The 57,671-nt window shown below is 54.0% G+C and carries 33 protein-coding genes and 1 tRNA gene (1 of these 34 running past the window's edge); 15 read left to right on the top strand and 19 right to left on the bottom strand.

Translation table 11 applies throughout. The annotated features are described in order from the left end of the window. The 4 genes in view from QEH52_RS04680 to QEH52_RS04665 are tightly spaced (at most 14 nt apart) and all read left to right on the top strand, a layout consistent with a single transcriptional unit that may run on beyond the window. A protein-coding gene (locus QEH52_RS04680) for a BatA domain-containing protein (RefSeq protein WP_308948910.1) crosses the window boundary here: on the top strand, positions 1-1,767 show its 3' portion. Its footprint begins 225 nt before the window's first position; only the last 1,767 of its 1,992 coding nucleotides appear in the window; its start codon lies beyond the left edge, outside the window; the stop codon is at positions 1,765-1,767. A gap of 14 nt (positions 1,768-1,781) precedes the next feature. Beyond that, on the top strand, positions 1,782-4,664 hold the full coding sequence (locus QEH52_RS04675; RefSeq protein WP_308948909.1) for a hypothetical protein: 2,883 nt from the start codon (positions 1,782-1,784) through the stop codon (positions 4,662-4,664). Further along, a complete protein-coding gene (locus QEH52_RS04670) occupies positions 4,661-6,964 on the top strand; it encodes a hypothetical protein (protein ID WP_308948908.1) in 2,304 nt (767 codons plus the stop codon). Before QEH52_RS04675 ends, QEH52_RS04670 begins: the two co-directional genes overlap by 4 nt. A 13-nt stretch (positions 6,965-6,977) precedes the next feature. Next, positions 6,978-7,742, top strand: a complete 765-nt coding sequence (locus QEH52_RS04665; RefSeq protein WP_308948907.1) for a DUF4159 domain-containing protein — start codon at positions 6,978-6,980, stop codon at positions 7,740-7,742. 168 nt (positions 7,743-7,910) lie between these two features. On the opposite strand, the gene QEH52_RS04660 is transcribed toward QEH52_RS04665, so the two are convergent. Genes QEH52_RS04660 through QEH52_RS04650 form a run of 3 tightly spaced genes read right to left on the bottom strand, consistent with a single transcriptional unit; the run spans position 7,911 to position 10,652 of the window. After that, the gene (locus QEH52_RS04660) at positions 7,911-8,636 is read right to left on the bottom strand and encodes an RraA family protein (RefSeq protein ID WP_308948906.1); all 726 of its coding nucleotides are present in this window, start codon (positions 8,634-8,636) and stop codon (positions 7,911-7,913) included. A gap of 37 nt (positions 8,637-8,673) precedes the next feature. Continuing rightward, a complete protein-coding gene (locus QEH52_RS04655; protein ID WP_308948905.1) occupies positions 8,674-9,441 on the bottom strand; it encodes an SDR family NAD(P)-dependent oxidoreductase in 768 nt (255 codons plus the stop codon). 20 nt (positions 9,442-9,461) lie between these two features. Further along, positions 9,462-10,652 (bottom strand): enolase C-terminal domain-like protein, encoded by a 1,191-nt coding sequence (locus QEH52_RS04650; RefSeq protein WP_308948904.1) that lies wholly within the window; start codon positions 10,650-10,652, stop codon positions 9,462-9,464. A gap of 81 nt (positions 10,653-10,733) precedes the next feature. Between QEH52_RS04650 and QEH52_RS04645 the strand changes: the two genes are divergently transcribed. Next, the gene (locus tag QEH52_RS04645; RefSeq protein WP_308948903.1) at positions 10,734-11,453 is read left to right on the top strand and encodes an IclR family transcriptional regulator; all 720 of its coding nucleotides are present in this window, start codon (positions 10,734-10,736) and stop codon (positions 11,451-11,453) included. Between the two features lie 73 nt (positions 11,454-11,526). Here QEH52_RS04645 and QEH52_RS04640 read toward each other — a convergent pair whose 3' ends face one another. Both QEH52_RS04640 and QEH52_RS04635 read right to left on the bottom strand, forming a co-directional pair. Then, on the bottom strand, positions 11,527-14,322 hold the full coding sequence (locus QEH52_RS04640) for a GNAT family N-acetyltransferase (protein ID WP_308948902.1): 2,796 nt from the start codon (positions 14,320-14,322) through the stop codon (positions 11,527-11,529). 167 nt (positions 14,323-14,489) lie between these two features. Then, a complete protein-coding gene (locus tag QEH52_RS04635) occupies positions 14,490-15,332 on the bottom strand; it encodes a helix-turn-helix domain-containing protein (protein ID WP_308948901.1) in 843 nt (280 codons plus the stop codon). A gap of 77 nt (positions 15,333-15,409) precedes the next feature. Here QEH52_RS04635 and QEH52_RS04630 point away from each other — a divergent pair, with 77 nt between their 5' ends. After that, the gene (locus QEH52_RS04630) at positions 15,410-18,427 is read left to right on the top strand and encodes an alpha-mannosidase (protein ID WP_308948899.1); all 3,018 of its coding nucleotides are present in this window, start codon (positions 15,410-15,412) and stop codon (positions 18,425-18,427) included. A 129-nt stretch (positions 18,428-18,556) separates the two neighbouring features. Here the strand turns inward: QEH52_RS04630 and QEH52_RS04625 are convergent, their stop codons facing one another. Beyond that, positions 18,557-20,206 (bottom strand): purple acid phosphatase family protein, encoded by a 1,650-nt coding sequence (locus tag QEH52_RS04625; protein ID WP_308948898.1) that lies wholly within the window; start codon positions 20,204-20,206, stop codon positions 18,557-18,559. A 161-nt stretch (positions 20,207-20,367) separates the two neighbouring features. On the opposite strand from QEH52_RS04625, the gene QEH52_RS04620 reads away from it, so the two are divergent. Next, positions 20,368-21,774 (top strand): glycoside hydrolase family 16 protein, encoded by a 1,407-nt coding sequence (locus QEH52_RS04620; RefSeq protein WP_308948897.1) that lies wholly within the window; start codon positions 20,368-20,370, stop codon positions 21,772-21,774. Between the two features lie 421 nt (positions 21,775-22,195). On the opposite strand, the gene QEH52_RS04615 is transcribed toward QEH52_RS04620, so the two are convergent. From QEH52_RS04615 to QEH52_RS04605, 3 genes are all read right to left on the bottom strand, one after another. Further along, on the bottom strand, positions 22,196-22,882 hold the full coding sequence (locus QEH52_RS04615; protein WP_308948896.1) for a PEP-CTERM sorting domain-containing protein: 687 nt from the start codon (positions 22,880-22,882) through the stop codon (positions 22,196-22,198). 128 nt (positions 22,883-23,010) lie between these two features. Continuing rightward, positions 23,011-23,718: a hypothetical protein gene (locus QEH52_RS04610; protein ID WP_308948895.1), complete on the bottom strand. Its 708-nt coding sequence runs from the start codon at positions 23,716-23,718 to the stop codon at positions 23,011-23,013. 77 nt (positions 23,719-23,795) lie between these two features. Continuing rightward, the gene (locus QEH52_RS04605) at positions 23,796-24,830 is read right to left on the bottom strand and encodes a helix-turn-helix domain-containing protein (protein WP_308948894.1); all 1,035 of its coding nucleotides are present in this window, start codon (positions 24,828-24,830) and stop codon (positions 23,796-23,798) included. Positions 24,831-25,095: 265 nt separating this feature from the next. On the opposite strand from QEH52_RS04605, the gene QEH52_RS04600 reads away from it, so the two are divergent. Then, positions 25,096-27,090 carry a beta-galactosidase gene (locus QEH52_RS04600; protein WP_308948893.1) on the top strand — a complete coding sequence of 665 codons (1,995 nt, stop codon included), beginning with the start codon at positions 25,096-25,098 and terminating at the stop codon, positions 27,088-27,090. Between the two features lie 39 nt (positions 27,091-27,129). Then, a complete protein-coding gene (locus QEH52_RS04595) occupies positions 27,130-29,292 on the top strand; it encodes a glycoside hydrolase family 3 N-terminal domain-containing protein (protein ID WP_308948891.1) in 2,163 nt (720 codons plus the stop codon). Positions 29,293-29,428: 136 nt separating this feature from the next. Here QEH52_RS04595 and QEH52_RS04590 read toward each other — a convergent pair whose 3' ends face one another. Further along, positions 29,429-31,891 (bottom strand): FG-GAP repeat protein, encoded by a 2,463-nt coding sequence (locus QEH52_RS04590; protein ID WP_308948890.1) that lies wholly within the window; start codon positions 31,889-31,891, stop codon positions 29,429-29,431. Between the two features lie 143 nt (positions 31,892-32,034). After that, positions 32,035-35,271, bottom strand: a complete 3,237-nt coding sequence (gene carB, locus QEH52_RS04585) for a carbamoyl-phosphate synthase large subunit (protein ID WP_308948889.1) — start codon at positions 35,269-35,271, stop codon at positions 32,035-32,037. Positions 35,272-35,407: 136 nt separating this feature from the next. Between carB and QEH52_RS04580 the strand changes: the two genes are divergently transcribed. The 3 genes from QEH52_RS04580 to QEH52_RS04570 all read left to right on the top strand — a co-directional run bounded on the left by QEH52_RS04580 (position 35,408) and on the right by QEH52_RS04570 (position 38,452). Beyond that, a complete protein-coding gene (locus QEH52_RS04580) occupies positions 35,408-37,009 on the top strand; it encodes a tetratricopeptide repeat protein (protein WP_308948888.1) in 1,602 nt (533 codons plus the stop codon). Continuing rightward, a complete protein-coding gene (locus QEH52_RS04575; RefSeq protein ID WP_308948887.1) occupies positions 36,991-37,833 on the top strand; it encodes a hypothetical protein in 843 nt (280 codons plus the stop codon). Before QEH52_RS04580 ends, QEH52_RS04575 begins: the two co-directional genes overlap by 19 nt. A 169-nt stretch (positions 37,834-38,002) precedes the next feature. Further along, on the top strand, positions 38,003-38,452 hold the full coding sequence (locus QEH52_RS04570) for a hypothetical protein (protein ID WP_308948886.1): 450 nt from the start codon (positions 38,003-38,005) through the stop codon (positions 38,450-38,452). Between the two features lie 13 nt (positions 38,453-38,465). On the opposite strand, the gene alaS is transcribed toward QEH52_RS04570, so the two are convergent. The 4 genes from alaS to QEH52_RS04550 all read right to left on the bottom strand — a co-directional run bounded on the left by alaS (position 38,466) and on the right by QEH52_RS04550 (position 44,604). Continuing rightward, positions 38,466-41,279, bottom strand: coding sequence for an alanine--tRNA ligase (gene alaS, locus QEH52_RS04565; RefSeq protein WP_308948885.1), 2,814 nt, complete (start codon positions 41,277-41,279; stop codon positions 38,466-38,468). A gap of 331 nt (positions 41,280-41,610) precedes the next feature. Continuing rightward, positions 41,611-42,030: a four helix bundle protein gene (locus tag QEH52_RS04560; RefSeq protein ID WP_308948884.1), complete on the bottom strand. Its 420-nt coding sequence runs from the start codon at positions 42,028-42,030 to the stop codon at positions 41,611-41,613. 73 nt (positions 42,031-42,103) lie between these two features. Further along, complete coding sequence (gene leuB / locus QEH52_RS04555) at positions 42,104-43,204, bottom strand: 3-isopropylmalate dehydrogenase (protein WP_308948883.1); 1,101 nt, start codon at positions 43,202-43,204, stop codon at positions 42,104-42,106. Between the two features lie 278 nt (positions 43,205-43,482). Further along, positions 43,483-44,604: a PAS domain-containing sensor histidine kinase gene (locus QEH52_RS04550; RefSeq protein ID WP_308948882.1), complete on the bottom strand. Its 1,122-nt coding sequence runs from the start codon at positions 44,602-44,604 to the stop codon at positions 43,483-43,485. Between the two features lie 154 nt (positions 44,605-44,758). On the opposite strand from QEH52_RS04550, the gene QEH52_RS04545 reads away from it, so the two are divergent. Together QEH52_RS04545 and QEH52_RS04540 are read left to right on the top strand one after the other, a co-directional pair. Next, complete coding sequence (locus QEH52_RS04545) at positions 44,759-46,096, top strand: ammonium transporter (protein ID WP_308948881.1); 1,338 nt, start codon at positions 44,759-44,761, stop codon at positions 46,094-46,096. 34 nt (positions 46,097-46,130) lie between these two features. Then, the gene (locus tag QEH52_RS04540) at positions 46,131-46,469 is read left to right on the top strand and encodes a P-II family nitrogen regulator (RefSeq protein ID WP_308948880.1); all 339 of its coding nucleotides are present in this window, start codon (positions 46,131-46,133) and stop codon (positions 46,467-46,469) included. Positions 46,470-46,512: 43 nt separating this feature from the next. On the opposite strand, the gene QEH52_RS04535 is transcribed toward QEH52_RS04540, so the two are convergent. Then, entirely contained in the window at positions 46,513-48,750 is a 2,238-nt protein-coding gene (locus tag QEH52_RS04535) for a cation:proton antiporter domain-containing protein (RefSeq protein ID WP_308948879.1), read from the bottom strand. 48 nt (positions 48,751-48,798) lie between these two features. Beyond that, positions 48,799-49,584, bottom strand: a complete 786-nt coding sequence (gene cysE / locus QEH52_RS04530) for a serine O-acetyltransferase (RefSeq protein ID WP_308948878.1) — start codon at positions 49,582-49,584, stop codon at positions 48,799-48,801. 578 nt (positions 49,585-50,162) lie between these two features. Here cysE and QEH52_RS04525 point away from each other — a divergent pair. Beyond that, positions 50,163-57,020: a LamG-like jellyroll fold domain-containing protein gene (locus QEH52_RS04525; RefSeq protein WP_308948877.1), complete on the top strand. Its 6,858-nt coding sequence runs from the start codon at positions 50,163-50,165 to the stop codon at positions 57,018-57,020. Here QEH52_RS04525 and QEH52_RS20680 read toward each other — a convergent pair. Together QEH52_RS20680 and QEH52_RS04520 are read right to left on the bottom strand one after the other, a co-directional pair. Continuing rightward, positions 57,017-57,274: a DUF5069 domain-containing protein gene (locus QEH52_RS20680; RefSeq protein WP_425609276.1), complete on the bottom strand. Its 258-nt coding sequence runs from the start codon at positions 57,272-57,274 to the stop codon at positions 57,017-57,019. The two genes, QEH52_RS04525 and QEH52_RS20680, sit on opposite strands and share 4 nt — an antisense overlap. A gap of 309 nt (positions 57,275-57,583) precedes the next feature. After that, a tRNA-Leu gene (locus tag QEH52_RS04520) sits at positions 57,584-57,668 on the bottom strand. Positions 57,669-57,671 lie beyond the last annotated feature (3 nt).

Raw genomic sequence — 57,671 nt, 5'->3', positions numbered from 1 at the left:
CCTTTTTTCGAACGTAAGCGAATTGTTTCCGGTCGTGCTGTAATCGTCATCGTCGATGATTCCTTTAGTATGCATGCGGAGAGCCGCTGGGAAAGCATTCGGGACTGGGGCTTGAGTGAGCTACAACAGCTCGGCAAGGTTGATGAGGTCGGTTTGATGGCGGTGCGAAATACGCCCACTTGGTTGTTGCCGTTGTCAGAGAATGTGTCGCGAATCCCGGCAACGCTGTCGACTTGGCAGCCTGGCTACTACGCTGCTGATTACGCTGATGCGCTTCGCCTCGCCGCTGCCACGCTGCACGCCTCGCCGCACCGAGATTTGCACATTATTTTGCTGGCAGATCACCAGAGTCGTGCGTGGGCGAACACGCGCTTCGATCAACCACTTCCGCCTGGAGTTCAACTACACACCCCTGCGCCACCGACCGAACTGCTTGATCAGGCCGCTTTACATAGTTTGAAACTACGGTCTGTGGGGCGCCTGCTACATGTGGAGTTCATGAGCTGCTCGTATGCTCCACTAGACCAAGAACGCGTGCTTTCAATTTACGTCCAAGGCGAACGTATCCATCAGGACACACTGCTGTTGCAGGTCGGAGCCGAGCAAACTTGGTCCTATGAGCTGCCACTACCTGAGACAGTCGACCCTGCAGAGCCGATCGCTGTAGAGCTTTCGCTGGATGCGGATTCGCTTCCGGTCGATGATGCCGTGGCTGGGGTGATCGATCCGCGTGCAGGTATTCCTGTGCGCCTCGATGCCCAAGCACATCGGGCGTCCGATCCACCTATTGCTGTTGATTATGTCTATCACGCTTTAGCTGCTACACAATATCAAGAGCAGTTCCGTCTCTCTCCTCAGATGATGGATGCGACGCCGTGGCCAGACGACGCGCTGTTCGTCTTACGTGGAGCAGGCTTATCCGACGCTGCTGAACGCATGCAGATCGAGGCTCGGTTAAAAGCGGGCAAGGCGGGGCTGGTTTTCGCTGAAGGGGGCGCTGCGCTCAGTCAGTGGCTCGTCTCTGAGGGGATACAACTCAAACGACTCAAGCCGAAGCTGGATCAGTCGTATCGACTTGAGGATTGGGACATGGCACATTCGCTTGTTGGGGCGCTCGATACCGCAAGTCTCGGCAGCTTGATGGATGTTGATTTCGAATCTGGGTGGGCGCTGGAGTCCGCGTCCATGCTACCGCTCGCTCGCTGGTCGAATGGTTCAGTCGCGGTGGGTGAAGTGATGGTCGGCGGGGGACGCCTCATCGTATTCGGCTTTCGTATGGATCGCAGTCGCTCGGAATTGGTGATTAGTTCCGCTTTCGTGCCGCTGATGCATCAGTCACTTGTCTATTTGTCCGACCAAGTCGATCGTCGTGAAGTGCATGAAATCGGCGATTGGGTCTCGCTCGCGCCCGGGACTCAGGTAGATCGACTGCAGGGAATGGTGGTGGAGCCTTTGATTCAACACCTGGACGGTGACGGTTTTCGGGTGGAAGCCCCCGGGCTCTATCATTTTCAGGGGGAACAGCTCGATTCATGGATTGCCGTTTCTTTGCCTGTCGATGAATCAGACTTAAGCACTTGGCCTAAACCGAGCAACATCGACGGACTCGTTTCATCCGAAAAACGCGCTCAAACCGTGGTCCAGCAAGCAACGCTTGATATGCGGGAAAAAGTCGAATTAGAGCAACAGTTTTGGTGGTGGTTTATCGTCGCCGCTTTGATCTTTCTTCTTTTCGAAATGAGCTTAGCCAACCGAACTGCCTCTTGAAGTCTCACGCGATTATGAATTCACGCACCCACGCCGATGCCCTTCACATCCTGCGTCAACAGACACGCAGTCGTCTGCTGCGTGGTCCGCTTGCTCTGGCTTTGATCGGCTGTCTGCTCACCTTTGCCGCTGTTTACGCCTTGCACCCGGAACCGTTGTCAGGCGAAATCTCATTTGCATTGTTCTTACTGTGGTTGTGCGGCATTGGGGGGAGTTTACTTGCGGGGATCGTGTTATATTGGAGGCGTCGGTTGAGTTCGACTCAGGTTGCGCAGGTCATTGATTCCGAGTTACACACTAAAAATCGCTTGGAAGCGGCTTCTCAGTTTGCTGGAGTGGATAGCCCTGTCGCGACTGCTCAGCGAACAGATGCTTCAGATTATCTGATGCAGCATGCACCTTCGCGTTGGCCTATTTTAACGCTACTTTCGCTGGCACTTGGTTTACTATTTTTTGCATATAGTATGCTGACGATGGTTTGGATTTGGAATGCTGCGGTTTCAGGTTTTTCGGTTGATGATGTGCCACTCGAAGTCCTGGTGGAGGAAGCGCCGATGGCGGAAATTATTTGGCTTGAGCCCAAGTCTGAGATCAAAGCAACCCAGATCGAGGCGATTCCATTGACAGCCGCAGTCACGACGACGCATGCGCTAACTCGTCCCGAGCTTTATATTCAAGTCAATGGCTCGCAGGTTTCGGTGCTGGCATTGGAGGTCGAACAGGGCGAAGGCTCGGGTGAGTTGCTTTGGGAGCCAGACCTCTACTTAGATATGCTTGCAGTGGAGGCCTTTGACTTGGTGTCCTATTACCTGCAAGTCTCTTTTGCAGGATTCCCTTCGGTAGAACCCGCGACTTCGGCAATGCAATTTATTCAAATCAAACCGCTGCGCGAAGATGTTCAATTGATACATCTTCAGGGCGAGGGAGGTCCGCTAAAGGAAGCCTTACAACTGCTTGCAAAGCTAAAATCGGCTCAGCTCGTTTTAATTAAGCAAAACTTTCTGCTCGTGCATGCCGGTTTAGATACGAGCGAAGAAATTTGGGTCGCCGAAAATCTCAGAGTGCAGGAAGACCAGAGCTTGCTCATCGAGAAAACTGAGCAGGTGGTTGAACTGTTAATTGCCGCGGCTGCCTCTACCGAAATCGTCGATTTATTAATGCAAGCCAAGCAAGCGATGGAGTTGGCCGCAGCAAAAATTGAGAGCCTGGAAAATCAGGCGGCCCTGGAACCACAAGGCAAAGCACTTTCGCACATTATCGAAATCGAAAAATTGATTCAGAAGGTAATTATTATTGCTGACTCGAGTCAGCCGGCAGCTCCAAAAGAAGATATAGATCCCTTTAAGGATGATCAGAAATACGAAATGCCTCCGCGCACAGGGGGGGCTGCGGGCCAGTTGGAGAAGCTTGAGAAAGAACAAGCCGAGCTGTTGGCAGCAATTGAAGGACTCAATCGGCCGCAGACCTCACACGATCCTGAATCGCCAGTGACTGCTGACTCGGATGCTGCTGAATTGGCTAAACAGCAACGCACGATCGAGGATGCTTTGGCTCAGTTGCTCGAGTCCGGTGAATTTGCTGGGCCTGTGCAGGACCCACTCGGGCGGGCGAGTCAGGCAGCGGGGGACTCCGCTTTGCAGCTTGAAGCCGGCGATTCTGTCGCGGCACGTCAACCTGCAGCCAAGACATTGATGTTGATTCGTGATGCGTTGGGAGAAATGAATCAGGCTGGAGAGAAAAAGACCGAGCAGACCCTTTCCGAGGCCGCCCAAAAGCTGGAGGCGGCAGCAGCTGACCTGTCTGGATCTGCTGGAGAAACGCCCGCGCCGAATGCCCCGGGGGCCCCACAGTCAGGCGAAGGAACCGGGCCAAGTCGCGCGGCCGAAGCGGCTGCTGAAAAAGTTGCCGAGGTGAAGCATCACTTGCAAACTGAGGCAGCTAGACAGCAAATGACTGGATCCAAAGCGATGGCGGAGACGCTCGCCGCATTGGCTAAGTCCATCGAAGAAGAGCAAATCCTGCAGGATCTCGAAGCGATTGACACGGCAGCTGCAGGCACGGGCGATGCATCCAAAACGGCTGCCATTCAAGCAGCGATAGAGGAATTAGCGACTCGCGTGGCCTTGGAGGAATTGGGGCTTCGGGGGGGCAATCAGGCCTTTGATGAAATTGCCGCGGAACTGACCTCAATTCAACAGGGATTGAAAGGTCTCGCACAACGGGAACGCCGCAAAGCCGCTGCTGGGGAGTCTTCAGACTCTGGTGGCGGGTCTGAGGAAACACTTATGACAGATCCGAATAAGGGGCAACGTGGTCAAGGCGAACCTACGTTAGCGAATTCGAATGGTAGTGGCTCCGGGGCTACGAGTGAATCCGTGGAAGAGGCTGCCCATGGAAATGGCAGTGGCAGTGAAGGTGAACCGTCTGAAGGTGCTACCGGGAGTGGTTCAGGTCGTGGAGCTGAAAGCGGTTCTGGCAGCGGCGTTTCGAGTACAAAAAGCGACGGGCAGCAGGACGCTTTGTTAACGGAGCTCACTCGAAATTTACGTATGGTGGAGCAGTTGACTTCGGATGCCGCGGTATTGGCTGCAATTGCCGAACTCGAGCAATCGATTAAATTTAAGGAATCCACGACAGATGGTGGCGGAGGAGGCCTGGCCCAGGAGCCCAGAAATGTGGTGGAAATTGTAAGCTCATTGGAGCAGCCATTAAATACAGTGCTAGTGTGGTTACGGGCTCAGTCGCCAAGTCTTAATCGCGGAGAGTTACTGCAATTGCGGACTGTCGATGAAGTGCCACGTGAATATCGTGATGCTGTGCAACTCTACTTTGAGCAATTGTCTTTGGATTACCAAAGCAAGCAGCAACGCCAGCAGAAGGAAATCCCATCCAAATGAAAAATGTAGAAGTAACGGAATGGGCCTTTGGCGGATGGTTACGCGGCTTGGATCACACTGCGGCCGTGGGGATACTGGTGGGCTTGTTTGCTGTGTCGATTGTGTGCGCCTGTTTTAGCTATTGGTCGACCTTACGTCCTTTATCGATCTCACGACGGATTCCACTGGTCGGGCTAAGGAGTCTTTTATTCTTTTTGCTCTTTCTGTGCTTAGCGAATCCTACCCGAGTGGAGCGGCAGTTGCTGGAACCATCAGGGCTCGGCACACTCGCGGTGGTCGTGGATGTGTCCGATAGTATGACGATGCCTGATAATCGAAAGAGCTCCCGCCTGGATCATGCGAGCTCGCTTTGGAAGCAGTGGCGGGGGCAGGCAGAGAGCGCTTTTGAAAACATACATTATTTCCAGCTGGCTAAAAATACGCGTCCCGTTGATTCCTTTGAAGCAGCGATCGATGCTTCTTTTTCAACTGGGCAAACGGGATTCTATCAGAGCGCGCAACTTGTTACCAGCGCAGCCGCCGGAGACTTAGCGGGGCTCGTTTACATGACAGATGCACTGGATACGTCCGGTAGTTCCGTTGGAGTGGATCAGATGGTCGCGGCCGCCCAAGAGCGCCAGCTTCCGGTTTACTTCATTCCGGGTGTCAACCGTTTGAAAGGGGCTGACCGTGTGGACATCGAAAAAGTCAAGCTGCCTACCCGTATTGTGCAACGATCGAGCTTTGAATTCGAGGCCGTGTATCGGATCAGTAGTGACCGTGCCCGCAGCTTGCCGATTCGTCTATTTCAGAATGGGAAACTGGTCGACGAGCAGCAGGTGGACATTCGGGCAGGAGATAATGTGCGTCGTTGGGGAGTGCCGATTCAGGTCGAGGACGCCGGCAGCTACGAGATACGCTTAGAGGTCGGTGCGGGGGATTATTATGCACAATCCGTGTCTGAAGTTCAGGTGTATGAATCACTGCCTAAAAAGGTGCTGGTTTACTTGGGCGCATTGGATTGGGGCTATCGCTATTTAGCAGATGCCCTACATGAAGACCCTAGTTTTGAAATGGATACTATATTTGGTCCTTCGACTGGTCTGCGACGTGTGGCGTTTGCATCGGACGCGCCCGTGTTAAATGATTTACCTAGTGCCGTCTCAGGACTCAATGACTACGATATCGTGATCTTGTTACAGCCCTATATCGCTGATATTTCAGCAGCACAACAACAGGCGCTTGCTGCTTATGCTCGCGACGGTGGTGCAGTGCTGTTCGCGATTTCGAATACTGAGGGGAGTCGTCAATTTGCGGGCACGGCGATCGAGCGCATGTTACCTGTCGTGCTGGATGCCAGTGAAGAAAGCGCGAAGGATGTGGCGACTCGCAACTTTCAAGCTGCGATGCGACGCGTGCGCGGCGGAGAGAATAAAACGGCAGAAACCAAGTTTGCTCTGGCTGCATCTCAAAAAGCGGTGCTTCGGCCTTTGAGTCGGTTGGATGCCATCGTAGGTTCCGAATTTTCCACAATGTTTGCTCAGTTACCCGTTGAGTTGCAGAGCATTGCGCCCGAATATTTTGAAAGTGCTCGAGTGGAGTTTGCCAAAGCAGCCGCGCAGGTGCAGTCGCAAGTGCAGGCTGACGACCACTCCAATATACTCTTTGCGACCCAGACCTTCGGTTCGGGCAAGTCTTCTATTTTGACTACGGATTTGTTTTGGCGTTGGCATCTGTCGCGTCCGAGCGACGACCCCGCCAGTAGTATCTTTTGGCAGCAAATGATCACTTGGTTGGCGCGCTCGACGGATCGCGCTGTTCGAATTACTTCAGCTCCTATTGTTGGCCGAGTCGATGAGCCGCTTAGTTTCCAGATTACGGGGGGGAGTGACGCTGTTTGGGCTACGGTGCAAAATCGTGCCGAGGGCACATTACGCTCGCTTCCTGTGGGGGCAGCCAATGAGCACGGAGTGCATGTCATTGAGACGGATTTTGCTGAAGCAGGCGACTGGATTCTACGAGTCGAGGACACGGAGACCGGTACGTATGCCCGCACATTTTTTGCGATTCAGGATCTTGCACCCGTCAATGAAGCTGTGGTGCGATCGGTTGATTTCGAAACTATGAAAGAGCTGGCTATACGAACCGGCGGGGCCGTCCTGCAAAATGGTCCACCGAGGGAATGGAGCACGCGAACGAACGATGAATTGTTACTCGACGAATCTGTCTCATTACGTTGGCATCAACAGTGGCTCTTGCTCGCTATTTTGCTCATCTATTCCACCGAATTAATCCTGCGCCGACGTGCGCGCTTACTCTGACCCTATTGACGTTATGAATCGACGTAATTTTCTCGCCACGATGACCGCCCTAGGGGCGTCTCCATTAATGTTGCAAAAGCTGCTTGCCGCGAAACAACGGCGTGGTTCAGAAGCGCGATGGGGGCGGTTGAAATTCAATATCCACACGGACGATACCGAGGCCTGGGGGGTGCACCCGCAGGGAGATATGAATTTAATTGATCATGTGTGGGAGCATACTTCTGTGAATTTGAACAATCAATGGAACGTTGCGGACGTGGAGTCACTGGAAGAGATGACGCAATTCCCGTTTATTTTTATGCACTCCGAAGGTAAGCCGGAATTGACGGACCGCGGGCGTCAGAACATTCGTGAATATTTACTGCGGGGAGGCTTTATTTTTGCAGAGGATTGTGTGATTGGTCGAATGAACGGCCGGGAGGCCAATCGAAACCGCAGCGATCTCTTCTTTCTTCGTATGATTGAAGAATTTCCTAAAATATTACCCGAGGCAAAATTAGAAAAATTACCCTTGGATCATCCACTTTACCATACGGTCTTTCATTTGAGAGACGGCTTACCAGTGATGCAAGGCACGGCTCACGGCGGATGGGGGCTAACCATTAATGGCCGCCTCGTCGCGTTTCTTAGCCCGTCGGATAACCATTGTGGCTGGACCAATGGTAACGTTTGGTTTGGACGGAAAAAGGGGCGCGAGTCCTTACAATTTGGAACGAATTTATACGTCTATGCCATGACGCAAAGCCTACTTGGTCCTGCCGCACTGGATTCTGTCTAAGCAAGCAACCAGATCACTCTGGAGGAAATAAGTTATGGCACTTCCAGTCTCGCCCAAATGGTGCATGTTGTGATCAGCTATAGCTAGCTGATTCAAACTGATGCCTCCTGCCTCCTGGATAAGCTTGAATCCTAAACGCATCAAAAAATTCGCGAGTTGGGGAGAGGATCAAAAGTATCCACCACGGTCGTGAATCTCTTCAGCGGTGAGCCCGGCAGCCACCCATTCTTTGATTTCGCCTTCGTTGCGTTCGATTTGCTCGGCGCGCTCCAACACTGCCACGGCAAGCTTGCGCGGAACGACCAGGGCACCGTCGATGTCGGCGAGCAAAATGTCGCCGGGACGGACGATGACTTCACCTACATAGATCGGCACTTGATAGTTGACGACCTTGGTGTGCGAGAGGGCACCGCAGCTGGTGCGATAGCGATACCAGATGGGGAACTTCTGGCTGAGGATGTCCTTGGTGTCGCGAATGCCACCATCGATGATGGCACCACGGCAGCCGCGCTTCATCGAAGCTTGTGTCATAACGCCGCCCCAGTGCGAGGGATATTCATTGCCATGGGCATTGGCATTCCAGATAATGACGTGGCCCGGGCGTAAATCGTCGAGCATTTCCACGCGCATTTCCATTTCGCCCCCCATGGTCGGGTCTTTGACGGCCTTCACTGTGAAGGCCTCACCGCAAACTACCATCTCATCGCGCAGTGGCACGATGCTCGTAGGCAAGGCCTGGTTAGGCAGGCACAATTCACGTAAGACGTCATTAACCGCTCCGGTGTAGAGCTTTTCGTAGCGCTCGCAGAGCTCTTCGAGTGGAATACTTAACTCAACTTCTTCCACGCTGTCGCGGATTTCTTTGAGCTTATCAATTTGCATTTGGGTACTCATTTTTTATCTTTGCTTAATTATTGTAGTTGAAATTTAATTACAGGCTCATGCCGCCGTCGACGAAGATGTTTTGGCCAGTGATGTAGGCGCCGCCTTCGCTGCAGAGGAGTAGGGCGGCGGCAGCGCAATCTTCGGGCTTTCCGATGCGGCCGACGGGGATTTTGCTTAGTACCAGTTTCTGGTAGTCCTCGTCCGCGAGGCGCGGGATGTTGCGGTCGGTCGCGATCACGCCGGGCGCTAGATTGTTGATCGTCACTCCAGAACCGGACAACTGTTTGGCCAAATTTTGCGTGAGGCTGGTTTGCGCGCATTTGGTGGCGGCGTAGATCAGCATGTCCGGATGCGGATTACTTTCTTGCACACTGCCGATGGTGAGAATGCGTCCCCAAGCACGCGATTGCATGGGCGGCTCGGCTAGTTTGATGAGTTCGTAACTGCAGCGCAGGTTGACATTGATCTGGAGTTCGAAGTCCGCACGGTCGCCCTCTAACCACGGCTTGGGGCACTGCACCGAGGCGTTGGCCACTAGGATGTCGAGTTGACCGAGCTTTGTAATGACTTGTTGATACAAATAGTCTGCTGCGTCGTCGTCGGCCAAGTTTTTGAGCACCACCGTGCAACGCACACCACGTTCTAGAATCTCATTGCGCACTTGCTGCACACCTTCGTGGTCGGAACTGCCGTGCAGTGCGATGTCGGCTCCGGCATCGGCCAAGGCGAGTGCGATGGCGCGGCCGATGCCGCGTGTGGATCCGGTCACTAGAGCGGTGCGTCCGCGGAGGTCAAATAAAGTTGAAAGCTGCATGTTTGTTCGGAGTTGACGAATTATTGTCCGCCGACGATTGGATACCAGTCGGGGCGCTTGGGATCTTGGTGGAAGCGTGCGTAGTAGTCGCCCATTTTTTCATAATAACGCTCGTATTTCTTCATCTTTTCTTCGTCTAGCGCGACACCTAGGCCGGGCCCGGTGGGGACTTTTAAGCAGCCATCTTCATACTGCATTAGGCCGCCTTGGATGATGTCGTCGGTGAGGTAATGATAGTGCGCGTCACCGGCAAAACTCATTTCGGGAATGGTGGATGCGGTGTGGAGCATGGCGGCAAGTTCGATGCCGAACTCGGCACCACTGTGCATGGATACTCCAAGGTTGAAAGTTCGGCAAATCGCTGCCAGGTCTTTCACGCCGCGTGGGCCTTCCCAATAGTGAATGTCGGTCAATACTATGTCGACAGAGCCTAGTTTGATGGCTGGAGCGAGGTCGTCGAACTTGGCCGGATACATGTTGGTGGCGATTGGTATGTTAATCTGCTCACGCACTGCAGCATTGCCATTGAGGCCCCAGGATGGGTCTTCAAAGTATTCTATGTTAAGTGGCTCCAGGCGTTTGCCGATGCGGACCGCAGTGGGGACTGACCAGACGCCATTCGGGTCTATGCGCAGTCCGAAGTCAGGCCCGAGGCGTTCGCGACAGAGTTCCAGCACGCGAGCTTCTTCGTTTGGGTCCATCACGCCGGCTTTGAGTTTCATGGTTTTCACGCCAAGCGTTTCGTTGAGTTCGACACACCAGTCAGCCATATCTTCGGCGCAGCTGTCGTCTTTGCCATCGGGACGATCGTAGCGCCAAAATAAGTAAGCGATCATGGGGATGGAATCGCGCACGCTGCCGCCCAATAAATCACTCAATGAGCGGTTCATCGCTTTGCCCTGAATGTCAAGACAGGCCATTTCGATTGCTGCATAGAGGCGTGCATTCGACATATAATATATGCTGCGCAGCACTTTCAGCTTAATAGTTTCCAGATGGAATGGGTCTAGGCCGACGATGCGTGGCTTGAGCTTTGTGAGTGCCGCGCGTTGATCGCCTCCGCCGATTTCACCTAGGCCGATGATGCCTTCGTCGGTTACTAGCTCTAAAATCGTGCGGAGGAAATAGCCCGGATGGACGCCTGTGTTGTGACGTAATTGACTCGTGAGGGGGATGGCGACGCAGCGCACTTTCAAATCTACGATTTTCATAATTCACTGTAGAATTGAGCCATCTCAGTTTGCGTCAAAATAATATTGATAATAAGTTTATCATATATGATAAACTCGAGCATGACTGTATCACAAACTATTCCTGCACTGCACAAAGCAATTTCGATTATTGAGTATCTTGCTGAGCGAAATGAAGCTGTGCCCGTCAAGGAGCTCAGTTATGCGCTGCAAATCCCTCCTGCTTCTTGTTACCGTATGGTCAATACTCTGTTACAGCATCATTGGATCAGCGAGGATCCTAGTGGGGGGCTGAGGATTGCGTTTGGCTTAGCGCATGTGGCACGAACGTACTCCGAAGTGGAAGCTCGCTTGCGGGAGTTTGAGCCTCGTTTGCGTGCGTTGTCGCAGAATTTACAAATGTCGACCAAGGTTTCTTTGCGTGAAGGTCATTTGACGACGACGGCATTGCGGGCCGAACCGCCGGTTCCTAATGCCATCACGAGCCCGATCGGTTCGCGGATACATTTGTCGATCGGTTCGGCCTCGGCTGTGCTGCTGGCGCAAATGTCGGATCCTGTGATAAGGCAAGTGCTCGCTTCGGCACCGGATGAGGCCTGGGAGCGTCAACAACCCGATGATGTCTGGCAGCGGATTCAAGATTGCCGTGAGCAAGGCGCGTGCTTTGAACTCGGATTATATCATCCTTCGATTTATGCCTGCTCAGTGCCTTTGCAACTGACGGAGACGGCGGTGGTGGCACTCTCTGCAGTCGGTTGGCCTGAAGATTTCAAGAACCGGAAAACGATCGTAGATCAGTTGCGAGCTGTGGTTTTAGAATAGTCGACATGCTTATCGATTGAGTGCGTGAGATCGTAATTATGCAGGAAATGACATGGAATATGCTCTAACGAGATCATTGCATTGCCCGCACGTGCGCCAGCGCGGCGGAGACTAAACCCTCAGGATTGTAGCCGCCTTCTAAAACGGAAACGATGCGTCCCTGGGCATGTTTTTCTGCTACTGCCATGACTCGTTGGGTGAGTTGTGTGTAGGTCGCGTCGTCCCAATGTAGGCCGCCTAGTGGGTCGCCTTTACGAGCGTCGAAACCTGCGGAGATGAGCACAAATTCGGGTTGAAACGCGTCTAGAGCGGGGCCGCCATTGCTGTCCCAGGCAGCCAAGGCTTCGCGTGCTCCAGATCTTTCGGGTAAGGCTAAGTTCACTGTGGCTAGCGACGGTGGGCGCTCCGCGTTGCTATCTGAGTTGCCGGAATAGTTCCCACTTTCGTGTAGAGAGAGGTAAAAGGTGTGAGGATCTTCGGCAAAAATCGCTTCAGTTCCATTGCCGAAATGAACGTCCCAATCCACGATCGCGATGCGTTTGAGCGGGTAGTGTTTCCTTAAATAATTCGCTGCGATAGCCACGTGATTAAAAATGCAAAAGCCCATCCCGCGGTCGGCGGTGGCATGATGCCCCGGTGGGCGCACCGCGCAAAACACTCGTTTCACGGTTTGTTGCATGACGGCATCGGCCGCTGCCAATACCGAGCCGGTGGCCTCTAAGGCGACGTCATAGCTGTCGATAGAAATCGCGGTGTCACCCGTGCGGAGGACATCCGCAAAGCTCTCGACGTCTCGATACACCAGATCCTGATAATAAGCCTCATGCGCCAATAGCACTTCCGAAGTGCTGGCGCGTCGACCGGGCAGGCGTAAGATTTCTGCGGGCAGTGCTTCCAGGGCCTGACGCAGGATGCGATAGCGCAGCGCTGATTCCGGGTGCCCCGAGCCAGTGTCGTGGTGCTCATAAAACGCATTGTAGTGCAGCCCTAGGGCGGGGATGTCGGCTTGCGATGATTGTGCGGATTGTATCCGCTGCTGAATTTCACGATGACGACTGAGCACGCCCGTAACGGGAATGTCGAAATGCCGCTCCGCCGCAGAGATTGGATCCTTGCTGCGGCCTCCGGCCTGTTCAAACAAAGCAGCCATCGCGTGATTTTTCTGCAGCACTGTCGCCCAAAAAGTTTGAATGCCACGCTCGGCAGCGATGGTCGCCAGTTCGCCGAATAGCACGCTGGCCATGCCTGCGCGGCGGGTGTCTTCATGCACGACAAAGGCGACTTCGGCCGTGTCGCCTCCGGCATCCAGATAATAACGGGCAATCGCTCGCAGCGCTCCCTTACGATCAAAGACTCCCAGCGCGAGGTCTTTTTCCTGATCTACGGCTGCTAATTTATAGGCCGACTCGCCGCTCATTCGCTCCCGTTGATGGCCGTAGCGTAGACGCACCGTTTCTTCATCGTGCGAATAAAAGAAGTCCTGCAGCACCGACATGTCGCTGGGGTGGAGTGGGCGCAATTGGAAGCGACCGATCTTGAAATCGATCATTTTGGATTCCAGCTCGTCACGCGCACCGCCCGGCATGGTAAAGAATTTTGGCACCCAGCCTCGGTTCCATGCGCCCTTTAAGAGCTCTTCCCGATCGTCGGGGTGGGCAATCTCCACGAGTCGCGCCACACGCTCGCGGATGCTGCGTCCGAAGATACTGGCGACTCCATATTCCGTAACCACATGATGAATGTCGCTACGGCTGGTGCAGACACCACTCCCCGGCGCGAGGTCCGCCACGATACGAGCCGAATTATCGTCATCCGAGCGTGAGGTTAAAACCACGATGGGCTTGCCGTCCTTGCTGGCACCCGCTCCGCGGGAAAAATCCTGCAGCGAGCCGACCCCGCCGTAAAAGTGGTGCCCGCTCGAGTCACGCACCACCTGTCCGGTCAAATCGACCATGCGCGCGCCATTGATGGCGACCATGCGTTCATTGCGGGCGATACGATCCGAGGCATTCACCCAGTCACTGGGGTGCAGCTCCAAGTCTGGATTCTCGTGCACAAATTGATAGAGCTCCTGACTGCCGAGCACATGGCTGGCAATGGATTTCCACTGCTTAAACGATTTGCGGGAATTATCCACCGCGCCCTTACGGATGAGATCCATAAATGCATTGGTAAACATGCCGGTGTGAATGCCGAGGTTGCGATGTTGATGCAGGGCTCGCAGCACCGCCTCCGGGCTATTACCCAAGCCCACTTGCAGGGTCGAGCCATCTTCGATTAATTGAGCCGCATAGCCTCCGAGCAATTCGTGCCGCTTGTCGATGGAAGGCGAGAGCGTCTCGGGCAAGGGCAGGTCCTGTTCGATGAAGTAATGAATCTCCGAAGCTGGAATCAGGCTATTTCCCCCCGTGCGCGGCATTTGGGGGTTCACTTGGGCAATGACACAGCGGGCGGTGGTCGCTGCGGCCTGCACCACATCCACACTGACGCCTAGGGAGCAATTCCCGTCTGGCCCCGGGGGGCTGACTTCGATCAGAGCCACATCGACCTGCAGCGGACCTTCACGAAATAGACGAGGCACCATGGACATCGGGCAGGGCGTATAGTCCGCCTGCCCACGGCTGACCGCATCGCCGACATCAGGTGTCAAAAAGAAGGAATTCGTCCGCAGCATCGACTCATATTCCGGCGCGATCCAAGGGGATGCATGCAAACTGTGTATATGCACTAGCTCGATGTCCTTGAGCTGATGGGCATGTGCCAGCATCGAACGCACCAGGGCCAAAGGCATCGCCGCGCCACCTCCGATGAACACCCGGCTGCCCGGCCGCAGTAACTTAGGCCAATCTTGTGTATTTAAAGGCTTCATTGGGGGGATGTCTACCCTCTTGGGGAGACGTGGGGAGCTGGTTTTTGCGGGCTAGAGGTCATGTCGAGAGCATGGAAGAGCGGGTTCTAAAAGTAAAGATGACATGTCCAAAGTATCGGGGGGGCAGGGCATAATCGCGATTCCACCCTTCGGCACCTCCTGGCTGTTTAGGAAAATTGCGAGATGCCACGACGGATTCGGTATTGGCGTGGGGTGCTCTTGTAGTGTGCTTTAAATAGTTTGTAGAAGTGTCCGAGATTTTCGAAGCCGCATTCGTGGGCGATTTCGACTATTTCTTTTTGCGAGGTTTCCAGCTGCATGGAGGCCCATTTTAGCCGGGCTCTATTGACGATGTTGCGTGGAGTTGTATCCAATAAACGCCTACAATCGCGACTGATGTGTTCATGGCTGCGGCCAGCGATTCGGACGAATTCAGGCACGCCGCCAACGAAATTGGGCCAAGTTTCGATTCGGCGTAGCGCGTGGGTGAGCCATTCCGGCATCGCCGGGTGAGGGCTGGTTTCACGGTCGCGGTTCTCGAGTAGCGCTAGCACGCCCAGTAGATAGGCTGCGGCGTTGGTTGTGTTCCAATGCCCTGCGGCGAGGTCGTTGCCCATCTGGCGCAAGCGTTCGCGGTCGTCGCTGCTGAGTTGATATTCGCGCTTTTCGATCTCTTCATGATCAAAGAAGCAGACTTTATCGGCAAAGAATTGATCACGGATTTTTTCCCATAGCGACGAAGGGAAAGCAAAATTAATTAAGCCGACTTGCTCGCCTGCGTTCCAAGCAGAGAAGCCATGAGAGTCGTCGGCCCGAATGAGCACGAAGTAGCCGATTTCCATTATTCGTGGCTCACCATTGAGCAGGTGGCAGCCGCGGCCACTCTCAATCCAGAAGAACTCATGATAGTCTTGAGAATGCACGTGAGGGCTGGGGACGTAGCTATAATTATAAGCCTCATAGGTACAGGCATAGGCTTGGGGCCAGTCTGCGGTAGAAATCTTAAACATCAAGACAGCGTAAGAAAAAGCGGCTGTAACGCAAGACCTGAGCGCTGCCTTTATGTTATACTGCTCCTACAAAAATTATGCTTCCCAATCATCATCTTCCCCAACTGATTCCCAATCGTATTCAATCGGCGGTCAACCGCCTGCAAGCTGCTGTTTGGACCCATCGTCAGCCAGTCGCAGTCGAGGCGTCGCGCCCGCAGGCCAAGCAGATTTCGCTGGCAGAGGGCCAGCAGCTGAAGCGTAGTCAGGTGAAGCCTTGTTCGTTTTGGGGGAAGCTCTTTGATCAGCGTTGGTGTCGCGTGACTTTGCCGGAAGCAGCGGATGACAATACGTGGATGGAATGGAAGGATCAAGGGGAGGCTACACTCTATGTGGCTGATCAGGCATATTTCGGTTTTAATGTGGCACACGTCCGCTGCCGTTTACCGGAGGGCACTCAGGTGGTATGGATACAGTCGAGCTGTATTCAAAGTGCGATCTGGCATGAGGAGGCGAATGGCATGGCGGCTGCCGGTAGTTATTTTGAAGGTGCGTTTATCGTCAAACGAGATGATATGGCTTGGAATGCCTACCATGATTTAAAGTGCTTGTTTGATTTGGCAATGGATCAGCGGCACCGTGAGAATCCGCAGGTGCCCACTACGTTGAATGGCGCAGGCCTACAAGCCCCAGTTGACAAATTTACGCCCGTGTATCGCCTGATGCTGCGAGGTATGGAGGGTGCTTGTAATGTGCTGGATCAGAAAGGCATAGCTGCGATGCGTCGTAGTCTCGCAAAGCTCTACAAGCAGCTGAAGGTCGATAAGACTTTTTCGAAGTGCATCTTGACGGGACATGCCCACCTCGACTTGGTTTGGATCTGGCCGGAGCGCATGGGCGAACTCAAGGCGGTTAACATTTTTGCCACTGCGGATCGCTTGATGGAGGCGTATCCTGAGTATCGTTTCGCTTATAGTCAGCCGGCCAGTTATGAGGCGGTGGAAAAGCGCGAACCTGATTTATACCAACGTGTGAAAGAACGGATCGATTCTGGGAAATGGCAAGCCACTGGCGCTATGTACGTGGAGTCGGACACCATGATCGCTTGCGGTGAGGCTTTGGCTCGCAGCTTTACGCTGGGGCAAGCTGGCTTTGAAGCGATCAATGGGGCCTTGTCGAAGCTGACTTGGTTGCCCGATGTGTTTGGCTATTCGGCTTGTTTGCCGCAAATTATGAAGCAAACGGGCGTGGAGTATTTCTTCACCACTAAAATGACTTGGAACGCGATCAATCGTTTCCCCTATAGTAGTTTTATATGGCGGGGGAATGATGGATCGGAGATTCTTGCGCATGTGACGCAGGAGTCTGGCTATGTGACCCACATGGAGATTGATCATGTCAAAGCCCCCATGCATGCCAATCAGCAAGCGGACGTGCACGAGGAGTATTTATTGCCGACTGGTTATGGTGATGGCGGGGGCGGTGCGACCGATGACATGTTAGAGCGTGCGCGTCGATTGGGTTCTCTGCCTGGCATGCCGGAGATTGAGTGGGATCAGCCGGAAGCTTTTTTTGATCGATTGAACCGCGTACGCGATGAGTTACCGGTGCATCAAGGCGAATGCTATTTGGAGTATCACCGTGGCACATTCACCACACATGGTAATCTAAAGGCCAGCTTCCGTGGCCTAGAGCGTGCCATGCAGGTGGCCGAAGCCGTGGCGGCGGCCACGGGTAAGACTTGGAACATGGAAGATTCCTGGAAACGTTTGGTCTTTGCTCAATTCCATGACTATATCCCCGGCAGCTCTGTCTGGGATGTGTATCTGGAAGACTTACCTGTGTTGGACGGACATGCTGAAGCGCAACTCGCTGAGGCGGGGCAGGCTTTGGCCGGCAAGGGGGGCTACTGTCTTTTCAATCCACATGCGATGGAAGTCTCGAAATGGATCGATGGTCCCGATGCGTCGGCTTATGTAAGCTTACCGCCCTTGAGTGGTTTGCCTATCGAGACTGTGATTCAAGATACGCCTCAGTCGGTTGAAGTTCAGGGCCGCAAGGTTTCTAACGGCTTAGCGGAATTCCGCGTTAATGCTTCCGGTTGGATCGATCAATTGAGCTGGGAGGGAGTGGAAGTGCCACTCTCTGGTCCTGCGGGCCAACTGATGCTGTATCCCGATCATGCCGCGAATTTTGAAGCCTGGGATATCGATCGTCATGTCTTGAGTATCGGTGAGGTCTGCAACGCTAAGGCAAAGATCACTGCTGTAGAAGAGGGCGCGCACCGCGCCGGCATCGCTGTAACACGCAAGATTGGCGATGCTAGTGAGGCTACGGTCACCTTTACCTTGGAGTCTGGTAGTCCTTTAGTGCATGTGAGCGTTGATCTCGACTGGCAGGAGCCTGAGTCCTTGCTAAAGTTGATCTTTCCCACGAAGTACGCGGCGACTAATGCACGATTTGGCATTCCATACGGCAGTGTCTTACGCAAGCAAGTGCCAGACGGCTTGCAGGCCGAAGCGCAATGGGAAGTGCCTTTTAGTCGCTATCTTGCTGTGTTTGACGAAGGTGAGCGTGAAGGCCTCTTCTTGACGACCGAAGATAAATATGGCGCGACTGTACGTGAAGGCTCGGTAGGTTTGAGCTTAGTGCGCAGTCCACGCGTAACCGGTTTTGATGCGCATGCCACTGCGTGGCCGCCGCATTTGACCCGCTTGAAAATTGATTCGCCCTGCAGTGATCGGGGGGCGCATAGGATTCAGTTAGCGATTGGCCGCTATGATGCCGAACTACCGCGTGAGCGTCAGCCTGCATCCGTTGCCGAGACGCTTTTTACCGATCTGCTTGCATACACTGGTCAGGCCATCGCTCCTGTAATTGAATCAATCTCAGGTGGCGAAACATTGGTGCCACATTGGGTCAAACCAACGGAAGGGGGCTATGTGCTCCGCTTACACGAAGTGTCGGGGCGTCGCGGTCAGGTGAATATCAATCTGGTGGACGGTTATGAACTCGCGCTCACTGATATCGGCGAATCGAAGGCCGAGCCGACGAAATCAGCAATTCGTTTCGCGCCCTATCAGGTCGTGAGTTTGCTGGTGCGACGCTCCACATAATTGATCGGGGCGAAACTGATGCCTTACAAAATAGAGGATACGACCGATGTCTGGGCGATTGAGCTTCGTATGCATGGCATGCGGGCAGCCTAGCTGGATCGAGTATAACTATTTTTCGGCGTAGGGGGATCAATTCTCTGCAGGTGTTTGAGCTTTAATGCCGAAGGTCTTTTTGAAACTAAGTTTGGAGTCTGTTGCCGCCGAGTGTAATTGAACGCCGAGATAAAAGTTGATCTCCCCTGTTTTGTATCCTGTCTCGGAGTTGGTGCTTAGCTCGAGGGTGAGCTCGATACTTTCTTCTGCTTGTAGTGTGAGCGTGTGGAGCACGCTTTCGTTTTGAATGCGAACATTACTGGGGAAGTAAGGAATGAGTTGCGCGGTTATTGGGAACTCGAAGACATTCTTGAGGGTGACTGTCGTTTGTCCTGCATGCCAGATGGGGGAGTCGCACATCATTTTAGAGATGTGGACGGAACCGTCGGGGAGATCGTAGAGTTGCTCTTTTTGGTTGAATACTTGTTGAGCTTGAGCGGCTTCTGTTTCGTTGGCGGGATAAATATCAAAGACTCGATTATCGATGTCGATGGCTCGATATTTCATGGTTTTCGGACTCACGTCCACCAGCCAGAAGTGCTGTATGCTACCGCTTTGAACTAAGTAGTCTCGATCAAAGTAGTCGATGCCACGGGGGCTTCTTCCCCAGCAACCGTCGCCGAGGTAGAGCGTGCCGGATCCATCGGCTGTCGGCTCGCCGAATTTGATTGGGTGGCTCCGTTTGTAGGTATGATCGTGGTTCTCAAAGGCGACGGTGAGCTCAAACTCGTCGAATAGTGGAGCCCAGTAAGTGCGCCCCTGTTGTGAATACCAAGTCATCTTGTCGCGGTGGCTCGGGTAGAGCGGCACATGATAAACTGCAGCTCGATGCCTAACTGAGCGAGTCGTTTCAAGCTGTTGCACGAGCCAATCCACCTGTGATTCGTGGGAGGCGATGTGCCCGGTGTCCAGCACGTGCAGAACGAAGCTCTCGCCAAACATGCGAGTGAAGTAACTGTGCTCGGGGTCTTGCCCGAAGAAACCGAAGAAAAAGGGGGCAGCGGACTTTGGCTGGTTATACGCGCCGCGCACTTCATGGTTACCGATGGCTAGCACTAGTGGGATCTGAAAACCGTCGGGGGTGACCATTTCCTCGGTGTAATAGTTCAGCCATGTGTCCCATGCATTCACGCTTTGTAGCTTTCCATTTGCGTAGGCGATGTCGCCTCCAATCACTGCAAACTGTGGCGCGTGCGATGCCGCATGGCGCAGTAAAATACGTGTGGCATCGCTGGTTCCCATGTCGCCGCCGGTGACAAAACGTAGCTCGCTATCGTCATTGGGAATCGTGCGCACTTTGACTTCCTTACTGTAGCCTTGATCCGTGTTGCCGACGATTACGTAATAGCAGGTGTCCGCCTGTAAATTGTCGATCTGAGTTCGATAGATTGTGCGGTCATTTAAGCCCTCAATAGTGGAGACGAGCCCCTTTGCTGAATTGGCATAAGCGGTTGGATCCCCATTGTGTGAGACTGTGTCGTAGTAAACATTTGCATCTCCAGCAGGCGTTGCATTGGGACCGAGAATTTGCCAGTTTGCCGTTAAGCTTGTTGAGGTGTCACCGTGGTAGGTGAACACCAGATGCTGCGGTCGAGCATTCAGGTGAATGCCACATGTCAATGTCAAGCAGATCGCTAAAGAGCTCGCGAGTGTGCGAAATCTAATTCTGATTTTAGGGTAAGTCATGGTGAGTTTTTAGAGGATTCAGAAGTGGCAGGAAATGTCATATTTGTGTGCCCGCTATTCGCAACGTGTGCGTCCTTGCCCTCATTTTATAAGGCTCGCTAAGCTTGTTGGCATGATGGGGCAACTCTGCCTCTAAGTCCTTGTCACATACTTTATCGTTTATGAAAAAAATACTACCCATCCTCTTGAGCAGTCTGGCCGCGGCTGCCTCTGTCAATGCATGGCAGGATTCGTTTGAAGGTTCAATTAGCCAGTGGGAGTCCTCCGAGGGCTCTTCCTTACGAAGCGTGGAGCAGGGCGCGGGTGTGCCTGCTGCAGCCATAACCGATGGCGTTAAATGCCTCGAGCTGACGGGCACGAAAGGACATGCTTGGAATCAGCTGGCTAACCGCAAGGACTTAACGACGCAGATCAAAACATCGACGACCTTGTCGATAGATCTATATGTGCCACAGTCGAGTCTGCCCGATTCAGGCTGGGCGAAGCTACAATTACGCATGTATGGCGGTCAAGGTGGAGGGGCGACTTTTGATATCACTAAAGATATTGAATTGGACCTGTATGCCGAGGGCGGCAAGAGCTATCATGTGATGTGGGACTATGCTGCGGATCCCGCTTTTAAGTCGGATGTGTATTGGGCTCATGTTGGCATTGTGTCGATTGCAAGTGCAGGCAGTATGTCACCGGTGTATATCGATGATGTGCAGTTCTCTGACGCCCATCAGATCGAGGCCGAACTGCAAACGGACGCGTTTATACTGGGCGATGAGTGGTCCTTAATTTGGAACGATGAATTTGACGGTGAAAAGGGCGCCGCTCCGGCCGAGCATTGGCGCCCTGGTGCGATTTGGAGAAACGATGGTACTTGGCGTGATTCCACTTTGGCCCACGAAGAGGCCTACTTGGATGGCAAGGGAAATTTGACCATGCGCACACGCTACAAAGATGGGAAGCGACTCGCTCCTTATTTAGTGACTTCTGAAGATGGCACTTACAGTAAGGAAGACAGTATTACTTTTGGCCCCGGCGAGGACGGCATTTTTATCGAATGGCGCGCCAATGTTTCACAATTTAAAGCGCATGCTGCATGGTTTGCGCTCTGGCTCTTCTCAGATAATCCTTACGCCGGCGATGCTGCGCTCGGATCCGAAATTGATGTGATGGAGTATGTGCCTTATGAGGGCGAAAACTATAGTGTGATGAGTAAATTTAACGCTGCGATTCATATCAAGGATGGTGGCATGAATATAAAACCACCACAGCCTTATGGCCTCGTAACTTTTGACGAAACTGTATGGAATACTTGGGGCCTATATTGGACCAAGGATATTCAAGTCTACTATCTGAATGGTGAGCCTTATTGGATTAACCGTAATAAACAGTATATTTCAACCGATGATACGCACGGCATTCGACTGACGGTCGAGATTGCCAATGGCGACCCCGCCAAGGGAAACAAAAATCACTGGGGACACGCAGTTGGCCGCTTTGAGGACAATGCTGCTGATAAACTTCCTTCGTATGCCTACGTCGACTACGTGCGTGTGTATCGTAAGAATGCCAAGTAATTAGTAAACTTGATTTCACACAAGGCGTCTTGGTCGCCGCGAATCTGTCAGGCAGATTTGCGCGCAGATCAAGGCGCCTTTCTTGTATTCAGACTAGTTAACTAACAGCTTCATGCTAGCTTAGGTGTGACAAGAAAAAGCCCCGACGCATTGCTGCGACGGGGCTTACCCTATATAACCCTATATGAAAAAAGTCCTAAGACTTTAAAGTTTGTATGTATCGATACTGCCCGATGCTGCGCCTGGGCGGCAAGCTTTGGTATGTTGCGAATAGTTGTGAGTGTTTTGAGCCTGTCTGGTTAAGTGTGGCATCTTGCTTCCATTGAGAGTAGCCTTGGGCCTTCTTGGGTGGATACATAAAAAAAGCCTCGAGGCGCGTGGCGCTCTCGAGGCTTAGTGAAATAAGCTTTAAATGGATCGCTTAGCTGCGACGACGGATCACTGCTGCACCAAGTGCTAAGAGACCAGCAAGTGAGGCAAATGTGGATGGCTCGGGGATAGCTGTTACAGTTACGTTGTCTAGGTAGAAGCTCGCACTGCTAATGAAGTCATTTTGATCCTTGAATCCAAATGAAATGCTTCCGGATGTAGCGTCATCAAAGTTGATGGTGCCGTTTGTTCCGTTAAATTGACTGCCAGAGCCTTGGACAATTGACATGGATACTGTTTTTGTCACTGAATTGCCAACGCTGGGGACGCTTAATAATCCAATTTCAGTGTCATTACCTGTGCCGCTTAGAGTGAGCTGGAACTCGAGTATTCCAGGACGATCGCTGTCGACCCAATTAATGTCACTTTCAAAAATCGTTACATCAAAACTGATGGTTCCCCCAAAATCGTATGCCAGTGCAAGTTCATCCGCCAGGGGCGATGAAGCTCCAAATGAAACCTGAGCAGCTCGCGTTGAGGACTCATAAAAGTCGCCTCCCCCTTGAGCGCCAGTTACTTTTAGACTACCTCCGTTGAATGAATCCTGTGAGAGACTAGTCGCTGTGCTGACTGCGAAGCCTTCTGTGTCGCCTGTATCGTTGAAATCGAAAGTTACCTGTGCCGATAGTGAACCGGCGGCGAGTGTGGTGGCAGCAAGGAGTGAGTGTTTGATCTTCATTATATTATCAATGGTTATTCGTGTGGTTTAGTGTCACTGAGATTCTCAGCTTGTAGAATAATGTGTGCTAAGGATCGCTCAGGGTCAATTTTGCGCTTGTTGCGAATAGATTGCGCTCTGAGTGCGAACTACTTACGGGATTTTTGTCGACTTGCGATTAATAGCGAAGTCAAGCCTAGTATTGCGCTGTAAGTACTTGGTTCTGGGATGTCTTCGTAGTGGCCCGCATCGTCTTCGGTCAGGCGTATCTCGCCGAAGTAAGCGGTGGCTCCAGGCTCATTGACTTTTAATGTGAGGCCGTCGCCTACGATTTGCGTCAGCCCGGGATTAAAGCTTGGATAGCTGCTTAAATCGAAATCCAAGGTGTGCCATTGGCCTTGAGACAAGTCGCTGGTTTGTCCGGGTTCGCCGTCAATCCACCAGCGGCCACGTTTCGAATCAAAGTTCTGTTCGCCATCTGAGGTGCGCACTACGAATCCATTCATGCTGGCATTCACAGAGTAGATGGTCGCGCGGAGGGTGGCTTGGTTTTTAGGGACGGTGAGCGGGCCGCTAATGCCGTAGAAATTGATGCCGCCGTTGCCGTATGCTTCAGTAGTCGTGAATTTGATCGTGGCCTGATTATCGGGCGTGCGAAATTCCGGATCGACTCCAATGCTACCGTTGGCCCATAGGGTGCCTTTGACTTGGCCGTCTTGGTAAATGATCGTGTCGGCTTGAAGAGTCGCCTGTGTGCAGAGAATTGCAATGATAGTGGCGAGCCGCGTGCGTGCGTGTGTGGGTGTGTGTGCCTGTGCGCATATGTCCAATGCTGATTGCTTGTGAATGATCGGCATTTAACCTACTCTGGAGCTGTCACCGGTCAAGTGGTGGGGCGATGCGAATAGGGGCTACTAGATTCTTTTACACACTTTTAGTCATCTTCCTGCTGCGTGACTAGGCGAGGGGCCATTTGCTTGATTGCGGTGCCGTGTAAGATGCCGGATGCGGCCGAGCGACCGAGCCTGCGGTAGTCGTAGCGCAGGCGGGTGTGGGGCGCGGTGACGATGCCTGTGCCTTGAATCGAGACCATTTCGACTGTCTTGCGATCGGCCTCGCGTATGCGTGAGGCGAGGCCTAGTGCGGTATTATCTTCGGTGCAGATAAAGCAGCTGTGCGGCTGAATTTCGCGCACTAATGCGTGCACGGCCTCTTCATCGTAAAAGTTCAGTCCATGGGTCGAGAGGTTGGCCAGGGTCTCTTGCATCTGGTTCACACTACGGTGCAGCAGGGGCTCTTCGGGGGTGCTCTCGACCAGATAGACTTGGTTGAATTTGCGTGACTGGACGTAATCCGCAATGAGCTTGGCGCCTGCGCTATAGTTGGGTGTGATGACCTTGGTATGTTCTTCTGAGCCGCTGAGTAATTGGATGCACTGGTTGCGCGGAAAGGGGACGAGTTTGAGGGCCGCATCGCACCAGAGGTGGTCAAATATGTAGCCAGCGCAGCCTTTGGGCAGGGTCTTGAGTAGCTTGGCCATTTCCGCCTGCTGCTCTTCTTCGGTGGCGATGATTGCCGGTTCTAGTTGCACGGGCACTTGTACTAAGTTGGGGGCAGAATGCAGGATGAGCGGGCTACCATTGGTGGTGCATACTTCGGTGACCCCTTCTAAAATCTCTTGATAGAGTTGGCTCCAGTCTTGGATGTTGCGACCGATGAAGCAGATGGGCTTGCCTTTAAGCGCATGGCTTTGGGCACTGGCGGGAAAGAAACGACGCGAGGGGCCTTGCCATACCACACCTTCGGTTTCTAAGTCGTGCAAAAGTCGAAAGATAGTCGTTGAGTGTAGATCAAAATCGTCTGCAAGTTGGCGAAGGGAGGGCAGTGGTTTGTTCTCGGGTTGATTCTTGATCAGTTCGAGTATTCCAGCTCTGGCCGCGACAGTGTACGAAGTTAGGTTTCTAGGCATGTGACGAAATTAATGTAGGCTATTATGAATGCTTTTTTGAAAGCATGCAAACGCTTGCACTCTCATTTAATGATTTTTTATGTTTTAGAGCGTGAGGGATCAACTCGCATACTGTTGCAAATAGCGCTGCATACGCTGTGTATTTGATCGATTTGATTTTGTAGTTTTGTAGTGTAGTGATCTGCCTCAACGAGCGAGGCCTTGCCACATTCTAGATACACACATGCAGCAACATACTTTACCCCGTCATCAGAGGCCTTCGAAATTGAATCACTTTCTCTTCGGTGCCTGTTATTATCCGGAACACTGGGATCGTTCTTGGATCCAAGCCGACGCGGCTCTGATGGCGCAGGCTCATGTGAATGTGGTGCGCATGGCAGAGTTTGCTTGGACATTGATGGAGCCCGCGCGTGATGCCTTTGATTTTGGCTTATTTAAAGAGGCTGTGGCCAGCTTGAAGGCGCAAGGGATCGACTCGATTTTGTGCACGCCGACGGCGACGCCCCCGCGTTGGCTGACTGCGGAGCATCCCGAGTGGATGCGTGTCGATATCAACGATGTGCCCTTTACCCATGGCACGCGTCAGCATTGTTGCACCAACAATCCCGGCTTTCGGGCCGAGTCGCGCCGTATTACTCGTGCGATGGCGGAGGCTTTTAAGGCCGATGCCGCTGTCATCGGGTGGCAGACGGATAATGAGCTCTATTGCCATGTGGAAGAGTGCTACTGTGAGAGTTGCCAAGTGGGCTTCCGTGAGTGGCTCGCGCTGCGCTACGATCAGAGCATCGAGAAGCTGAACCATGCCTGGGGCACCTTATTTTGGAGTCAGCAATACGATGACTTTGACCAAGTCGTGATCCCTAAAAAATGGCGTCAGCCCGCACCTTGTAATCCCAGTGCACTGCTCGATTTTCGTCGCTTTTTGAGCGACTCTGTCACCGCCTTTCAACGCGAACAGGTGGAGATTCTGCGTGAGGTAAATCCTGATTGGTGGATCACGCACAATGGTGTCTTCTACAATATCGATTATTACAAATTTGCCGAGGACTTAGACTTCCTCGCGGTCGATGTGTATCCTGCATTTTGGGGCACCAAGCCGGAGGACTTCATCGGCGGCAGTCAGCTCAATGAGCGCTGCCGACAAGCGACCGGTACTTACATCGTGCCGGAGCAGTGCGGCGGCCCAGGCGGGCAAATCGACTTTTTACAACCCACACCTGAGCCGGGACGCATGCGCTTGTGGGCCTATCAATCGATTGCGCATGGTGCGGATGGTATGTTGCACTTCCGTTGGCGCACGTGTCGCTACGGAGCGGAAATCCATTGGCACGGTATCTTGGATCACGACAATGTGCCACGTCGCCGTTTCGAAGAGTTTGCACAAGAAGGCGCGGAACTGAAAAAGATTGGTGCGGACATTTTGGGCACCACTAAGCGCGTCGAGGTCGGCATCAGCCATAGTTATGAGCAAGATCACGCGCAAGGCGTGCTCAGCTTTTCGCGCCCACAACCTGATGCGCAGCGTGAGTTGCTCTTAGGCACATTGATGCGTCAGAAAGTGGCGGTTGGCTATGTGAATGAAGCCGACAGTTATGCTGGTTTGAAGCTGTTAATTGTGCCTTCTGCGATTGTGATGGATGCCGAACGTGCAGAGAAAATTGAAGCATTTGTGTCGCAGGGTGGGGTGCTACTGGTCACTGCCACCAGCGGTCAGCGCGATGTCAATAATCATGCCATCGAGCAAACACCTCCCGGCCTATTGAGTCGGGTGCTGGGGATCACAGTCGAGGAGTTTGGCAAAACAGAACACCGGCGCATGCAGCTGCAAGGTGCAGGGCTCGAGATGGATGCGAATTATTACGAGATTATTCAATGCACCGATGCCGAGCCGCTCGCGCATTGGCACTTCGAGCAGAACCCGCAAACGGAAGCCGCGGAGGGCTGCGTGGGTCTGTCGTGCAATGAATTTGGAGCAGGCAAGGCCTACTACCTCGGCACTTTCTTGAACGAAGCCTCCGCGATGGAGCTCATGCAGCGCCTCTGTGATGTGGCAGACGTGCAGCCGCTCGGGCGATCGGATACGAATGTTTGTATCATCGAACGCTATGCTGCGGACCGTCGTTTGACCTTTGTGTTGAATAATTATCCCGAGCCCAAGGAGGTCACCGCCTTAGCTTGTGGGCAAAATATTTTGACAGATCAGAGCTGTGACGGAACTCTGCAAATCGAGCCCTTTGGAGTCGCCGTCATTCGTTCCTAATACGATCGGGTTCATTTCAGTGAGCGTATCATTTATACTATGAAAGAGACATTATTAAACCCTAAGATTGAAGCACGCGTTGATGCGATTCTTGCCATGTTGAGCGTGGAAGAGAAAATTGGGCAGCTCTTTCAAGAAAAGGCCGAATGTGAAAATTTGGAGGAGCTCAAGTCACGCATCCGGGCTGGGCGTGTGGGGTCCTTGATCCTCGCATCCACTGCATTTGCGGGCAATGAGAAGCAGATCGCCTTGAGCGTCGCCGATTTAAATGAACTGCAACGCATCGCAGTTGAAGAAAGCCCGCAAGGCATCCCGATGATTTACGGGCGAGATATTATACACGGCTGCCGTACAGTCATGCCGGTGCCACTCGGGCAAGCCTGCGCTTGGGATACTGAGCTAGTCAAAGAGTGCTCTACTGCTGCTGCACGTGAAGCTTCCGCGCGTGGAGTGCATTGGACATTTTCTCCCATGATCGACATCGCACGTGACCCTCGCTGGGGACGTGTGGTCGAAGGCTATGGCGAAGACCCATACTTGACCGGACAACTCGGGGCCGCGGCCGTCGAAGGCTACCAAGGTTCAGAATTGCAACAAATGAAGCAATCCAAGCGCGTAGTCGCTTGTGCGAAGCATTTTATTGGTTACGGAGCTTCCGAAGGCGGACGTGATTATGAGACCACAGAAATTACTGAGCACAGTCTGCGCAATGTGTATATGCCTCCGTTCCGCGAAGTGCTGGATCGTGGCTGTATGACTGTGATGAGCTCATTCAACGAGCTCAACGGTGAGACCACCTCTGGCAGCCACCGCTTGCTTACCGAATTACTGAAAGAAGAACTCGGATTTGCCGGTTTTGTAGTCAGTGACTGGGCAGCCGTAGAAGAGCTCATCTCGCACGGTATCGCCGCCAATCATCGCGAGGCCGCACGTATTTCGCTCAGCGCTGGTATGGATATGGAGATGGTGACGCGCTGCTTCTTAGACTCTTTGGAGTCGCTGTTAGAGTCCGGGGCCGTTTCTGCAGAGCGCTTGGATGACGCCGTGCGCCGTGTCTTACGAGTCAAGTTGATGTATGGCTTGTTCGAAGATCCTTACACGCCTGTTGAACCCGAAGCGCTCGAGATTCACGCTTCCGATCAAGCGCTGGCTCGCCGGGCAGTCGCCGAAAGTGCGGTGCTCTTAAAGAATCGAGCCGCCACCTTGCCACTCCAGCGCAGCAGTGGAAAGACATTGCTCACCGGTCCCTTGCTGCACGCACAAGCTCCGCTCTTGGGTACCTGGTCGATGGATGGCCAACCCGGCGATGTCACGACCTATCAAGCCGCATTTGCAGCCGAGTGGGGGAGTGAGGCTTACGTGACCCACGATCCCGCCTTGATGGATCAAGGTCTCGCCATGGCGCACAATCATAAGTCCAACCAGATCGACCAAATCGTAGTCTTTATCGGAGAGGATAGCTCACGTGGCGGTGAGCATTTTAGTGTTTCCGACCTCAGCCTGCCGCCCGGGCAAGTCGAGTATGTCGAATCACTGGCCGCGATCGGGCTGCCCTTAACCGTCGTCATCACAGCCGGTCGCCCCTTGTTGATTGAGCGTGTCATGCGCTGTGCCGATGCCGTGCTCTACAGCTTCCACGGCGGTGTGCAAGCCGGCCCAGGGGTGTTTGATGCCCTGACCGGTGCCCACGATCCCCGTGGACATTTGCCCATCACCTTCCCACGTGCCACTGGGCAAATCCCGATCTATTACAATCGCAAGACCACCGGTCGCCCATGGTCCAATGGTTATATTGATCAAGTCGACCAGCCCAGCCTACCATTTGGTTACGGTTTGAGCTATACATCCTTTGAAGTCGCAGAGCTCAGTGTGAACGCGTCCTCCTATCCATGCGATGCAGAGACGGTTGAGCTTTCCCTGCGTGTTAGCAACACAGGTCCACGCGCGGGTAAAGCCCTACTCCAGTTCTATGCGCACGATCACGTCGCCAGCCTCGCGCGTCCCACCCGTTTCCTATGTCACCACCTTTGGGTGCCTTTGGCCGCCGCAGAGAGCCAAGTCGTGCAGGTTCGCATCCCCACCAAGCGCCTCGGGTTTTATAACCGTCAGGGCGAGCTCACGATCGAACCCGGTCAATTTACTTTCTATGCCGGCCTCGATTCAAACGCCGATCTGAACGCCAGTTTAGAGCTAGTAGAATAAAGAGTAAAAGCAGAGGCTTATAGTTTTTTTAAGTGGTGTTGGGCGGCGTTTTGGGGCTAAGCGACCCCATTCAATACTTCGATATCTTGCTGTAGAGTGTCTTTCTCTTCAAGTTGAGGGTTTTAAGTGACTGTACTTATTCGGCCATAGGATATTGTAAGCGTAGAAAAAGTGGCTGTTCGTCGATTTGGTAGGGGCTGAGATCGATGGTTTTTTGCATCGAGTCGCCGAGTTTGAGGTCGGGCAGGTAGCGTGCGTTGGGGAGTTCGGCCCATGAATCGGGCGCTAAGTTGCGTGAATACATGACCCGCGGGCGGGCTGCTGCGTGCGTCCGTGAGCTGAGGAAGGAGAAGGTGGGTAAGTGTGGATAGTCCACATGTTGGGTCGAGCTGAGTGGAGCTGGATTGGCGAGCATCGGATCGGTCCCACTGTGAAATTCAACTATATTGAGCCAGCCGTCGCCATCGGCATCGTCGGTGGGAGCACTCTGCCCGGGCGCTTGGCTGGCCAGCATTGCGAAAAACGTTTGCTGGTCTGCCGCGGTCGCTGTGGCAGTGGAGACTGCGCGGGCAAAGCTGTAGACGCGCCCCGCGTCGGGCAGGCCAGTGAGGTCCAGACCGAGGTCGCCTGCGAGAATGGTGTCGCCCTTCATTGTGAGCGCTTGTGCATTCCCAAAATTGTTACCTAAGTCACCTTGCTTGTCGGGCTGGTCGCTATCGCGACTGCAGAGTGCGCGCACTTCTTGCCAATCGTTGGCACTTTCGTCCCATTCGAATTGATAGACCATGGAGCGATCCATCGCAGTCCATCCGTAGCCTTGTCGCAGTCCTGCGATGAGGACTGTGTCGCCTTCGGCGATGAGGGAGGAGCCGAAGTGTTTGACTGTATATATTTGACGCAGGTATGCGCTGTAGTCCCATTGGATGTATTCATCCATGCTTGCTTCTTCGACCGTGCGGATACGGCGTGTTTGAGCCCAAGTGCCGCCTTCATACTCAAATTGATAAACGGCCCCGAGCGGGGTGTTGCCTTGCCACTTGCGGAAGGCGGAGACAAATATGCCGTGATCTGAGATGGCGACACGCTCGCCGAATAGATCGTCGTAGTCGGCATCGTCGGCCTTGAGCTTTTGCTCCAGTTGCCATTGTCCAGAGCTTGTCTGGCGTCGGTAGACGTAGACTGCGCCAGAGTTTTTGCTGAGGTCGTCGTCTTCGTTAGAAGGGATCGCGGCGAGCTCACCATGGAGTGCTAGAGGCCAGCCAAAATAGTCATCCTCTTCGGCGTCGTGGGGCACGATAATCTGAGTTTTACTGAACACCGGGGTGCTCGTGTCGCTGGCTTCGTAGACCCATACGGCTCCGGTCGCTACATCATCTGTGAGTGCTTGGTCGGCTGATACCATCAGTGTGTAAATATATTGGCTGGGGCCGATGGGCGTCTGATCCAAGGCCACTGTGCCGCCGAAGGCCGCGGCTTGATCTTCATTATCAGGTATTAAGGTTTGCAGCAGGGACCATTGCCCCGTTTCGCTGGCACGTTGATAGATAAAGACTCGGCAGTTTAGGGGAAAATCACTCTCGGGGGCGGCGATGACGAGTAAGTCTGCATAGGATGTGATCGAGGCTCCGAAGTCGACCTCTTCTACCGGGCTCACTAGAGCTTGCGTGTGTTGCCAGGTCCCGTTTGCAGCCGATTGCTCATAAATATGCACCTGGCGTGAGTCTGCCTCCTGAATGAATGCGGTCACGGGCAGGCCGATCTGTGGCTGCATCAGCTCTATGGCACTTCCGAAGTAAGCTTCTTCGGCGGGGGCGGGCGCATCGATGTGGGCCCGTTCATAGTCGTAGCCAAAGATCATGAGCTCTTGCTCGCTCAGTGTCCAACGCTCTTGGGAGTCATGCAGATCGCGCATCCAAAAGCGTAGTGGCACGAGCTCGGAAACCTGAGGTGCTGGATAGGCATCGTTCCATTCAAAGACCCAATTCGACCAATACTCAGTGACGACACGTTCAAAACTGAAGCGTGGATCTTGCGTCTCCAGTGTCAGCTGACTTGCGCTGGAGCTTTCATCTGGATCGCCCACCTCTAGTTGCAGCTCATAAATATCTTCTGGGTCATCCTGGATGCGAAATCCCTGTGTGAGTAGGTTGCTGTTGGATATATGGGGGAGTGCGGGGAGCACAGTTAGAGTGATTGTGCCTTGTAGCTCTTCGGTGATTTCCTCAGCATAATAGATGGTGACACTTACTGTAAATGTATACTCCGTGGCTGTGGGGACGTTTGGAGCTGTCCAGCTTATGAGGTATTTGCTCTCGTAGCTGGAGTTTATTGGATGAACCTGTAGGTTTGCAGGGGCATTGATCAACTCGATTTCATAGCTCTGCTCCGAGCTGTCTTCATTGACCCAATCGTCGAGCCCCCAGAATATAACACTACCTTCTAAGGAATAGTTTGTGCCTGTATAGGTCGTGAAGTAAGGACCCTCTGACGCGTCGTCGGGAGCATATATAGTCGATTCCTCCAGTTCCATTAAGCTGGCAGTATCGCCTGCCACCCATTCGTCCCAGCCGATTGTGCCCCAGCCGATGCCTCCAATCATATCCCATGAGGATGCGTTAAGGCAGCATATCGCTGCTAAAAGTAGTAAGACTCTTATAAACATAAAGACTGCCTAACTTTCGTTAGGCAGTCCGTCGATTGAATTCTGTCTGCAGTGACGATTATATAAGGGCTAGCGATTCCTTACTTTGGATTCGCTTCTTGGCTGTAGCTTTGGATCGAGCGCACTTCGTAGCCTTTCTCGCGGATCGCTTTGATGCCGTCAACGGCTGCAGAGGCGGCCGAGATGGTGGTCATGATGCAGATATTGTGCTTCACCGCTTCGGTGCGAATTTCGTTTTCGTTCTGACGTGGCACGGTGCCTTGCGGTGTATTGATGATCAGGCAAACTTTGTTGTTCTTGATCAGGTCAATCACGTTGGGGCGACCTTCACTCAGGCGGCAGACGTTTTTGACTTCGATGCCGTTTTCCTTGAAGAGCTTACCTGTGCCGGCTGTGGCCAGAATGCCGAAGCCGAGCTCGCTGAGTCCCTTGGCGATTCCGACTGCGCGCTCTTTGTCGCCGTCTTTGACGCTGATGAAGACGTCGCCAGAATCGGGCAGCGCAGGCTTGGCCGCCATCTGTGATTTTGCGAAGGCGACACCGAGGTCCTTATCGAGTCCCATAACTTCACCTGTGGAGCGCATTTCCGGGCTGAGCATGATGGGAGCGCCAGGGAAGCGGTTGAAGGGGAAGACGGACTCTTTAACCGCCCAGTAGGGAGGAATGATTTCTTCGGTAAAGCCGAGGTCGACGAGCTTTTCGCCGGCCATGATGCGGGAGGCCAATTTCGCGAGAGGCACGCCGATCGCTTTAGACACGAAGGGCACGGTGCGGGAGGCACGCGGGTTGACTTCGATGATGTAAAGTTCGTCGTCTTTGATCGCGTATTGTATGTTCATCAAGCCGACCACTTGCAGCTCTTTGGCTAGCGCGTAGGTCGCGGTGCGAACTGTCTCTAGAATCGACTCGGAGAGTGTGTGCGGAGGCATGACCATCGCGGCGTCGCCGGAGTGCACACCTGCGAATTCGACGTGTTGCAGCATGCCGCCAATCACGGTGGTCTCGCCGTCGGAGATGCAGTCTACGTCGAGCTCATACGCATCTTCGAGGAACTTGTCGAGCAGCACGGGAGTGCCTGGAGCGACGTCGAACACTTCGCGCACGATCTTCTTCATTTCGTCCATGTCGTAGACGATGAACATGCCGCGACCACCTAAGACGAAGGAGGGGCGAAGCAGGATCGGGAAGCCGATCTCACCTGCTAGCTCGTAGGCTTGCTCCAGTGAGTTAGCGATGCGGTTTTCTGGCTGCTTGAGGCCGACGCGGTCGAGAATGTCGCGGAAGAGGTTACGGTCTTCGGCGGCGTCGATCATCGAAGGCGAGGTGCCGATGATGTTCACGCCGTGAGCTTCTAGCTCGGTGGCGAGGTTGAGCGGAGTTTGGCCGCCAAACTGCACGATCACACCATCGCACTTGGACTGATAGTAAATCTCAAGCACGTCTTCGAGTGTGAGTGGCTCGAAGAAGAGTTTATCCGAGGTGTCGTAGTCGGTGGAGACTGTCTCGGGGTTGGAGTTGACCATGATGGTCTCGTAGCCTGCCTCGCGTAGTGCGAAGGAAGCGTGCACACAGCAGTAGTCGAACTCGATGCCCTGACCGATTCGGTTGGGGCCGCCGCCTAGAATCATGATCTTCTTCTTGTCGGTCACTGAGATTTCATTCTCGGAGCCGTAGGAAGAGTAGTAGTAGGGCGTGAAAGCTTCAAACTCGGCTGCACAGGTGTCGACCAGTCGATAGTTGGTCATCACGTCGAGCTTCTCGCGGCGTTTGCGCACCGCTTGGCGGTTGGAGTGGACCAGATCCGCGATCAGCGCATCACTGAAGCCAGCTTCCTTGGCGCTCTTCATGAGCTCCGCGTCGAGCTTGGGCAGGCTGCTCTTAGAAAGTTCGAGCTCGATGTCGACTAGCTGACGGAGTTGATCGATGAACCATGGGTCCAGTGCGCAGGCTTCGAAGATCTCTTCGTCGGTCATGCCATTGAGTAACGCGTGGCGCAACCAGAAGACACGTTCGCAAGTTGGAATCGAGATGCCTTGGCGGATGGCCTGCATATCGGTGATTTTCTCTGCAAATTTAGCCGGGCCGACAAAGCCCTTGGCGCCGATTTCCAGCGAGCGTAGAGCTTTTTGGAAGGACTCCTTAAAGGTGCGGCCGATGGCCATGGCTTCGCCCACCGATTTCATGGCAGAAGTCAATGTCGTGTCGGCACCGATGAATTTTTCGAATGTGAAACGAGGGATCTTCGTCACCACGTAGTCGATCGTCGGCTCGAAGCTGGCCGGAGTTTCACGCGTGATGTCGTTTTGCAGCTCGTCCAAGCTATAGCCGACAGCCAACTTAGCCGCGATCTTTGCGATGGGGAAGCCCGTTGCTTTCGACGCCAGCGCCGAACTACGCGAAACGCGCGGGTTCATTTCGATCACGACCATGCGGCCATTCTTGGGGTTGACCGAGAACTGGATATTCGAGCCACCTGTTTCCACGCCGACTTCACGGATACATGCGAAGGATGCATCGCGCATCAGCTGGTATTCCTTATCCGTCAGCGTCATGGCCGGTGCCACCGTGATGGAGTCACCGGTGTGGACGCCCATCGGGTCGAAATTTTCAATCGAGCAGATGACCACGCACTGATCCTTGTGGTCGCGCATGACCTCCATCTCGTATTCCTTCCAGCCGAGTAAGCACTCTTCGACCAGCACTTCGGTGGTGGGCGACATATCGAGGCCGTTTTGCACCATGCGCTCATATTCTTCGCGATTATAAGCGATCCCGCCGCCAGAGCCACCGAGCGTGAAGCTGGGGCGAATGATGATGGGGAAGTCACCGATCAACTCGTCAGCCGCCTTGAGCGCGTCCGCCAGGTTATTGACGGTAGCCGAGCGTGCCACGTCCAGGCCGATCTTAAGCATGGCCTGTTTGAAAATATCGCGCGCCTCGCCCTTGATGATGGCTTCCGGCTTGGCGCCGATCATTTGCACGCCATACTTTTCGAGAATGCCCGCATCGTGCAGATCCATCGAAAGGTTCAGTCCCGTCTGGCCACCGAGGGTGGGGAGCAGGGCGTCTGGCTTTTCCTTGAGAATGATCTTCTCCAGGGCGTCAACCGTAAGCGGCTCGATGTAAGTGACATCGGCAAACTCGGGGTCGGTCATAATCGTGGCCGGGTTGCTGTTAACCAGCACCACTTTGTAACCTTCCTCACGCAGCGCTTTACAAGCTTGAGTGCCGGAATAGTCGAATTCGCAGGCCTGGCCGATTACAATCGGGCCGGAACCAATGATAAGAATAGTCTGTATGTCGGTGCGTTTTGGCATAAATTGGCGCAAGGCTGTTTTTTTTGCACTCCCATGCAAGCAAGAATAAGCCCTTAAAAGTAAGATATCGGGAAGCGCGTTTTTCTAATGGCCATTCCGCCTACGCGTTCTATTATTCTTTCACTCTATTTTATCTATGACACGCAATAAAAAACCCGTCGTAATCGTCGCCATGGTACTGGCGGCATTGATCGTTCTACCATTGTTGCTACTGCTTTTTAGTCGTTTGGGAGCTTCGAGTGGCTCGGAGCAGGCAAATTCAGAGAGCAGTGCAGTCAAAAACACGAGCGAAGCAATTGATTTTGACCTAAGGCAGTTGGCGGAGAAGGCCGATCGCCTGATCGAGCAAGACCTAGCCGAAGCTTTGCGCCAGGGAGATGTCTCGCTCGATTTTATCGCCAGCCTCAAGCGCGACGCCAGTAAGGGCGCAGTCGCTCTGCAAAAGGGAGCACTGGAGGATGCAGCGCTGCACTACAACTCAGTGGTACAACGTGCCGAGAGCCAATTGGCTGCCTTGGCGCTGGCCGATCAAGCGCGTGCGCTCAATGACAGCACCTATGCAGAATTGCAAAGCCTTGATTATCTGAAGTCCGCTTTTGAAAACACCTACCGTGAGGCGGTGGAAACGTATAATACTGCGTTACGTGCGCTCAACGCGGGGGAATATCAGCGCAGTGTCGACGACTTCGAAATGACCAGCGCCATACTGGGCGATCTGGAGGCGCGCGCGCTACAACAGACTGCTGGCCTACTGGAAGCGGCCAGTCAGGCGCTGGAAGACTATCAATTGACTGCCGCACGCACGGCCTACGAATCGGTCTTGGAGCTCGATTCGGCCAACGCCGCCGCAACTGAGGGACTCGTCATGGTGACCGCACTCGAGGGCATCGCTGAAGAAGTCAAAGCAATCCGTGCGCTCGAAGCGAGCGGCGACTTGGAGGCGGCGCTCGCGCAACTGGAACGTCTCGCGGCCGAGAATCCCCAGAACCCATTCATTCGCAATCAACGCGCCTCGCTCGAAGCCCGCATCTTGGATCGTGAGTATCAAGCACTGATCGACGCATCACTCACTGCCGAGCAAGCGGCCGACTTTTCCAGCGCCATCGCTTCCGTAGAAGCTGCTTTAAAGCTTAAATCCTCTACAGAGCAGGAGGCGCGCCTCGCTCAACTCAAAGAAAAATACAAAGCTGCACGGCTGGATGTGTTGCTCAGTGATGGCTACGACGCACTGCGCGCCGGGCGTTACGAAGCCGCACGTAATTTTTATAAAGAAGCCGTTGCAATTGCGCCCGATTCCAAGGAGGCGCGCACAGGCTTAGAAAAAGCCTCCAGTCTTTATTTGGCTAATATTCGTTATAGTCAAAATATCACGGCGGCTGAGAAATATATTTCAGAGGGGCGTTTCCCATTGGCGGCGAAGCTTTTTAATGAAGCCATGTCCAGTCGCCCTAGTAATGTAGCGCCCAGTCAGCTCACTGAAGAAGCCCGTATTCGAGCCAGTCTTAAGGCGCAGAGCGAAGAAGTTAATGTGACGATCAAATCCGATAAGCGCACCTATGTCAGCATCATTGGCGTTCTGCCGCCCGATCGCTTCAAAACAGAAGAACTTAAACTCTTTCCAGATGTCTATAAAGTGCGCGGCACTCGCTCAGGCTATGAGAGCGTCGAAATCGAATTCAAAGTGGATGCGCGCCATCCCAATGCCACCATTACTGTCGAATGCACCGAAAAGTTATAGAGCCCTCTTCGCCGCGTTGGAGCGCTGCAGCTTCGCGATGCAAGCTCGCACATTTTGAGCCTTCGCGTGCTTGGCGAGACATTGTTGCCCGCTTAGGATTGTCTTGCGGGGCGCTGATTTTGTCTGCTGTCGTGCTGCACGCTGCGCCTGATCCGGATCTTTTTGATGGCCGCGTCAATCCGCCAACGACTCCACCGGCCTCAGAGTCGACCGATACGCCAGAGCCCGGTGAGGCGGGGGGCGGTGAAAGTAGCGGTTCCGCTGCAGCGCCGACTGCGGGGGCCAGCTCTGAAAATCTAAATGAGCCTCCGCGTGACTTCGAGAATATCGGTGGCACCGGAGGTGGTGAAACTGTGGCGAATCAGAGTTCCAAAGACGGAGCGAGTGCTTCCAGCGGCAGCAGCTCGCCTTCGACGGAGACAAGCGATCCCGCCGGTGCTGGCAACAGTTCCGCTGCATTGCCACCCGCCGATGAGGCGCCTGTGAGTGGGCAGGCCGGCGCTTCTGGTGCCGCTTCTGGTGGCGCTTCTGGTGGTGGAGAAGAGCCGCGTAATTTTGAAGACTTCGGCTTCGGTGGCGTGAGCTCGCAAGAGACGGTCGAAGTCAATCGTTCTAAAGACAGTGCTAGCTCCGCGAGCACTGTGCCCACCTCCACGACCGGTGTGCCTGCGTCCAGCGCGTCGGGGGCGACTGGTCCTTCGACTTCGACCAGCACCGGTAACAGCACCGAGGCTGTTGCCGGCCAAAATACAACGGGAGGCTCGCAAGTGGGCGGCGGCAGCGGAAGCGGCGACTACGGCACCAACCTTCCGAGTGGGCTGTGAGTGTTTGAAATTAGGAATTAGGGATTAGAAATTGAGAATTAGGTGTATGAGACAGATTAGAAGCATGAGATTTAAGAGACGTGTCCGCTCGTCGCAGATCTTGGCGTGCGTGCGTGGCCTGTCCGCTCGCCGGAGGCCTGCGGCGTTTAAGCGATACCAGTGGGCTCTCATGCTCGCATTCATCGGCTCGGCCACAGTAGTTAGGGCCGAGCCCCTGCGGGTGCTGGAGGAGACAGCGATCCCTTATATGAGCTTTCTCTCTAAAGCTGACTTTGATCAACGCTATCCTGGCGAGCTGGTTGAGGATCCCGCCAAGCTGGATGCGGGCTGGTATGTGATCTACCAACACCAATCACTCAACTATTACTACGGCCCCATTTTACTGCAATCCATCGGCGAGGATTACTTGAGCCAACTCCGTGAGACTGTCGAAGCCGCCGTGGCGCAGCGTCCCAGTATTCAAGATTACCGATTGGAATTAAGTTACGAGCCCAGCGTCGCCAGCGCCGAGGCCAGTGATGTTGAGCCCTCCACCGATCCCGCCAGCTCCCAGCCCTTGCCAGCCCCGCCACCGAAACCTAGCTTTTGGAGCTTTGTGAAGAGTATATTCGGCTTTTAAATGCAATTATCCCTCATTTGAGTGCTTCCTTTGCTTTCGTAGCCAATTCTTCGGCTTTGTCGCGCTCGGGGGCGGCGCCGCGGGCCATGTCGGGCTTGCCGCCGCCTTTACCGCCGGCGATGGGCGCGAGGCTTTGGATCAGCTTGCCGGCCATCAGGCCGTTGTCCTTGGCGCTGCTGCCACAGAGGGCGCCGAGGTAGAGTTTCTCGCCGTCGTCGACGATTAGGAAGGCGGCTTGCGCAAATTGCTGCGACTTCAGCCCATTGAGCAATTCTTGCAGCAGTGCGGCGGGGCCTTGGGTGGCAATGACAAGATTACCGGAAAGGTCGAGCTCGCTCAGCATGGCGTGGGCGGCCTTGGCCGCGCCGGCGGTTTGTGCTTTTTTGAGCGCTTTGTCGGCTTCCACGGTGGCGGCTTTGAGTCCTTGCAGGTGTGCCAGTAGATCTTTGAAGACTTGGTTCTTTTGCTCGAAGCTGCCCTTATCCAGCATACCGGTCATGATGTGCGGAAACTGTGGGAAGTGGACCGGCTCGGCGTCGAGTGCGCTGAGTTGCTCGTTGAGCGCATTCAGGCGGTTGCGTAGCTCTTTCTTTTCTTCGGCGGATTTCTCGACCACGCTGCGAGTCCAATCGTAGGCGGCGATGCCGCAAACGGCTTCGATGCGGCGGATGCCGGAAGCGATGGCGCCCTCGGATTTGATTTTAAATAAGCCGATGTCCTTGGTGTTGCGCACGTGGGTGCCGCCGCAGAGTTCCATTGAGTAGCCGTCCAATTGCTGAGGTTGGCCACCGATTTGTACGACCCGCACTTTGTCGCCATATTTGTCGCCAAAGAATTGTTGGATGTCAGAGCGGTCCTTGACGTCGTCGTGGGGCACTTCGATCCAGCTGACGGGTTCGCCGGCTTCGATGTGAGCGTTGACTTTGGACTCGATCTGATCGATCTGCTCGGGCGTGAGTGCGCCGGAGTTAAAGTCGAAGCGCAGACGCTCTGGCGAGACACTAGAGCCTTGTTGCGAAGCGTCGGTGGAGACGACTTCGTGCAATGCCCAGTGGAGCAGGTGTGTCGCTGTGTGGTGCGCTTCGATCGGGCGGCGGCGGTTGGGATCGATGCTGAGGGTGACTTGGTCGCCCACGGCGATCTTGGCATCCACGGGCAGGCTGTGGGCGCGTGCGGCGCTGAGCTGTTGCACCGCGCTGACGGGATATTCAGCATCGCCTAGCGTGAGGGTGCCCTGGTCGCCGAGTTGTCCGCCCATTTCTGCGTAGAAGGGGGTGCAGTCGGTTATGACGAGTAGGGCGTCTTCTTGTGTGTGGATTTCCAGCACAGTGGCGGAGCTGCTATCTTCTTCGAAGCCGGTAAATTCGGTGCTGGCCTCGGTGGCGATGTCCGCGGCGCGCACGAGTTGTTGGGTGCGGGCTTTGCGGCCGAGTTCGCGTTGCTGCTCCATCAATTTCTCGAAGGTGTCCATGTCGACTTTGAGCGCGCGCTCGGCGCAGAGCAATTGAGTCAGGTCGATCGGGAAGCCGAAGGTGTCGTAGAGTTTGAAGGCAAACTCGCCACTCAGTTGTCCTTTTAGGCCGTCGACTTCCTCTTCAAACATGGCCAAGCCACGGTCCAGAGTTTCGTTGAAGCTGGCTTCTTCGCGCTGTAGATTTTCTTTGATCGCTGCGGCGCGGTTTTTGAGCTCGGGAAAGACGCCTGCCATTTCATCGACCAAGGTGTCGACCAGTTCGGGCAGGAAGGTTTGTGCACTGGAGAAGCCGAGGGTGCGGCCGTAGCGCACCGCGCGGCGCAGGATGCGACGCAACACATAGTTGCGCCCGGTGTTGCCAAGCAGAATGCCATCGGCCAGGGAAAATGCGAGTGTGCGGATGTGGTCGGCGATCACGCGGAAAGCGATGGCTTCCTTCATCTCGGTGGAGAGTTGTGATTTGTCACTCTCGACCGATTCAGGATAGATGTCGGCGTAGGTCTTGCCGCTGAGTGCTTCCAGCTTGCGGAAGATCGGTTGGAAGACGTCGGTCGCGTAGTTGCTGGGCTTTTGAGAGAAGTCTGTAAAGCCCTTGGTGTTTTGGATCAGCGAGCAGGCGCGCTCGAAGCCCATGCCGGTGTCGACATGCTTGGCGGGCAGATCGCGGAAGCTGCCGTCGGCCTCGGCGTTGTATTGAATGAAGACCAGGTTCCAGATCTCAATGCAGAGGTCGGAGTCCATATTGACCAGTTTGCCCTCGCTGTCGCCGTTGGGGGTGAGGTCCACGTGCAGCTCGGAGCAAGGGCCGCAGGGGCCAGTCTCGCCCATCATCCAGAAGTTGTCCTTCACGTTGCCGTTGATGATGTGCTTCTTGGGATCGAGGCCTTTCTTCTCGAAGAGAGCGGCCCAGAAATCGTAGGCTTCCTGATCGAAACTGGAAGGGTCGCCTTCGGAGGGCGCATAGACGGTGGCGTAGAGGCGGCTGGCCGGCACGCCCCAGACATCGACGATCAATTCCCAGCCCCATTCGATCGCTTCCTTTTTGAAATAGTTGCCAAAGGACCAATTGCCCAGCATCTCGAAGAAGGTGTGGTGATAGGTATCGTAGCCCACATCTTCCAGGTCGTTATGCTTACCGCCGGCGCGGATGCACTTCTGGGTGTCCGCTGCGCGCGGCGGAGAGTAGGGCGCCTTTTCCGTGCCGAGGAAGTAGGGCACGAACTGATTCATACCCGCATTGGTAAACAACAAGCCCGGCGACTGCGGCATCAAGGAAGCAGACGGCACGATGGTGTGCTGTTTCGAGGCAAAGAAGTCCATAAAGGACTGACGGATTTCGGCGGATGATTTCATTGGGAAATTGGGAAATGGGAAGAATTTGAACGTCGAACATTGAACGCCCAACATCGAACATCGAATGGTGCTACAGTTCGTCTGTTATCTGGAGCTTGCTCTTGATTTCGGCGGATGATTTCATGGGAAATGGGAAATGGGAAGAATTTGAACGTCGAACATTGAACGCCCAATATCGAACATCGAATGGTGCTACAGTTCGTCTGTTATCTGGAGCTTGCTCTTGATTTCGGCGGATGATTTCATTGGGAAATTGGGAAAATGGGAAGAATTTGAACGTCGAACATTGAACGTCTAACATCGAACATCGAATGATGCTACAGTTTGTCTATTATCTGGAGCTTGCTCTTGATTCGGCGGTTTTTATGCTAGTTACAAAAATACGAATTAGCTGATCGGTTTCGTCGAGCAGCTCATTTAGTCGTTCAGGTTTATCGACTAAGGGCACTGCCTTGGTCAACTTTATCCAACGCTCAGTCTCGCGTAATTCTTTAAGTGAGATCCTTAATTTATGGATGAAGTCTCGCGGGGATTCCGCAGCTTGTGCTTCCCCGTGGTTCGCCAGCGGGGCAGTCGCAGATCGCAGCAATTGCTTGGCGATATGCGTGCCCGCTTGGCTGGATTCAATCTTACGTGTTAAGCGGATTGCGCGAACAGAGAAGTCTAATAAACGGTGTTCCAAATCATACATCGAGGCAGATTCCTCTGCCAGCAGGCTATCCCATTCGGAGTGTTCCTGTGTGTAAGCCATTCGATGTTCGATGTTCGATGTTGGACGTTCAGTGTTCGATGTTCAATGCCGCATGTTGGACGTTCCTCGTGTTCTAAAGGTTCTTCAGAACAGCTGCGCCCATTTCTTTCGTACCAACGGATTCCAGACCGAAGGCGATATCGCCGGTGCGGATGCCGCCGGTGACGGCTTTCTCGACTGCGGCTTCGATCGCGGCGGCGGCCTCGTTTTCGCCGAAGCTGTAGCGTAGCATCAGCGCTGCGGAAAGGATTTGCGCGCAGGGGTTGGCGATGCCTTGACCGGCGATGTCGGGTGCGGTGCCGCCGGAGGGCTCGTAGAGTCCGAAGGGGAAGCCGAGGCTGTTCTGCTCCGCGCCGAGGCTGGCGGATGCGAGCATGCCGAGGGAACCACAAATCACGCCCATCTCGTCGGAGAGAATGTCGCCGAACATGTTTTCGGTGAAGAGCACGTCGAACTGATTCGGGTCGCGCGCAAGTTGCATCGCGGCGTTGTCGACATACATGTGGCTGAGCTTGATCTCTGGTGCGTGCTTGGCGAAATATTCAGTCACCACCTTGCGCCACAGCACGGAGGTTTCCAACACGTTGGCTTTGTCCACCGAGCAGACGCTGCCGCCGCGGGCTTTGGCGGTGTCGATCGCGACTTGAGCGATGCGCTCGATCTCGCTGGTCTTGTAAACCATGGTGTCGATCGCTTGTTCTTCGCCGTTTTCTAAAGTAGTGGTGGACTTGGGCTGACCGAAATAGATGCCGCCGGTCAATTCACGAATGCAGACGATGTCGATGCCGTTGGGGATGCGCTCTTTTTTCAATGGAGAGGCATCGGTCAGTTGTGGGTAGAGTAGGCCGGGGCGCACGTTGGCGTAGAGAGAGAAGGCCTTACGAATCGGCAGCAGGGCCGCGCGCTCGGGTTGCTCCTTGGGCGGTAAGCTTTCCCACTTGGGGCCACCGACCGAACCGAACAAGATCGCTTCGGAGTTCTCGCACACAGTCTTGGTGCTGTCGGGGAAGGCGACGCCATGGTTGTCGATGGCGATGCCACCGATGTCGGCATGCTCATAATCCAGCGCAAAGCCGAACTTTTCGCCCGCGTTTTTGAGGACGTCGAGTGCGACTTCCATGACTTCAGGGCCGATACCATCACCGGGGAGAACTGCAAATTTCAGTGTTTTCATAAGATTTGGAAAAAGCGGAGTAATTTGTCCGAGCGCTGTTGTGCTTCAAGACTTTTCGCAGATTTAGCTAAATGGGCACAGTTTTCCATCAGCTCTCAGCTGGATCGTAGCTCTAATATCTGTTGTCGCAATCGTCCGAGCATCTCCTGTTGACTGGAGACATCTGGATGGCTCCAGCAGTTCGATTGAGTGATAGAGCGCGCTGCTTGAAGCGTATACGAGGTGTTGCGGCCGCAGGTCGGGCCACTGTTGTTCACTGTTGGAAGCAGTGGTATTGCTTACTTCGTCTCGGGCTGTTCGCGAGGCAGGCTCAGTCTGAAAATAGTCCCTTGCGGGGCGTTGGGAGAGTAGCTGATCTGACCAGATAGTTTGCTGGCGAGGTTTTGGCAAATACTCATGCCTAATCCGGAACCTTCATTGCTAGAGTTCAGCTTTTTAAATGGGGTGAAGAGCAGGTGTGCTTGCTCCTTGGGGATGCCGCAACCGCTGTCTTTGACTTCAATGATGAGCTCGTCTTCGTTGCTGATATCACTGATGGCGATGTAGCCAGTCTCTGTGAATTTAATCGCGTTACCGAGCAAATTGTCGAGTATGCGCCGTAGCGCTAAAGCGTCGGTTCGTATGGGATTGTGTGCTACAGTGCTGACTACAAAGTCTAATTGTTTGTTTTTGGCGAGCGGGGAGTGGAATTCCTGTGTGTCGCGAATGATGCTTGTGACATCGACTTCGTTGAGCTCCATTTCGATTAAGCTACTTTGGGAGAAATCATAGATATTCGAAATTAGTTTTCGCGATTGAGCTAAGGAGCTTTCGACCAACTCAAACTCTTCTGTTAGATGTTCGCTTTTCTCCTTAAGTAATTGAGTCATGGTCCAGCCCGCGGTCAGTGCGTTGAGCACATCATGCGAAGCGGTGGCGAGCACGATATCTTTGAACTTGAGTGCATCTGCCAATTGTTCGTTGGCCTTCCGGAGTTCTTTTTCTTGGAGCTTTTTCTCGTGGATGTTTTGTGTGATGCCCACCATGCGCAGGGGGCTGCCGTCTTGATTACGTGAAATGAGACGTCCGGCCTCGAGCACCCATTTATACTCGCCCTGTGGGTTGCGGTATTGGTGCTCCATGCTCCACATTTCCGTTTCACCGCGCAGGTGCGCTTGCAAGCTTTCCCAGACCGGCTCGCGTTCTTCGGGGGGCAGGGCGTCCATCCAGAAATCGAGATGATGTCTGATTTTGCCAAGATCGTAGCCCAGTATGCAGTCCTTAACCGCGTGTGTTTTTAAGATGCCAGTTGGAATGTCCCATTCCCACCAGACCTGATTGGCACTCAGTAGAGCGATCTCTAGGCGTTGTTCTAGATCGTAGATGGTCGCTTTGAGCGCTTCTTCAGTGGTGTGATTCATTCCGGCTGAAAATGAGTCGAAGTTCTAGCTTGTCGATGGTATTCCACGCGCAAATGCATTTTGAAAAATGGCTTGTCGCGGGAGAATTGCTTCGGTTTGCTTCCGGCCCCCTCAGGCCGCTGCGCCTGTCTTATTGAAAAAACAACTCCTCATTATGAAGAAAACATTGTGTATGTTTGCTTTCTTGGTGGCTGCACTGCTGCCAGGAATGTTATTGGCTCAGGATCTCAGTTCTATCGAGACTGCGATTATTGCAAGCGATCCGGTCGCCGAAGTGCTGCCTGCACTCAACTCGGGGAATACCGCTTGGATGCTCACGGCCACGGTTTTGGTACTTTTTATGACGCTGCCTGGACTGGCACTTTTTTATGGGGGGCTGGTGCGTTCGCAAAACGTACTGTCGGTGCTGATGCATTGTTTCGCCATTGCTTGCTTGGCTTCAGTGCTGTGGGTGGTGCTGCTCTATACGTTGTCCTTCGCACCTGGCACATGTGGCTGGATCGGAGGCCTGGAGCACTTGGGATTGAAGGGGATTACGACTGCGAGTATGCAGGAGGACTTTCCGGAGACGATCTTTATCATGTTTCAAATGACTTTTGCCATTATCACGCCTGGGCTGATTGTCGGGTCCTTTGTAGAACGTATGAAATTTAGCGCCATTTTACTTTTCACGGCACTGTGGCTGGTGCTGGTCTATGCGCCCGTGACCTACTGGGTGTGGGGGGGCGGTTGGCTGGCAGAAATGGGCGTGATCGATTTGGCTGGTGGCATCGTAGTGCATGCGACTGCCGGGATCTCCGCACTGTTGTTGGCGAAAATGCTGGGCCCCCGCGATGGTTTTCCCAAGAAGCTGCATATCCCGCATCACCCGGCGATGGTGATGATCGGGGCGTCCATGCTATGGGTCGGCTGGTTTGGTTTTAATGCGGGCAGCCAACTGGCTGCCAATGGCAATGCAGGGATGACGATACTCGTTACGCACATTTCGGCGGCTGTGGCCAGTTTGACTTGGATGACGATTGAGTGGAAAGTCAACGGCAAGCCAGGGCTCGTCGGTATTGTCACTGGTATGGTGGCGGGCCTTGCGACGATTACCCCGGCTTCGGGGCATGTGGGGCCATTGGGCGCGGTATGCCTAGGTGTGCTCGCGGGGATCGTTTGCTACTTCGGCTGTGGCATCGTGAAGCACAAACTAAAGATTGATGACTCTTTGGACGTGTTTGCCGTGCATGGTGTCGGTGGAATTATGGGCACGATCTTGGTCGTGGTCTTTGGGTTGCCAGCCTTTGGAGGCTTGGGCGACTTCGAGATGTTGCCGCAGTTGGGCGTTCAGCTCACCGCGCTAGGCGTAGTGATCCTCTGGTCTGCAGTGGCTACGTTTATTATTGTGCTGCTTTGTAAGTGCACGACAGGCTTGCGTGTGAGCGTAGAAGTCGAGCATACTGGTCTGGATCAATCTGAACACGGTGAGACTGCTTACCAGTTCGAATAAGCGCATAAGTATTTAACTAAAGGAAAGAACTATTATGAAACTCATCAAAGCTATTGTAAAACCATTCAAACTCGACGACGTCAAAGAAGCACTCGCTGAAGTCGGAGTCACCGGGCTCACAGTGTCTGAAGTCAAAGGCTTTGGACGTCAAAAGGGCCACACCGAAATCTATCGTGGTAGTGAATACACCGTCGATTTCTTACCGAAGACTATGATCGAGACAGTGGTGGAAGACGAAATCGCGGAGGCGGCTGTGGCTGCTATCGTGAATTCGGCCAAGACTGGCAAGATCGGTGACGGCAAGGTCTTCGTGCTGCCCGTAGAAAGTGCTGTGCGCATCCGCACCGAAGAGACAGGCGGGGAGGCTCTTTAAGCTTTTCAGAGGTCAGAAGACAGAGGGCTTCTGACCTCTCAATTTAACCTCCGATGGCGACGATCACATCGTCGACGGATTCCGCACTCTTGATTTGCGTGCGCATACGTTCGGTCCGGCAGTTTTTAGCAATGTCGGCCAAGGTCGCGAGGTGGCCCTCACTATCGCCCTTGGGGCTGATGATGAAGAAGACGAAATCGATCGCTTCGCTCTGGCCTGGAATCGTGAGACCTTGATTGAGTTGAGCGACAAAGCAAATGCGGTAATCCAAGTCTTCGCAATAGACGTGGGGGATCGCGATGCCATGGCCTAGGAATGCTGGGAAGACGCGGCCTTGTTCGGCGAGATCTTCCAGCACCTTTTCTTCAGAGATCGCGGGCACATGCTCGTTCGCGATATAAGCCAATTGTTGGTAGAGGCTTTCGATGCTATTGCATTCGAGTTTAAGTAAGCCGCCACTATGGAGGGCGCGTAGTAAAAAGCCCTCTGCGCGGCGCAGGCATATAACTTCGTCTTCTGTTTTCACAATTTCTTTTAGGCTGGCGTCGTGGGGCACGGCTTTGAGTTGTTTACCACGACGGATAAAGAGCGGGTGCCAGTCGCCGGAGGCGAGGCTTTTGCCCTCTTCCCACAGCACTGTTTCGAAATTACTTTCGCCCTGTAGCAGTTCACTGCCAATTACGGCGGGGCGTGATAGGTCGCCAAATACTGACTGTCCGGTCAGTTGATCCTCGGTGGTGGGGCTGTCCAATGGGATCCAGCCAAAGACTTTTTCGTTATCCAGCACTTCACCCCAGCGTTGCATTAAGATTTGGTTTAATTCGATGTTATCGGTCAATGCGAGCACGTAACCTGCGCCAAAGAGCGCCTGTTCTTCTTCGTAGAGTTTCTCGGCTTCCATGCCATCGCGCAGTAGGGCGGGCAGGCCTTCTTTTTTGGCGAGTGCAATATTGCGGGCGTTGGTATCGAGTAGCAATACGTGTTGCTCATCCTGGCGCATCAGCTTACGCGCCAGTTCGCGTCCAAAATGATGGGCGCCGATGATCACCCAGTCATTGGGAGCGGGGCGCTGGAGGCCCAGCATCTTAGCAAATAATCCTGCAGACAAGCCTTGGATCAATACTGTGGCGCAGATCACTGAATAGACGAATGATTCCAATAGCGCCGGATCACCGACCGGATTGTCATTGTGGCTGAGGCTCAAGGCGAAGAGTGAGGCCATCGAGGCGGCGACCACGCCCCGGGGAGCCACCCAACTGAGCAGCGCCTTTTCTCGGATATTGAGCGGTGTGCCCCATGCCGAGGCTGCGATACTGATCGGGCGGATGATCAGGATCACCGAAAAGAGGACCCAGCCGCCTCCCATGGTAAAGAAGTCGATGAATTGTTGGAGCTCCAGGCGCGCAACTAATAGCAGAAACAGCATGCCGATCAGTAGGTCGACGATTTCCGCTTTGAAGGCTTTTATCTCACGTAACTGGCGCGGTTTTTTGATGCCGACAATCATGCCCGCAATCGTGACCGATAGTAGGCCGGCCTCTGGCTTAATGAGTTCGGTGGCCCCAAAGATCAGCATGGCGCTGGCGAGTGCGAAGGCATTGGCGATGTTATCCGGCACCCAGTGCTTTTTCATCATCCAGTAGATGGAGTAGCCGCCAATAAAGCCGATCGCGGCACCACTGGCCACGCGTAATAGGAAGCTCGGAATGGCGACTGCGCCGCCGCCTTCCACGACCCATTCAAAACAGAGAATCGCGGTGAATACTCCGATCGTATCAATTAACACACCTTCCCAGTGGAGGATGCTACCCAGTTTCTGTTGCACCCGAATCCGGCGCAGCAGGGGGACGATCACTGTGGGCCCGGTCACGATAATCAAGCTGCCCATCAGCAGGGCAAAGGCCGGTGAGGTATCAAAGACCAGATAGGCGGTCAAACCAGAGCCGAGCCAGGTAATGAGCACCCCCACGGTGAGCAGGCGCTTGATGACGGTTGAAGTTTCTTTAAACTCTTTTAAGTCCAGCGTGAGTGCGCCTTCGAACAGGATCAATCCCACTGCCAGTGAGACGATCATCGGCAGTAAGTCGCCCAAGGCATTGGGGTCCAGTAGCTCCAGACCTTCCGGGCCTAGAGCAAAGCCCCCCAGTAGTAGTAGGACGATGGTGGGCAATTGTAAGCGGCGCGAGAGCACCGTAAGCAAGCAACCGGCGCCGACCGCGAAACAGAGGGCCCAGAGTGCATCCTGGGAGCTGCCCATTGCGAGCTGTGTCAATGAATTCATTGGTTGTGTGTTTATATCGGGTTCACCGTTTGTCTAGCTTTGTCTAGATTAGTCCAGTTTGTGGCACATTCCGAGTGCCGGGCAGACTTCGGAGGCCTGGCCGATGACTTGTGCCGGCACGCCGGCGACGCTGGTGTGTGGGGGCACATCTTTAAGCACGACGCTGCCTGCACCGACCTTGGCGCCTTCGCCAATCTCCACATTGCCCAGAATTTTGGCTCCGGCCCCGAGTAGCACACCAGTGCGCACCTTGGGGTGACGATCGCCGCGTTCTTTGCCGGTGCCCCCGAGTGTGACCTCGTGCAGGATAGATACATTGCTTTCGATGACTGTGGTTTCGCCAGCCACAAAGCTGGTGGCGTGGTCCAGTAAAATGCCGCAGCCGATCTTGGCTGCGGGGTGGATGTCGACTGCGAAAGTCTCCGAAATCAGGCTTTGGAGGTAGAGCGCAAATTCAGTGCGCTTTTGATTCCACAAGTAGTGAGCGACTCGGTAGCAGATCAGAGCTTGCAAGCCTTTGAAGTAGAGCAGGGGGGTGAGCACGTTGGGGCAGGCTGGGTCGCGCTCGTTGACTGCAATCATATCGCAGGCCACATGTTGTAAAATGGCCGGCTGATGCAGGAAAGCTTCCATGAAGGTATCATGCAGCACCTCAATCGACGCCGAATGGTTTACCAGTTTGCGCGTCAGGCGGAAGGTCAGGCATTCCGCAAAAGATCCGCGGTGGAGCACCGTTTCGTTGAGTAAAGTCGTGAGCGCAGGTTCGCGCTCCACGATGTCATGGGCGTGACGTCGTATTTCGTTCCAGTGGGCGTCTAAGTCGATAGCTTGCATAAATTCGCAAATAGTTAGAGAGAAGTCGTCCATATGCCACGCTAAAAAAGCAGGAATCTACACAAATTACAGTGTGTGACGGGGCATATCTGTGGCAGCGGCATCATTGGACGCTTGCTAGCTCGTGAATCGGGTCATTGCAGGCGGGAATCCGGGGCATCAACTGATTTGAGTGATTTGTTACATTTCATTTACGATGAGTCGAACGGCTCTGGAATCATGCATAATTCATCTTTTAAGGCCTGTTTTGCCTAATCTATGTCCTGCTTTGATTGTATTTTTACTTAATGAAAATCTACTGAATATTTTGTTATGCAACTGCCGGTCGTTATTGACGTTAGAGCGGATGCCTCCTGATACGAGCGATATTAAGGCGTTGGAAAATCTTATGTGAAAGCTGCGTCTGCAATGTGAAGAAAACCGGTCAAATGTCGCGATTTGTGACCTTGGTTAAGCTTATGTCCCAGTGTTTGACTTGTAGATTCTCCACTTCATTGATCCGCAGCTTTGATGTTTGCGGGCAGCTTCCGTGAGCATCCGACAATTTTGTGAAGAGCATTTCATTCGAGGCATATAAGATGAATTTCAAAAAACTATATTTAATTGGCAGCTTCTGTACTGCGCTTGCGAGCGCCAGCACTGCGGGGCTGGTGGCGCATTGGAAACTGGACGAAACATCGGGCACTGTGGCTGCCGATGCCAGTGGCGCAGGGATCGATGGTGAGCTGACCGGTTCGATCGTTTGGGGGGCCGGCAAGGCCGGTAATGCGGCGGTTTTCCCCGGCGTATCGGGTGACTACATTGAATTTGATTCGGATGCATTGAACCTGCAGGGCTCGTTGACGCTTTCGGTGTGGGCGAAATACAATGACATCACTAATTATGGTATCTTTGCCGGAATCGACAGCTCGGGCGGCACTGCGAATGATCAGTTTGTCTTGAAAACCGCTTCTTCGGGCGATGGTCGTATCATTTTTCAGGTGACCGGGGAGGGCGGCAGTTCGGCCACCTTACACTCGACCGATACTTTTAAAAATCTGTCTGAAGCATCGGCCGACGGCTGGATCCACTTGGTTGGGGTGTATCAAGCGGGCGAGTTTGCACGTTTATATGTGGATGGCTCATTGATGGCTGAAAACACTAATGTGCCGGCACAATTGCAGTCAAAAATCGATGTCGCGCCTTTTAAAATCGGAGCGATGACGACGACGGCGACTTCCTATTATTTGGACGGTGCTGTCGATGATGTGCAGCTTTACGATTACGCGATCAGCAGCACTGCGGTGGCTGAGTTGCACGCCGCGCCCGGCACGGCTCTGGAAGACCCCGTGAGTGAAGCGTCCGGCCGCGTCGCTTATTGGGACTTTGATGAGGGCACGGGCACGACTGCGACTGATTCGGAAAATGATTTGATCGGCACGCTTACGGGTAGTGCGAGTTGGGTGGATGGTGTCGAGGGCAGTGCGCTACAGATCGTCAATGACGATGATAGCCAGTTGCTACTTGGAGCTCCGGATGCCTTGAATATCACAGGCGCTGTAACGGTTGCCGCTTGGGTGCATCCCGATGGCATGAGCAGTTATGGAGTGATTGCCGGCATTGATCAGTCCGGTGGTGCGAGTAATGACCAATACGTATTGAAAACGACGGGGGCGACTAGCAGTTATCTCAGCTTTCAAGTGACCGGTGCCGGGGGCAGCGCGGTATCGGTGAGTGATACCCAATCAATCGTCGATCGTGCCTCTGCCAGTGAGGATGGTTGGATTCATGTGGCTGGCGTGTTCCTGCCGGGTGAAGAACTGCTGCTCTATATCGACGGTGTTGAAGTCGCTCAGAAAGCGACGTCCTTGGAGAGCATGCAAAGCACCCTGAGTGAGGCGGTGCCGTTTCGCATCGGTAACATGACAGAAAGCTCAGGCTATGGTTTTAATGGAGCCATCGATCAAGTTGCGATTTATAATGTCGGGCTCGATGCCAGCGAACTTATCCAGCTTGCAGATCGCGATGGAACGTCGCCTGCAGAGGGCACTTATCTCTTTTCTTTTGGTGCTGTGGCGGACCCGCAATATAAAGATTCGGATCCAGCCGGTTCGCGTTATTATCGCAACAGCCTGACGAAGTTGCCGGTGATGGTGGAGGACTTCAATACGCGCGATCTGGAGTTCGTCATTTGCCTGGGAGATTTTATTGATAACTACTTTGAGAGTTTCGAGCCGATGATGGAAATCTGGGATGACCTGGTTCACCCCAGCTATCAAGTCGTCGGTAATCACGACTTAGCGGTTGGCAGTCACACTTTGGAGGATGTTGTGGAAGCCCTTAAGATACCCTCCAATTATTATACCTTCGTCGTCGAGGGCTGGCGCTTCTTCGTGCTCGATGGTAACGATGCGGGCTACGGTATCCACAGCGCAGAGCAATTGGCCTGGTTGCGCGACGGACTCGATGCCGCGCTGGAAAATTCAGAGCCGGTCATCATTTTTGACCACTATCCGGTTTATCCTCCCGGCACGGCCCACATTAGCCCTCAGGCCAGTGAGTTGCTGACACTCTTGGCGGACTATTCCAATATCCGTGCATGGATGAATGGGCATAACCATTCGGGTGCTTACGGACAGAGTGGGGATATACACTTTATTAATTTGGAAGGTATGGTGGAAACCGCTGACACCACTGCCTATGCCGAAATTGAGATTTGGACGGACCGCATCGAGGTCAAGGGGGAGGGCCGCGAGCCAAATCGCACTCTCTACTTCCCACAATTGGCCAATGCAGATTTGGAAGTGCCGGCAGACTTTAGTGCCGGTGATGGCGGTGCTGGTGTGAGCCTGACATGGTCGGCGCTGACAGACACTGAGGTGGAGAGTTTGGAGATCCAGCGTCGTGCGTCCGGTGAGAATGCCGGCTACGCGACAGTCGCAATACTTGCGGCGGATAGTATCAGTTATTTAGATACCGAAGTTGTTAGCGGAGTGACTTACAGCTATCGTATTCGCTCTTTGACCATTGCCGATGCCTTTTCCGAGTGGTCTGATTTGGCAAGTGTCGAGTTGGGATACTTGAGCGGTTCGATTCTCGATCTGACTGCGAATGCTGAAGATACATCCAGTATTTCGCTCACTTGGGATCTGGATTCCGCCAGCTATGATAATTTGATCCTGGAGCGTCGAGTCGGCTCAGGTGACTACCTCGTGGTGAGCAGCGCACTCGCAGGAGATGCCACGAGTTACAATGACAGCGGACTGGCCCCCAATACCAGCTACAGCTATCGTATTTCCGGTGTGAGCGGAGGGCGTCAAACAGAATGGTCCGCCGAGGCGAGTGCCCAGACCGAAGCCGCTGAGCCGATCGAAGGTGAAGCTGCGGGATTAGTCGCCTACTGGCCCTTCGATGAAGGTTCCGGAACCAGTGCTGGAGATTTTTCCGGTAATGGGATTTCAGGCACCTTGCAGGCGTCTGCCGCCTGGGAGAGTGTGGGGCACCGCAACGGTGCGATCCGCTTTTCCGGTAATAGTGAGGATCAAGTGCTGGTGGGCACTCCCGAGGCGCTTAACTTGACCGGTGCGGTCAGTGTGTCCGCTTGGGTGAAACCGGAAGGTGTCAGCAGCTATGGTGTGATTGCCGGTATCGATCAATCAGGCGGCGCGGCCAATGATCAGTATGTCTTGAAGACGACGCATTCGAACACCCAGCAATTAAGCTTTCAGGTGACTGCCGCCGGAGTGGGGTATACCGCCACCGATACGGTGAACCTATCCGTGCGCTCCAGCGAGGGCACCGATGGTTGGGTGCATGTCGCGGGGGTTTTTGTTCCCGGTGAATCCGTGTTGCTGTATGTCAACGGGCAACTGGTGGCCGAGCGCGCGGTGACGATTGATACGTTGCAAAGCACGCTGTCTGCAGAACGTCCCTTCCGCATTGGCAACATGTCGGTCAGTAATGACTATGGATTTAATGGTTTGATCGATGAGCTGCGTGTTTTCTCCGCCAGCCTGACTGCCGAAGAGGTGAGCGCGTATGCCAACGACGAGACCGTCCCGTCAGAATTAGCCCCATTTGTTGAAAAAGATGCGCAGTGGTTGTATCTCGATGACGGATCCGATCTGGGCACTGACTGGACAGCGACCGACTTTGACGACAGTGCATGGTCCACCGGCACGGCTGAGTTCGGCTACGGAGACGGTGACGAGGCCACAGTTCTCAGCTATGGCACAGATGCTGCCAACAAGCATCCGACCACCTACTTCCGAAAGGCCTTCGAGCTCGACTCGCTCGCTGGGATCGAAGGGATCTTAATCGAAGTGCTGCGGGATGATGGTGTGATCATTTATCTCAATGGGCAGGAGCTGTTGCGCGACAATATGCCTAGCGGCGCTGTTAATTATCAGACCTATGCTTCCTCTGCACTGGGTGGGGATGATGAAAGCACTTACTTTGAGTTCAGTGTTGCCGCAGATGCGCTGGTGACTGGAACAAATGTATTGGCCGTCGAACTACATAATAGCGACGCCAGCAGTTCCGACTTAAGCTTCAACCTGCAAGCGACTGCCATCCTGGAATCGGACAATACTCCAAAGGTGAGTGAGTCCATTATCACCGCCGGTGCCGACTGGGCCTATCTTGATGATGGGAGCGATGCCGGCACAGCATGGCGCGCCGCTGCTTTTGACGACAGCACCTGGGCGCAAGGACCCGCAAAGTTCGGCTATGGCGACTCCAACGAAGTCACCACGCTCAGCTACGGCTCCGATAGCAACGATAAGCACATTACCTACTACTTCCGTAAAGCCTTCGTGCTGGAAGATCTGGAAGCCGTTCGTGAGCTAGAGTTCGGCGTATTGCGCGATGACGGCGTGATCGTCTACCTCAATGGGATCGAAATCATTCGCGATAACATGCCCGCCGGTGAGATCAGCTCGGAGACCTTCTCCAGTAGCATTACCGACGGAGCGGCCGAGAGCACCTTCTATGAATTTACTGTGGCGACCGATGCACTGGTTGAGGGTGAAAATGTGCTCGCAGTAGAGATTCATAACCGCGACGGCTTTAGCTCCGACATCGGTTTCGACTTGTGGATGAACTTGCTCTCCGACCTGCATCCCGATGCGCCTATTTTCGAGAGTGAACACATCGAAACGGCCCATGCGCTTGCTGGCAGCGATTACGCCGCCAGCGTGGCCGAATATGCGAGTGATGCCGATGGCGATACCATGTATTTTGCCAAAGTTAGCGGACCGGATTGGTTGATCGTGCATGCTGACGGCAGCCTGAGTGGCACGCCTAGTGCCAGCCATTTTGGTCTCAATACCTTTGTGATTTCTGTCACCGACAATGACGAAGGCACCACTACCGTGATTCTAGAAATCATGGTGGAAGAGCCGGCTGAGTTGGCTCGTGCCGCCATGCCCGGCAGTGAGTTGGCACTGCGCTTTGCAGTGATTCCCGATACCCAGGGCAGCACACTGGGAGTGCCGACCGATGAGGCTTCCGCCATCGCACGCGAATTGATTGCGCAAGCGCCCGAATTTGCGATTCACGTTGGCGATGTGACCGATGGTTACTCCGGTGGCGATGCCAAGTTGACCGAGTTGGAGTATTTAAAAGAAGTGCTGGCCACTCCATTACTGGAGAATGGGATCGGCTTCTATCCCGTGCGTGGCAACCACGATGCCAACGCATACTTGCCCACCTCCGAGGGAGAAGCCGCGTGGCAGGCCGCCTTCCCATATCTGTTCGAAGGTGAGGGTGCTGTGGTCGATCCGAGCGATGTGCCCGGCGGCAGTGAAGCATCGCCCAATCCAAATAACTTCAGTTATGTTTTGGATGCAGGGCAGGACACTTACTTCGTCTCGCTGGACCTCTGGAACGGGGGCAGCTCGGACAATTACTCCGATTGGGTGGCTGAGAAATTTGCTGAAATACGCGCGGCGAATCCCGATGCGCACATCTTCGGCTATTCTCACCCGGGCTTGTTCTCTGTGGCATCGCACCCCGCGATGACGGAATACGTTGATAGCCCGCAACCGTATTTGGAAGCTGGCAAAGCCTCACAAGTTGATGGTTGGTTTAGTGGCCACAACCATATCTACGACCGCTCGGTCGCGGTTAGCCTGGATGATGGCAATAAGCCCTACATGTTTGATTTCACCTGTGGCTCTGCTTCGGAGAAATTTTACTCGATCAGCCGTAGTCCGGCCGAGGATCAACACTTGAACTGCCTGATCGATAGCACGACGATCGCCGGGCGGCCGATTGCCTACCTACTGGTCGAGATCAATGGACCCTTTGTTTGGGTGCAGACTTATATGTCGCCCGACACGGATGGCCATGGCACTTTTGATGACTGGTCGGTCTGGGATGCGTATACCTATTCCCGAAATGGATTGCAGTTCACCGTCGCTTCCGGGGAGAACTACAATGATCGTAATATTCAAGACCGTGCGCCACTGGATGATGGCTTTATCGGAACCAGTGTCGAAGTGGTCGATGGTGTTAATAGCGATGAAACCGTGCACAGCTATGGAAGCACCAGTTTTGGACAATATCGTAATATCACTACCGGTTGGTGGTCACGTGATGACTGGTATGATGCCGGCGAGAGCAAAGTCGTTTCCGATATCGTGAGTCTAAATGGCATGCGTGAGGCCCCCGGCCGCAATCGTTGCGACGCCTACACCATCAAGCTGAGCTACGATGCCAGCCGTTTATCCGCACTGGAGATTCAGTCGCTACGTATCGCCGCCTTCCTGGATGCCGATACCGCAGACAGCGATGCCGGTGATTGGCTACCTGCCGTTTCGGCCACTCTCGAACTCGCAGCAGAGACGCCCCTCATGCGAGCTCCCACCGCTGATGATAGCGTGGGCAGCTGGGGGATCGATTTGGACAATCAACAAGTCTGGGCGCGCCTTGATTACCAAGGTGACTTTGCCCTGATCACAGATGTCGTAGATAGCGATGACGACGGATTGGTGGATGCTTGGGAAATGGAGCAATTTGGCAGCCTCGCTTACACCGCGAGCCAGGATCTGGACGGCGATGGACTCGACAATGCGGCGGAGCAAATACTAGGCACGAACGCGCTGATGACGGATACCGACGGCGACCTCTTCAACGATGGAGCCGAGCTCGCGGCTGGCCTCGATCCATTGATTGCCGATACCGAGCTAAGTGACAGTGTGCTCGACTTGATTCGCTCGCACAGCGAACTCCAAGCCGCAGCCGGGCTGTATCCACTCAGTGCACTGGGAGGTTTGAACTATGAGCAGACATTGATCGCACCCGATGCCGAGGGCGACTTGCATTTCCGCATTCAACTCTGGAGCAACGATGACCTGTCATCCGGCGACTGGATCGAACTCGGAGATGCCTTTGAGCGCACGATACAAATGAACACCGATAAGCAATTCTACAAGTGGGCGGTGGAGGTCGACTAGGCTGTGTGCCTATGCGATCTGGATGCCGTCGCGGCCTTCGTCGACCTCCATGTAGTCAAACATCGTATGATACGCAGATAGGCGCAGCAGCGTCCATCTAAGGCCACGCCGAAGCTCTTGTGGAAATCATCGTGCAGTTGCGAGGCCGCGTGCTTGCGAATTTTATCCAGCATGCGCGGAAAATAGAGCATGCCCCGTATTTCTGTGTAGGGAGAGAGCGGCTTCAGTGTCGCTTGAGTTGCGCTAGGGGACATGCGGGGCGCCTGTTCTACGTAAGACAGACACTCTTGTCTGTCGCTTGAGTTGCGCTAGGGGACAGGCGGGCGCCTGTTCTACGTAAGACAGACACTCTTGTCTGTTACTTGAGTTGCGCTAGGGGACATGCGGGGCGCCTGTTCTACGTAAGACAGACACTCTTGTCTGTCGCTTGAGTTGTTAACTGGCTTGCCCAGGCGTAGTCTGCTTGGAGCTTAGGAGTCCGGCTACACTTCGTTACGTGCTCGACTGAGCTTGTCGAAGTCCGCGACAGGCTTCGTTTGCTGGAACAAGTTCCAGACGAAGCCTGGTGGTCGAGGAGGGACTTGAACCCTCACGCCTCGCGGCACATGACCCTTAATCATGCGTGTCTGCCAATTCCACCACTCGACCGAT

The organism is Thalassobacterium maritimum, assembly GCF_031127805.1.
Lineage (GTDB): Bacteria > Verrucomicrobiota > Verrucomicrobiia > Opitutales > Coraliomargaritaceae > Thalassobacterium > Thalassobacterium maritimum.
This window is presented reverse-complemented; position numbering and strand designations above follow the sequence as displayed.

Excerpts from the sequence above, each read along its gene's own strand:
- QEH52_RS04525 (WP_308948877.1), top strand. The coding sequence starts at position 50,163 with ATGAATTTCAAAAAACTATATTTAATTGGCAGCTTCTGTACTGCGCTT.
- alaS (WP_308948885.1), bottom strand. The coding sequence starts at position 41,279 with ATGAAATCATCCGCCGAAATCCGTCAGTCCTTTATGGACTTCTTTGCC.
- QEH52_RS04535 (WP_308948879.1), bottom strand. The coding sequence starts at position 48,750 with ATGAATTCATTGACACAGCTCGCAATGGGCAGCTCCCAGGATGCACTC.
- QEH52_RS04660 (WP_308948906.1), bottom strand. The coding sequence starts at position 8,636 with ATGAGTACCCAAATGCAAATTGATAAGCTCAAAGAAATCCGCGACAGC.
- QEH52_RS04550 (WP_308948882.1), bottom strand. The coding sequence starts at position 44,604 with ATGAATCACACCACTGAAGAAGCGCTCAAAGCGACCATCTACGATCTA.
- leuB (WP_308948883.1), bottom strand. The coding sequence starts at position 43,204 with ATGAAAACACTGAAATTTGCAGTTCTCCCCGGTGATGGTATCGGCCCT.
- QEH52_RS04570 (WP_308948886.1), top strand. The coding sequence starts at position 38,003 with ATGCTCGCATTCATCGGCTCGGCCACAGTAGTTAGGGCCGAGCCCCTG.
- QEH52_RS04665 (WP_308948907.1), top strand. The coding sequence starts at position 6,978 with ATGAATCGACGTAATTTTCTCGCCACGATGACCGCCCTAGGGGCGTCT.
- QEH52_RS04670 (WP_308948908.1), top strand. The coding sequence starts at position 4,661 with ATGAAAAATGTAGAAGTAACGGAATGGGCCTTTGGCGGATGGTTACGC.
- QEH52_RS04545 (WP_308948881.1), top strand. The coding sequence starts at position 44,759 with ATGAAGAAAACATTGTGTATGTTTGCTTTCTTGGTGGCTGCACTGCTG.
- QEH52_RS04635 (WP_308948901.1), bottom strand. The coding sequence starts at position 15,332 with ATGTTTAAGATTTCTACCGCAGACTGGCCCCAAGCCTATGCCTGTACC.
- cysE (WP_308948878.1), bottom strand. The coding sequence starts at position 49,584 with ATGCAAGCTATCGACTTAGACGCCCACTGGAACGAAATACGACGTCAC.
- QEH52_RS04650 (WP_308948904.1), bottom strand. The coding sequence starts at position 10,652 with ATGAAAATCGTAGATTTGAAAGTGCGCTGCGTCGCCATCCCCCTCACG.
- QEH52_RS04620 (WP_308948897.1), top strand. The coding sequence starts at position 20,368 with ATGAAAAAAATACTACCCATCCTCTTGAGCAGTCTGGCCGCGGCTGCC.
- QEH52_RS04640 (WP_308948902.1), bottom strand. The coding sequence starts at position 14,322 with ATGAAGCCTTTAAATACACAAGATTGGCCTAAGTTACTGCGGCCGGGC.
- QEH52_RS04590 (WP_308948890.1), bottom strand. The coding sequence starts at position 31,891 with ATGATTGGAGGCATCGGCTGGGGCACAATCGGCTGGGACGAATGGGTG.
- QEH52_RS04630 (WP_308948899.1), top strand. The coding sequence starts at position 15,410 with ATGCTTCCCAATCATCATCTTCCCCAACTGATTCCCAATCGTATTCAA.
- QEH52_RS04675 (WP_308948909.1), top strand. The coding sequence starts at position 1,782 with ATGAATTCACGCACCCACGCCGATGCCCTTCACATCCTGCGTCAACAG.
- QEH52_RS04625 (WP_308948898.1), bottom strand. The coding sequence starts at position 20,206 with ATGACTTACCCTAAAATCAGAATTAGATTTCGCACACTCGCGAGCTCT.
- QEH52_RS20680 (WP_425609276.1), bottom strand. The coding sequence starts at position 57,274 with ATGTCCCCTAGCGCAACTCAAGCGACACTGAAGCCGCTCTCTCCCTAC.
- QEH52_RS04645 (WP_308948903.1), top strand. The coding sequence starts at position 10,734 with ATGACTGTATCACAAACTATTCCTGCACTGCACAAAGCAATTTCGATT.
- QEH52_RS04605 (WP_308948894.1), bottom strand. The coding sequence starts at position 24,830 with ATGCCTAGAAACCTAACTTCGTACACTGTCGCGGCCAGAGCTGGAATA.
- QEH52_RS04615 (WP_308948896.1), bottom strand. The coding sequence starts at position 22,882 with ATGAAGATCAAACACTCACTCCTTGCTGCCACCACACTCGCCGCCGGT.
- QEH52_RS04540 (WP_308948880.1), top strand. The coding sequence starts at position 46,131 with ATGAAACTCATCAAAGCTATTGTAAAACCATTCAAACTCGACGACGTC.
- QEH52_RS04655 (WP_308948905.1), bottom strand. The coding sequence starts at position 9,441 with ATGCAGCTTTCAACTTTATTTGACCTCCGCGGACGCACCGCTCTAGTG.
- QEH52_RS04610 (WP_308948895.1), bottom strand. The coding sequence starts at position 23,718 with ATGCCGATCATTCACAAGCAATCAGCATTGGACATATGCGCACAGGCA.
- QEH52_RS04580 (WP_308948888.1), top strand. The coding sequence starts at position 35,408 with ATGACACGCAATAAAAAACCCGTCGTAATCGTCGCCATGGTACTGGCG.
- QEH52_RS04595 (WP_308948891.1), top strand. The coding sequence starts at position 27,130 with ATGAAAGAGACATTATTAAACCCTAAGATTGAAGCACGCGTTGATGCG.
- QEH52_RS04560 (WP_308948884.1), bottom strand. The coding sequence starts at position 42,030 with ATGGCTTACACACAGGAACACTCCGAATGGGATAGCCTGCTGGCAGAG.
- QEH52_RS04575 (WP_308948887.1), top strand. The coding sequence starts at position 36,991 with ATGCACCGAAAAGTTATAGAGCCCTCTTCGCCGCGTTGGAGCGCTGCA.
- carB (WP_308948889.1), bottom strand. The coding sequence starts at position 35,271 with ATGCCAAAACGCACCGACATACAGACTATTCTTATCATTGGTTCCGGC.